At 58.9% G+C, this 57,671-nt stretch carries 52 protein-coding genes (2 of these 52 cut by a window edge); 15 read left to right on the top strand and 37 right to left on the bottom strand.

The window, feature by feature from the left end; all coding sequences use genetic code 11:
- Positions 1-163, bottom strand: the 5' end (the start) of a protein-coding gene (locus tag MWU38_RS08740) for an SH3 domain-containing protein (RefSeq protein WP_247271465.1). It extends 323 nt beyond the left edge of the window; the window shows 163 of its 486 coding nt (coding positions 1-163); the start codon lies at positions 161-163; its stop codon lies off the left edge, out of view.
- A gap of 128 nt (positions 164-291) precedes the next feature.
- Between MWU38_RS08740 and MWU38_RS08735 the strand changes: the two genes are divergently transcribed.
- Positions 292-1,311, top strand: a complete 1,020-nt coding sequence (locus MWU38_RS08735; protein ID WP_247271464.1) for a D-glycerate dehydrogenase — start codon at positions 292-294, stop codon at positions 1,309-1,311.
- On the opposite strand, the gene MWU38_RS14990 is transcribed toward MWU38_RS08735, so the two are convergent.
- The 9 genes from MWU38_RS14990 to MWU38_RS08690 form a co-directional block, all read right to left on the bottom strand.
- Positions 1,288-2,025, bottom strand: coding sequence for an alpha/beta hydrolase (locus MWU38_RS14990; protein WP_247271463.1), 738 nt, complete (start codon positions 2,023-2,025; stop codon positions 1,288-1,290). The genes MWU38_RS08735 and MWU38_RS14990 overlap by 24 nt on opposite strands.
- The gene (locus MWU38_RS08725) at positions 2,022-2,477 is read right to left on the bottom strand and encodes a GNAT family N-acetyltransferase (RefSeq protein ID WP_247271462.1); all 456 of its coding nucleotides are present in this window, start codon (positions 2,475-2,477) and stop codon (positions 2,022-2,024) included. Before MWU38_RS08725 ends, MWU38_RS14990 begins: the two co-directional genes overlap by 4 nt.
- 6 nt (positions 2,478-2,483) lie before the next feature.
- Positions 2,484-3,713 carry a beta-ketoacyl synthase N-terminal-like domain-containing protein gene (locus tag MWU38_RS08720; RefSeq protein WP_247271461.1) on the bottom strand — a complete coding sequence of 410 codons (1,230 nt, stop codon included), beginning with the start codon at positions 3,711-3,713 and terminating at the stop codon, positions 2,484-2,486.
- A gap of 28 nt (positions 3,714-3,741) precedes the next feature.
- Positions 3,742-4,251, bottom strand: a complete 510-nt coding sequence (gene fabA / locus MWU38_RS08715) for a bifunctional 3-hydroxydecanoyl-ACP dehydratase/trans-2-decenoyl-ACP isomerase (protein WP_247271460.1) — start codon at positions 4,249-4,251, stop codon at positions 3,742-3,744.
- Positions 4,252-4,364: 113 nt separating this feature from the next.
- Positions 4,365-5,096, bottom strand: coding sequence for a class I SAM-dependent methyltransferase (locus tag MWU38_RS08710; protein ID WP_247271459.1), 732 nt, complete (start codon positions 5,094-5,096; stop codon positions 4,365-4,367).
- Entirely contained in the window at positions 5,096-6,223 is a 1,128-nt protein-coding gene (gene prfB, locus MWU38_RS08705; protein ID WP_247271458.1) for a peptide chain release factor 2, read from the bottom strand. The genes MWU38_RS08710 and prfB overlap by 1 nt, the downstream gene beginning before the upstream one ends.
- Before the next feature lie 70 nt (positions 6,224-6,293).
- On the bottom strand, positions 6,294-6,824 hold the full coding sequence (locus MWU38_RS08700) for a peroxiredoxin (protein ID WP_247271457.1): 531 nt from the start codon (positions 6,822-6,824) through the stop codon (positions 6,294-6,296).
- Positions 6,824-9,355 carry a transglycosylase domain-containing protein gene (locus MWU38_RS08695; protein ID WP_247271456.1) on the bottom strand — a complete coding sequence of 844 codons (2,532 nt, stop codon included), beginning with the start codon at positions 9,353-9,355 and terminating at the stop codon, positions 6,824-6,826. Before MWU38_RS08695 ends, MWU38_RS08700 begins: the two co-directional genes overlap by 1 nt.
- 51 nt (positions 9,356-9,406) lie before the next feature.
- Complete coding sequence (locus MWU38_RS08690; RefSeq protein ID WP_247271455.1) at positions 9,407-10,309, bottom strand: N-acetylmuramoyl-L-alanine amidase; 903 nt, start codon at positions 10,307-10,309, stop codon at positions 9,407-9,409.
- Between the two features lie 475 nt (positions 10,310-10,784).
- Between MWU38_RS08690 and MWU38_RS08685 the strand changes: the two genes are divergently transcribed.
- Positions 10,785-13,538, top strand: a complete 2,754-nt coding sequence (locus MWU38_RS08685; protein ID WP_247271454.1) for an Rne/Rng family ribonuclease — start codon at positions 10,785-10,787, stop codon at positions 13,536-13,538.
- A 32-nt stretch (positions 13,539-13,570) separates the two neighbouring features.
- On the opposite strand, the gene MWU38_RS08680 is transcribed toward MWU38_RS08685, so the two are convergent.
- Both MWU38_RS08680 and MWU38_RS08675 read right to left on the bottom strand, forming a co-directional pair.
- The gene (locus MWU38_RS08680) at positions 13,571-14,206 is read right to left on the bottom strand and encodes a class I SAM-dependent methyltransferase (protein ID WP_247271453.1); all 636 of its coding nucleotides are present in this window, start codon (positions 14,204-14,206) and stop codon (positions 13,571-13,573) included.
- A 77-nt stretch (positions 14,207-14,283) separates the two neighbouring features.
- Positions 14,284-15,054 (bottom strand): SDR family NAD(P)-dependent oxidoreductase, encoded by a 771-nt coding sequence (locus tag MWU38_RS08675; RefSeq protein ID WP_247271452.1) that lies wholly within the window; start codon positions 15,052-15,054, stop codon positions 14,284-14,286.
- 263 nt (positions 15,055-15,317) lie between these two features.
- Here MWU38_RS08675 and MWU38_RS08670 point away from each other — a divergent pair, with 263 nt between their 5' ends.
- The 3 genes from MWU38_RS08670 to zapE are packed head-to-tail and all read left to right on the top strand — an operon-like array spanning position 15,318 to position 17,709.
- A complete protein-coding gene (locus MWU38_RS08670; protein WP_247271451.1) occupies positions 15,318-16,100 on the top strand; it encodes a succinate dehydrogenase iron-sulfur subunit in 783 nt (260 codons plus the stop codon).
- A gap of 11 nt (positions 16,101-16,111) precedes the next feature.
- Positions 16,112-16,588 carry a PaaI family thioesterase gene (locus MWU38_RS08665; protein ID WP_247271569.1) on the top strand — a complete coding sequence of 159 codons (477 nt, stop codon included), beginning with the start codon at positions 16,112-16,114 and terminating at the stop codon, positions 16,586-16,588.
- Entirely contained in the window at positions 16,588-17,709 is a 1,122-nt protein-coding gene (gene zapE, locus MWU38_RS08660) for a cell division protein ZapE (RefSeq protein WP_247271450.1), read from the top strand. The genes MWU38_RS08665 and zapE overlap by 1 nt, the downstream gene beginning before the upstream one ends.
- Before the next feature lie 6 nt (positions 17,710-17,715).
- Here the strand turns inward: zapE and MWU38_RS08655 are convergent, their stop codons facing one another.
- From MWU38_RS08655 to MWU38_RS08595, 13 genes are all read right to left on the bottom strand, one after another.
- Positions 17,716-18,681, bottom strand: a complete 966-nt coding sequence (locus MWU38_RS08655) for a crotonase/enoyl-CoA hydratase family protein (protein ID WP_247271449.1) — start codon at positions 18,679-18,681, stop codon at positions 17,716-17,718.
- Between the two features lie 187 nt (positions 18,682-18,868).
- Positions 18,869-20,767, bottom strand: coding sequence for an XrtA/PEP-CTERM system amidotransferase (locus tag MWU38_RS08650; RefSeq protein WP_247271448.1), 1,899 nt, complete (start codon positions 20,765-20,767; stop codon positions 18,869-18,871).
- A gap of 10 nt (positions 20,768-20,777) precedes the next feature.
- Positions 20,778-21,809 carry an exosortase A gene (gene xrtA, locus MWU38_RS08645; protein ID WP_247271447.1) on the bottom strand — a complete coding sequence of 344 codons (1,032 nt, stop codon included), beginning with the start codon at positions 21,807-21,809 and terminating at the stop codon, positions 20,778-20,780.
- Positions 21,799-23,022 (bottom strand): TIGR03087 family PEP-CTERM/XrtA system glycosyltransferase, encoded by a 1,224-nt coding sequence (locus tag MWU38_RS08640; protein WP_247271446.1) that lies wholly within the window; start codon positions 23,020-23,022, stop codon positions 21,799-21,801. Before MWU38_RS08640 ends, xrtA begins: the two co-directional genes overlap by 11 nt.
- A gap of 12 nt (positions 23,023-23,034) precedes the next feature.
- Positions 23,035-24,096, bottom strand: a complete 1,062-nt coding sequence (locus MWU38_RS08635; protein ID WP_247271445.1) for a FemAB family XrtA/PEP-CTERM system-associated protein — start codon at positions 24,094-24,096, stop codon at positions 23,035-23,037.
- Entirely contained in the window at positions 24,093-25,019 is a 927-nt protein-coding gene (locus MWU38_RS08630) for an XrtA system polysaccharide deacetylase (RefSeq protein ID WP_247271444.1), read from the bottom strand. The genes MWU38_RS08635 and MWU38_RS08630 overlap by 4 nt, the downstream gene beginning before the upstream one ends.
- Before the next feature lie 3 nt (positions 25,020-25,022).
- Positions 25,023-26,270 carry an XrtA/PEP-CTERM system-associated ATPase gene (locus tag MWU38_RS08625; RefSeq protein WP_247271443.1) on the bottom strand — a complete coding sequence of 416 codons (1,248 nt, stop codon included), beginning with the start codon at positions 26,268-26,270 and terminating at the stop codon, positions 25,023-25,025.
- Positions 26,271-26,294: 24 nt separating this feature from the next.
- Positions 26,295-27,917, bottom strand: coding sequence for a preprotein translocase subunit YajC (locus MWU38_RS08620; protein ID WP_247271442.1), 1,623 nt, complete (start codon positions 27,915-27,917; stop codon positions 26,295-26,297).
- 2 nt (positions 27,918-27,919) lie between these two features.
- Entirely contained in the window at positions 27,920-28,921 is a 1,002-nt protein-coding gene (locus MWU38_RS08615) for a P-loop NTPase (RefSeq protein ID WP_247271441.1), read from the bottom strand.
- A 9-nt stretch (positions 28,922-28,930) separates the two neighbouring features.
- Positions 28,931-30,454: an XrtA system polysaccharide chain length determinant gene (locus MWU38_RS08610; protein ID WP_247271440.1), complete on the bottom strand. Its 1,524-nt coding sequence runs from the start codon at positions 30,452-30,454 to the stop codon at positions 28,931-28,933.
- 18 nt (positions 30,455-30,472) lie between these two features.
- Positions 30,473-31,114, bottom strand: a complete 642-nt coding sequence (locus MWU38_RS08605) for an XrtA/PEP-CTERM system exopolysaccharide export protein (protein WP_247271439.1) — start codon at positions 31,112-31,114, stop codon at positions 30,473-30,475.
- Between the two features lie 178 nt (positions 31,115-31,292).
- Positions 31,293-32,525 carry a pyridoxal-dependent decarboxylase, exosortase A system-associated gene (locus MWU38_RS08600; protein WP_247271438.1) on the bottom strand — a complete coding sequence of 411 codons (1,233 nt, stop codon included), beginning with the start codon at positions 32,523-32,525 and terminating at the stop codon, positions 31,293-31,295.
- The gene (locus tag MWU38_RS08595; protein WP_247271437.1) at positions 32,522-34,081 is read right to left on the bottom strand and encodes an acyl-CoA ligase (AMP-forming), exosortase A system-associated; all 1,560 of its coding nucleotides are present in this window, start codon (positions 34,079-34,081) and stop codon (positions 32,522-32,524) included. The genes MWU38_RS08600 and MWU38_RS08595 overlap by 4 nt, the downstream gene beginning before the upstream one ends.
- 29 nt (positions 34,082-34,110) lie before the next feature.
- Between MWU38_RS08595 and MWU38_RS08590 the strand changes: the two genes are divergently transcribed.
- The 4 genes from MWU38_RS08590 (at position 34,111) to MWU38_RS08575 (ending at position 37,019) form a co-directional block, all read left to right on the top strand.
- Complete coding sequence (locus tag MWU38_RS08590; protein WP_247271436.1) at positions 34,111-35,136, top strand: GNAT family N-acetyltransferase; 1,026 nt, start codon at positions 34,111-34,113, stop codon at positions 35,134-35,136.
- A gap of 69 nt (positions 35,137-35,205) precedes the next feature.
- Positions 35,206-35,520: an acyl carrier protein gene (locus MWU38_RS08585; RefSeq protein WP_247271435.1), complete on the top strand. Its 315-nt coding sequence runs from the start codon at positions 35,206-35,208 to the stop codon at positions 35,518-35,520.
- Positions 35,521-35,526: 6 nt separating this feature from the next.
- Positions 35,527-36,231 (top strand): hypothetical protein, encoded by a 705-nt coding sequence (locus tag MWU38_RS08580; protein ID WP_348646874.1) that lies wholly within the window; start codon positions 35,527-35,529, stop codon positions 36,229-36,231.
- The gene (locus MWU38_RS08575; RefSeq protein ID WP_247271434.1) at positions 36,228-37,019 is read left to right on the top strand and encodes a hydrolase 1, exosortase A system-associated; all 792 of its coding nucleotides are present in this window, start codon (positions 36,228-36,230) and stop codon (positions 37,017-37,019) included. The genes MWU38_RS08580 and MWU38_RS08575 overlap by 4 nt, the downstream gene beginning before the upstream one ends.
- On the opposite strand, the gene MWU38_RS08570 is transcribed toward MWU38_RS08575, so the two are convergent.
- Genes MWU38_RS08570 through MWU38_RS08535 form a run of 8 tightly spaced genes read right to left on the bottom strand, consistent with a single transcriptional unit; the run spans position 37,016 to position 45,388 of the window.
- On the bottom strand, positions 37,016-38,230 hold the full coding sequence (locus MWU38_RS08570; protein WP_348646873.1) for a class I SAM-dependent RNA methyltransferase: 1,215 nt from the start codon (positions 38,228-38,230) through the stop codon (positions 37,016-37,018). The two genes, MWU38_RS08575 and MWU38_RS08570, sit on opposite strands and share 4 nt — an antisense overlap.
- Positions 38,221-39,624 carry an NAD(P)H-hydrate dehydratase gene (locus tag MWU38_RS08565; protein ID WP_247271433.1) on the bottom strand — a complete coding sequence of 468 codons (1,404 nt, stop codon included), beginning with the start codon at positions 39,622-39,624 and terminating at the stop codon, positions 38,221-38,223. The genes MWU38_RS08570 and MWU38_RS08565 overlap by 10 nt, the downstream gene beginning before the upstream one ends.
- Before the next feature lie 10 nt (positions 39,625-39,634).
- On the bottom strand, positions 39,635-39,988 hold the full coding sequence (locus MWU38_RS08560; RefSeq protein ID WP_247271432.1) for a hypothetical protein: 354 nt from the start codon (positions 39,986-39,988) through the stop codon (positions 39,635-39,637).
- The gene (gene ilvD / locus MWU38_RS08555) at positions 39,969-41,684 is read right to left on the bottom strand and encodes a dihydroxy-acid dehydratase (protein WP_247271431.1); all 1,716 of its coding nucleotides are present in this window, start codon (positions 41,682-41,684) and stop codon (positions 39,969-39,971) included. The genes MWU38_RS08560 and ilvD overlap by 20 nt, the downstream gene beginning before the upstream one ends.
- A gap of 42 nt (positions 41,685-41,726) precedes the next feature.
- Positions 41,727-42,449, bottom strand: coding sequence for an N-formylglutamate amidohydrolase (locus MWU38_RS08550; protein ID WP_247271430.1), 723 nt, complete (start codon positions 42,447-42,449; stop codon positions 41,727-41,729).
- Positions 42,446-43,282 carry a 4-(cytidine 5'-diphospho)-2-C-methyl-D-erythritol kinase gene (locus tag MWU38_RS08545; RefSeq protein WP_247271429.1) on the bottom strand — a complete coding sequence of 279 codons (837 nt, stop codon included), beginning with the start codon at positions 43,280-43,282 and terminating at the stop codon, positions 42,446-42,448. Before MWU38_RS08545 ends, MWU38_RS08550 begins: the two co-directional genes overlap by 4 nt.
- On the bottom strand, positions 43,283-43,687 hold the full coding sequence (locus tag MWU38_RS08540; protein WP_247271428.1) for a DUF559 domain-containing protein: 405 nt from the start codon (positions 43,685-43,687) through the stop codon (positions 43,283-43,285).
- 54 nt (positions 43,688-43,741) lie between these two features.
- Positions 43,742-45,388, bottom strand: a complete 1,647-nt coding sequence (locus MWU38_RS08535) for an electron transfer flavoprotein-ubiquinone oxidoreductase (RefSeq protein WP_247271427.1) — start codon at positions 45,386-45,388, stop codon at positions 43,742-43,744.
- A gap of 106 nt (positions 45,389-45,494) precedes the next feature.
- On the opposite strand from MWU38_RS08535, the gene MWU38_RS08530 reads away from it, so the two are divergent.
- From MWU38_RS08530 to MWU38_RS08505, 6 genes are all read left to right on the top strand, one after another.
- Positions 45,495-46,304: a uracil-DNA glycosylase family protein gene (locus tag MWU38_RS08530; RefSeq protein WP_247271426.1), complete on the top strand. Its 810-nt coding sequence runs from the start codon at positions 45,495-45,497 to the stop codon at positions 46,302-46,304.
- A 26-nt stretch (positions 46,305-46,330) separates the two neighbouring features.
- Entirely contained in the window at positions 46,331-48,088 is a 1,758-nt protein-coding gene (locus tag MWU38_RS08525) for a lytic transglycosylase domain-containing protein (RefSeq protein WP_247271425.1), read from the top strand.
- 14 nt (positions 48,089-48,102) lie between these two features.
- Entirely contained in the window at positions 48,103-48,633 is a 531-nt protein-coding gene (gene moaB, locus MWU38_RS08520; RefSeq protein ID WP_247271424.1) for a molybdenum cofactor biosynthesis protein B, read from the top strand.
- A gap of 25 nt (positions 48,634-48,658) precedes the next feature.
- On the top strand, positions 48,659-50,650 hold the full coding sequence (locus MWU38_RS08515; RefSeq protein WP_247271423.1) for a tetratricopeptide repeat protein: 1,992 nt from the start codon (positions 48,659-48,661) through the stop codon (positions 50,648-50,650).
- A gap of 46 nt (positions 50,651-50,696) precedes the next feature.
- On the top strand, positions 50,697-51,806 hold the full coding sequence (locus MWU38_RS08510) for a PA0069 family radical SAM protein (RefSeq protein WP_247271422.1): 1,110 nt from the start codon (positions 50,697-50,699) through the stop codon (positions 51,804-51,806).
- 144 nt (positions 51,807-51,950) lie between these two features.
- Positions 51,951-52,097, top strand: a complete 147-nt coding sequence (locus tag MWU38_RS08505; RefSeq protein WP_247271421.1) for a hypothetical protein — start codon at positions 51,951-51,953, stop codon at positions 52,095-52,097.
- A 49-nt stretch (positions 52,098-52,146) separates the two neighbouring features.
- Here MWU38_RS08505 and MWU38_RS08500 read toward each other — a convergent pair whose 3' ends face one another.
- The 4 genes from MWU38_RS08500 to dnaE all read right to left on the bottom strand — a co-directional run.
- Positions 52,147-52,587, bottom strand: a complete 441-nt coding sequence (locus tag MWU38_RS08500) for a DUF1330 domain-containing protein (RefSeq protein WP_247271420.1) — start codon at positions 52,585-52,587, stop codon at positions 52,147-52,149.
- Between the two features lie 26 nt (positions 52,588-52,613).
- A complete protein-coding gene (locus MWU38_RS08495; protein ID WP_247271419.1) occupies positions 52,614-53,075 on the bottom strand; it encodes a DUF411 domain-containing protein in 462 nt (153 codons plus the stop codon).
- A gap of 5 nt (positions 53,076-53,080) precedes the next feature.
- Positions 53,081-54,691, bottom strand: a complete 1,611-nt coding sequence (locus tag MWU38_RS08490; RefSeq protein ID WP_247271418.1) for a long-chain fatty acid--CoA ligase — start codon at positions 54,689-54,691, stop codon at positions 53,081-53,083.
- An 88-nt stretch (positions 54,692-54,779) separates the two neighbouring features.
- A protein-coding gene (gene dnaE, locus MWU38_RS08485; protein ID WP_247271566.1) for a DNA polymerase III subunit alpha crosses the window boundary here: on the bottom strand, positions 54,780-57,671 show its 3' portion. 624 nt of this gene lie beyond the right edge of the window; 2,892 of the gene's 3,516 nt are visible here — the last part of the coding sequence; the start codon falls outside the window, past its right edge; its stop codon occupies positions 54,780-54,782.

Here is a 57,671-nt window from a genome sequence, read left to right as displayed (position 1 = left end):
TCGGATAGTCCTGGCTGGGCCCCTTGCGCATGTTCACGGTGTCAAACCGCAGTGTCGCCCAATAGGGCACCTCGCGGTCCTGTGCGAACGCGGGAGAGGGAAGTGTGCCAACGAACAGCGTGATGGCCATGACGGCAAATAAAATGGCGCGAGGTTGCTTCATAGAGGGGGTAGTAACCAAGACGATCTCAACTTTTCAAGATGAACAAATGTAAAGCCTCGTTTGCCCGTCTCATTCCGGGAAAGCCAGCTTGACGTTCATGGGCCAATACCAGTAGCGCTTTTGGTGTAATGTCCGATCATATAAGCCCTCCGCACTTTGCCTCTGGCAGACCCAAAGTCGTCATCACACGCCACTTGGCGCCCTCGGTCGAAGCGCGAATGAGCGAGCTTTACGACACGGTTTTGAACGAGACCGATCAGCCATTGACGCGGGAGCAGTTGGCAGAGGCGATGGCGAGCTGCGATGTGCTGGTCCCCACGGTCACGGACCGGATTGACGCAGACATGATCGAAAACGCAGGCGAAAGGCTGCGCCTGATCGCCAATTTTGGCGCAGGCACTGAGCATATCGACCTAAAAGCAGCCGCCAAGCGTAAGATTATCGTCACCAACACCTCCGGCGTTTTTACCGATGACACCGCCGATCTGACGATGGCTGGCATCATCGGTGTGCCCCGCCGCATCCGGGAAGGCGTTGAGTTAATTCGCGGCGGCAAATGGACAGGATGGGCGCCCACAGGGATGCTGGGACGCAAGATCGGTGGGAAGGTCCTGGGCATCATCGGCATGGGCCGGATCGGACAGGCGGTCGCCCACCGCGCCCGCGCTTTCGGCATGGATATCGCCTATTACGGAAGGCGCCAACTGCCCGAAGCAATGGAAAAAATGCTCAGCGCGCGCTTTGTCGATACTGTCGATGCGCTCGTGGCCGAGGCTGATATTCTCACCCTGCACTGTCCTTTGACCGAGGAAACGCGCGGACTAATCGATGCAAGGCGTATCGGGATGATGAAGCCCGGCTCATGCATTGTTAACACCGCGCGAGGGGAAATCATCGACCAAGAGGCGCTTATTGCGGCTCTGCAATCCGGACACCTCGCTGGTGCTGGCCTAGATGTCTATCCGAACGAACCTCTGGTCGATCCGCGCCTCATCCGGCACCCCAACGTGATGACACTTCCCCATATCGGCAGCGCCACCGTCGAGGGTCGCGAGGCATCGGGCGAAAAGGTGATCGCCAACATCCGTTTCTGGGCCGACGGGCACAGACCGCCCGATCAGGTCCTAACCGCCCTCGTCGGCGGTTGAAGCCGCTTTCTGCGCCTTTTCAAATTCGTCCTTCACAATAGAGGCGATCTCCGCGGCCTCGCGGCGCCCTGCCCCAAAGGTCATGTGCCGCGCCTTCATCTCGATCGCGATATCGCGTTCGTTCGGCTGACCTCGCGCACTTGACGGCGCGATAATGCCATCGCGCTTCGACCAGATCGCAACCGTATGGACAGGCGGCTTAAGGCTCGCGTCGTCTTTGACAGGTGGCGAATCGACCGTGTGCTTGTTGAGATATTCGTACACCCGCCAGGCGTTGTTAGCCTTGCGACTTCCCGAAAATGGCGAGCCCAAAGTCACCACCATGGCAACGCGCTTGGGGTGACGCTGTGCAAGGACTCGGGCATAAAGCCCGCCAAGGCTCCAACCCACCAGAATAACGGGCCTTCCATGCCGTTTCGAGATTTTGCGCAAGCGCTTCTCAGCCTTTTTCATGCGTTTGCGCGTGACCCCGCGCATGAAGCCCATTTTGGAAGCGTAGGTGGGAAAACCAGATTGCTTTAGCGTGCGTCGAAGCAAGGTGGTCGAAATATCGCGCGACATAAGACCGGGCACAACGATGATTGGCGGCGGGTCATCCTCTGGATCGACCAAAACCTCCACAGCGCGTGCCTCGCGCCACCGTGAGGCCCAGATAAACGGTATATGCGGCACCTCCCTCAAAAACAGGAAGAGCGAGGGAGGCTTGTAGGTCACTTCAGTTCAAGCGAATAAAGCTTGTTAAAGTCGCCCGGGTCGTAGTTCGCAAAGGCACCGCAAGGCGCAAAGCCAAAACTTCGGTAAAGGCCAAGGGCCGCCTCAAAAACCGGCCCCTTGCCCGTTTCAAGCTTCACCTGCGAAAAACCCAATTCGCGCGCACGGTCCACCAGATGGGCCAACATCGCCTTGCCCGCCCCCGTGCCGCGCGCATCCGGGTGGGCGCGCATGGACTTGATCTCTCCAAAGCCTTCATGCATTTTGAGCGCACCGATTGAGAGCAATCTGTCACCGTCCCAAGCGGCATAAAGCTCAACATCAGGCACTTTCAGCCCCGACAGGTCGAGGAAATGGCAAGTGCCCGGTGGTGAGCCGGCATCCATCTCGCGCCCATGCAATTCGATTAGCGCAATAACTTCAGCTTCGGAAAGGTCGCTGCGCCGGATCTCCATTTGGTTTTAGCCCTGAAATTTGCTCATCAGCATCGAACCATTGGTGCCGCCAAAGCCGAAGCTGTTGGTCATCACCGTGTCGAGCCCGGCATTCTCTACCAGTTCGGTGGCAATTTCTTCTGGTTTCAGGGCCGGATCGAGATTTTCGACGTTGATCGACGGGATGATGAAATCGTTTTCGAGCGCGAGCAGGCAATAGACCGCTTCCTGCGCACCGGTGGCGCCTTGGCTGTGCCCGGTCATCGACTTGGTCGAGCTTACAGGAGGCGTTGAGCCTTCACCGAACACGCGTCGGACGGCTTCGATTTCGCCAACATCGCCAACCGGTGTCGAGGTGCCGTGGGCATTGATGTAAGAAACCTTGCGGCCCTCTGGCAAGGTCTTCAATGCGCCGGCCATAGCCCGCTCACCGCCCTCGCCCGATGGCGCGACCATGTCTGCGCCGTCAGAGGTTGCACAAAAACCGGTGACCTCGGCATAGATTTTCGCACCCCGCGCCTGAGCATGTTCGAGGCTTTCCAGAACCAGCATCGCACCGCCGCCGCCAATGACAAAACCATCGCGGTCTGCGTCAAAAGCACGGCTCGCACGTTCGGGTGTGTCATTATATTTGCTCGACATCGCACCCATCGCATCGAACAGGCACGACAGCGTCCAATCGAGCTCTTCGCCGCCGCCGCCGAACATTACGTCCTGAACGCCAAGCGCGATCTGCTGCGCAGCCATGCCGATACAGTGGAGTGAAGTCGAACACGCCGATGTGATCGAGAAGTTCATGCCCTTGATCTGGTACGCGGTCGCAAGGTTCGCGCTCACGGTCGAAGACATGGTTTTTGGCACAGCGAGCGGGCCGATACGCTTGGTGGCGCCGCTTTTGAGCACGGTCTGGTGTGCTGCAAACATTGCGGAGGTTGAGGGCCCGCCGGAGCCTGCAATCACCCCGGTCATCGGGTTGATAACGTCTTTTTCCTCTAGACCAGCGTCGGCAATTGCTTGTTCCATCGCGAGGTAGGCATAGGCAGCACCCGGCCCCATAAAACGGAGTGTGCGCTTGTCGATCGCTTCCTTGACATCCAGATTGATCGCGCCCGCGACCTGCGAGCGGAAGCCGTGTTCGGCCATGTCCTCGTTGAACGAAATGCCGGATTTTCCGGCTATCAATGAAGCGGTCACCTCTTCGGCATTGTTTCCGATTGAGGATACGATCCCCAGTCCCGTTATCACTATGCGGCGCATTTGATCCCCTTGCTGCTGCTATCCGGCCTTAAGCCTCGGAAAGCGCGACTTTCATGTCTTTTACTTGATAGATGACTTCGCCATCGGCTTCGACCACGCCATCGGCAACGCCCATTGTGAGGCGGCGGGTTTGCACAGCCTTAGTGAAATTCACGTAATATTTGAGCATCTTGCGATCAGGCCGCACCATTCCGGTAAGCTTAACCTCGCCTACGCCGAGCGCATAGCCGCGCCCCTTCCAACCACGCCAGCCCAAATTGAACCCGGTCAGCTGCCACAAGCCATCGAGCCCCAGACAACCTGGCATGATCGGATTGCCGGGAAAGTGGCAGTCAAAAAACCACAGATCCGGATTGATATCGTATTCTGCGACGACATGGCCCTTGCCATGCTCCCCTCCATCGCCCGAAATATCGGTAATCCGGTCCATCATCAGCATAGGCGGCGCTGGCAATTGCGCATTGCCGGGACCAAACAGTTCCCCGCGCGAGCATTTGAGCAAATCTTCACGATCAAAGCTGGTTGGATATTCAGACACCCGGGCGACACTCCGTTTGATTATTTAATTAGGTGATGCGCGCCTAGCATTGCGTCTGGGCGATGAAAAGGCCGCGCTCTGCACCTCGTGGACAAATGGGCGCGCTTCTGCACTCACCGATTGGTGCATGCCTCGATCTCTTGCGGCTCGACACGCGTTTCCCCGCGTTCAAACCGAGCAAAGTAGCTTTCAAGATCGGGACGTTCGACAAATTCGGTAAGCTTGTATCCCACCGCCTCCATCTCGCAGAACAGCAGCTGAGGCGGGATGCCACCTGTATTGATCGGCCTGTCATACTCGACGATGATGACCTGACCCCCTCGCGAAAGCGCCGGCCACATGCGCCACATAAACGCATAAGGTTCGGTCACTTCACTGTAGACATGGACGAGAAAAATGCGGTCGAAACTGTCCACGGGAAGTTGCGGATCGTCGGTCCTGCCAAGCTTGATTGAAATATTCTCAAGCCGCTCTCGCTCTACGCGCCGGCCCAAACGCTCCAAAGCGTCGCGGTCGATATCTTGCGCGAGCACGCGGCCATCCTCGCCAACGCGCGTGCCAAGGCGGACCGTATAGTACCCTTCCCCTGCACCGATATCGGCAACGGTCATTCCGGCTGCAATATCCGCTAACTCTATAACCGTTTGCGCTTCGCCGCGCTCTTCGCGTTCATCCTCGTCCGGGAAGGGATCGGCCTCTTGCGATGAGAGTTCGGTTACGGTGCGGTCGGCTGCCGGAAATTCGGCGACGCTTTCAGGCCGGTCGGGCATAGGCGCCAGCGCATCGCATCCTGCAAGCAAAAGCCCTGCGAATGCCAGTTGGATCGAAGCGATCCGATTATGCATCACTCGACATCTTCAACATCAACTTTTTCGCCGGTCACGCGCTGGGCAAGCGCGGCGGAGATATAGCCGTCAATCTCACCATCAAGCACCTTGTCAGGAGAGGAGCTGGTGAATCCTGTGCGAAGGTCTTTGACCATCTGATAGGGCTGCAAAACGTAGGAGCGGATCTGGTGACCCCAGCCAATTTCGCTCTTTTCCTGATATTCGCCCGAGGCCGCCGCTTCGCGCTCTTGCATTTCGCGTTCGAACAGCCGTGCTTTGAGCATGTTCATCGCGGTCGCGCGGTTCTTGTGCTGCGAGCGGTCGTTTTGGCTGGCCACGACAATGCCGGTCGGTTGGTGAGTGATCCGAACAGCTGAATCGGTCGTGTTGACGTGCTGCCCGCCTGCTCCGCTCGCGCGGTAGGTGTCCACTTTGAGATCGGCGGGGTTGATCTCGATGTCGATATCATCGTCGATCACTGGGTAAACCCAGACGGATGAGAACGAAGTGTGGCGTTTGGCTGCGCTGTCATAGGGGCTGATGCGGACAAGACGGTGGACCCCGCTTTCCGTCTTGGCATAGCCATAAGCGTTTTCGCCTTTGACGAGCAGCGTTGCCGACTTGATGCCCGCCTGATCGCCCGCCTGGTATTCTACCGTCTCGACCTTGAACCCGCGCCGCTCGGCCCAGCGGCCATACATGCGGAAAAGCATTTCGGCCCAGTCCTGGCTTTCCGTGCCGCCTGCGCCTGCGTGAATTTCGATGTAGGTGTCGTTGGCGTCGGCCTCACCCGAAAGGAGTGCTTGCACCTTATCTGCATCGGCCCGCTCGGCGAGCTTTTCCAGGCTGGCAAGACCGTCATTGACGATGCTCTCTTCGCCCTCTGCCTCGCCCATTTCGATGAACTCGACCGCATCGCCCATCTCGGCGGTGATCTGATTGACAGTGTCGACCGCACTTTCGAGCAGCTTTTGCTCGCGGCTCACCTTCTGCGCTTCCTTGGGATCATCCCACAGGTTCGGGTCCTGAACTCTCGCATTGAGTTCATCAAGACGCCGCAAAGCGCGCTCCCAATCGAGCGATTGGCGCACAAGATCGAGCGCTGCTTCGATCCGGTCAATATTGGCTTGGGCCTCGGCCCGCATAGTCAATTCCTAAAGGCAAATCTGAGCCGCCCCGATGAACGCCGGGGCCGCACTTGTAAAGTAAAGTGGATTATTTGGAGAGCGCGCGGACTGCTGCAAGGGTCTTGGTCACGTGGCTGCGATAATCGCTGTCAGAATGGACCATTGCGATCTTGCCGTCCTGTGCAATGACGTAGGAGGTGCGACTGGCAAGGCCCGAGGCTCCCAATGCCACGTCATATTCTTCGATCAGATCAGAGTTGGCGATGCCAACAGGAAAGGCGTCGCGACATTCCTCTTTGCTAAAGCGTTTGAGCGTCTCGATATCATCGTTCGACATGCCAACAACGCTCGCGCCCGCCTCGCGAAAATCGGGCATGGCCTCGGCAAAAGCGTTTGCCTCAAGCGTGCAGCCAGAGGTGAAAGCCTTGGGATAGAAATAGAGCACGACCGGACCACGGCGCAGGGCAACGTTTAGCGAGAAGCCCATCTGCTTGCCCGCCAGCGCCGCGCTGGTGGTGAAGGACGGAGCGTCTGCCCCTACAGGAAGGTCAGCGCGGGCGGGAGCGGCCAGCATCACCGCAGCCACGCCAAAACCAATAGCCCACTTGAATGCTCGCATCAGTAAATGCCTCCCTGGTCTTCGGCGAAGTTTGCAGGTTCTCCCTCGTTCCTTGTTCGAGGCCCCTCGCGGCTAGTCCTTATGAGCTCGAGAATCTCGTCGCGCTTGGCAGCAATTTCGTCCTGCCTTGTGGAGCGTTCGGGCACGGTATCAGGCTTGAACGCTTCCCAGATGATATCAGAGCGCGGGTCGCCCGTGGGCCATCCATCAAGCACACGCTTACCCGTGCGGCGATCGACACGAACCATGCGGATACCCTCTGGCGCGATCGCCGGGAGTTCGGACCATTTGCCACGCGATGCCTTGATCAGGTCTTTGATAATCGGCGCAACAATCGTCCCGCCATAGGCATAGCCGCCCATATTGCGCGGCGTGTCAAAGCCCATATAGGCACCGGCAATAATGCGCTGCGTGCCGCCCACGAACCACACGTCCTTGGGCCCGCTCGTGGTGCCGGTTTTGCCGAACAGCGGCAGGCCGAGGTCATTCAGAGTGGTCGCCGTTCCGCGGGTCACGACACCTTCGAGCATGTGCATTATCTGAAACGCGGTGCGCGCATCCATCGCTTGACGACCCTTGATGCCAAAGCGCGGCATGGGTGATCCATCATACTCAGCAAGATTGCACCCGTTGCATGGCCGCCGGTCGGCGCGCCAGATAACCTTGCCGTTGCGATCCTGCACATAGTCGATAACCGTCGGCGTGTTCAGCCGCCCGTGATTGGCAATCGCTCCATAGGCAGCAACGAGACGCGAAACCGTCGTTTCCTCCGAGCCGAGTGAAGTCGCCGCATAAGGATCTGCATCATCGCTGATGTCCATCGTCTTAATCATATCGACGACGTTGTTCATGCCCGCCTGCATACCGATCTGCACCGTCATGATATTCTGCGACTGCTCCAGCCCATAGCGCATCGGGAATTGTCCCGCGCGCCCGCCGCGAATACATTTCTCTCCCAGCTGCCGCCCCTGATAATAACAGTATCGCGTGTTATCGATCTGGGTTGACGGGGTCATGCCGTTGTCGAGCCCGGTCGCATAGACGAACGGCTTGATCGTCGAACCGGGCTGACGATAGGCCTGCGTCGCGCGGTTAAAGTCGGTGAGGCGATGATCGAATCCGCCTTGCATCGCGAGAACGCGGCCAGTCTGCGCATTTTGCACGACAAGACCGCCCTGTGCCTCTGGAATGGTTTCGACGCGGTAGCCATTACCCGACGGGCTCACAGCGATCACATCGCCCGCTTTCAATGCGTTCGGCAAATTGGTGAGCGGGGCCTCATCACCCTTGGTAAAACCGATGGTTGCAGACGACCCGGTGCGGGCGGTCACAACACCGACCCGCCAATCTTCATAATTCACTGAAAGAAACGAGCTTGCAAGCTGGCTTGCCCACGGACCATCGTCAAAACTGATTGTCGCGATCGGCCCAGCCCAGGCTCTGCGACCGTGATAGCGCACGAGGCCGCGGCGAAGGCTCTCACGAGCTGCATCCTGCATTGCAACATCTAGCGAGGTGCGCACCCACAGGCCGCCTGCATAAACGCTGTTGTCACCGTCTTCTGCGGTCTCGCCAAAATCCTCGATCAGCTGTCGGCGCACTTCTTCGAGGAAGTATCCGGCATCCGCGCTGCGCCGCGAACGCTGCTGAACGAGGCCCAACGGTTGAGCGGCGGCGGCGGCCCGTTCGGCTTCGGTGATAAAGCCGTTGTCTTCCATCTGCGAGAGCACAAAATCGCGCCGCGCCAAAGCCGCCTCTTCCTGTCCCGCGCGCCCATACCTCTCCGGCGCCTTGGGAAGGATCGCAAGAAAGGCGACTTCGTGAAGATCAAGTTCACCCACATCCTTGTCGAAATAAGCGCGCGCTGCGGCCTGAACACCGAAAGAGCGACGGCCCAGCGGAATTTCGTTTAGGTAAAGCTCAAGAATTTCCTCTTTTTCAAGAACACCCTCAATCCGGCTTGCAAGGATCATCTCTTTGAGCTTGCGGCTGATCGAATATTCGTCCCCCAGAAGCAGGATCTTCGCCAGCTGCTGCGTGATGGTAGATCCACCCACGGCCCGCTCGCCCGAGCCGAATTTTATGGCATAGTCGAACACCGCATTGGCCGTACCCGTGACATCGACGCCGCCGTGGCTGAAGAAGGTCTTGTCCTCAGCAGACAGATATGCCTCAACCAACTGATCTGGAAAATCCGCATATTGCAGCTGAACCCGACGCTCGCGCGCGTAGGAATGGACAATCTCGCCATCCGCGCCGCGCACTACCGTTGGGAGCGGGGTTTGGTACTCAACGAGGCTTTCTGCCTCTGGCAAGTCACTCGCCAGCCAAAGCCACAATGCAAGCCAGATCAGCATCGCGGCAACCACTGCGCCGGCGATCAGCTTGAACAGCAGACTTGCGCGCCATTTTTCCGCAAACCATGCACTCGCGCCGCCAAGATCGCGGGTCACGCGGTATCGGACATAGGCGGGAAAAGACAGGTCGCTTGGGTCAGCGGTTGTCTGTGAAAAGGGGGCTTCGTTGGTCATTGTGGTTCGATTTAAAAGGGTTTGGCGCGAATTGCTAGCGGCTATGCCGCACTAGCTGCCGGGAGAAGTCGCAGTGTCGGCGCGCCTTGCAAGATAGACGCGGATAGCACTCTCCAAGACCTCGGCGTATTCGCGCCTCCCATCCTCGGTCATCAACCGCGCAAGATCGCGCTGGTTTGTAACAAATCCGCTTTCGAACAAAACACCGGGGACATCGGGCGCACGCAGCACCGCGAGCGCTGCTGATCGCTTGGCAAAGGGATGAAAGTCAATCTTGCCCTCACCCTCGCGAAGGATGAGGTCAGCAAATTCAAGCGCATCCTCTTGCGTGCGTTCCTGACTCAACTCCACCAGAATATCGCTGACTGCGCTGTTATCGGTCTCAACACTTATGCCGTTCAGGCTGTCAGCGGCGTTCTCCCGCTCTGCGAAACGTGCGGCTGCCTCGCTCGATGCTTCGTTAGACAGGGTATACACTGTCGCACCAGAGACCTCCGATCGTTCACCTGCGGAATCGATGTGTATGGAGACAAACAGGTCTGCACCCAAACGTCTGGCAATTTCAGGGCGATAGGCTAGCGGAATGATACGATCATCTTCGCGGGTCAATGCGACACGAATGCCGCCGTTTTCCAGCAGAACGTCACGCAATTCGAGGCTGAGAGCGAGAACGAGGTCTTTTTCGTAAACTTCACTTCCATCGGCCCGTGTTTGCACCTTGCCCGGATCGCGTCCGCCATGCCCCGCATCGATAACAACCAGGGGCCGTGATGTGTCAGATGTCCCCTGTACCTCTGGCAGTTCGAGCGCCGGCGTTTCAACCGGAAAGGCAAAACGCAGCACGTAATCGCGGCCCCACTGCGGCACAGGAATATCCGTACCAACGATTTTGGCCCCGCCGAGCAAAAGGGCGGGTAATCCAAGAACAATCAAGAGGAGAGTTCGGACACTCATGGTGCCCATAGGATTAGAATGTTGCGTATGGATAGCGCAATAGTGTTGCGGGTAACTTCCCACGGTGCTAGCTGTGCTTATGAAAGCGCTAAGAGTTTGTCTGCTAAGGCAGGCTCGATCAGTTTTCGCTTTTTTCGCAGAGCCGGGCACTCGGGGTTCACCCCCGCTCCCGGTTACACACAGGTTGATGCAGTGACGAGACGCTTCTCCTCGCAAAACTACACAAGGCGCTTTGACGCTGTTGTTTTTGCGAGTCGCAGCGCGGGAGAGACCCGCAGCTCGTTCACAGCAGACACGTTTATGGCGTCCAGTTTGGCAATCATGCCGGACGCTGTTCTTACCACGAGCGCGCACAGCGAGAGGCCCGGTCCAGTGAGGCATGGCCCCCTGCTGAAAACGCGCGCGCAATACCCCAACAATACACGCCCCTCCCGCGCTTTTCTGCCGCGGGATCTCGGCGTTTGGAGACATTTAAATGGCAACGCGCATGCTAATCGACGCGCGCCACTCGGAAGAAACCCGGGTGGCGGTGCTCAAAGGCAACCGGATTGAGGAATTTGATTTTGAATCTGCTGAACACAAGCAGATCAAAGGGAACATCTATCTAGCAAAAGTCACGCGGGTCGAACCCTCGCTTCAAGCAGCTTTTGTCGATTTTGGCGGCAATCGCCACGGCTTCCTCGCCTTCAACGAAATCCACCCGGATTATTACCAGATCCCGCAAAGCGACCGCGAAGCGCTCTTGGCTGAAGAGGCCGAAGCCGCCGAAGAAGAGGCACGCCTTCGCGCTGAGGAAGAGGAAGAAGGCCTTACCCCCGGCGATGAATATGATGCTGATGACGAAAGCGCTGAGGCTCTGGCCGAAGATTTGGCCGAAGACGGTCTTGAAGAGATAGACACCAGCGACAAAGACAAAGTCTCCACCATCGAAGACGGTACGTCGGATGACGACGGCGAAGACGATGATGACGACAGCGACGACGATGAAGAATCTGAAGAGAACTCGGATGACGGTGAGGACACGAAGCCTCGTCGTGGTCGTCGTGGTCGCGGTCGCCGCCGTCAAGGTCGCGGCAAGAAGAGTGGTAATGGCCGCAGCCGTGCCAAGGAAGTCGACGAAGTGCGCGCCAAGCGTATGGCGCTTCGCCGTCGATACAAAATTCAGGACGTTATCCAGCGCCGCCAGGTTCTGCTGGTGCAAGTCGTCAAGGAAGAACGCGGCAACAAGGGCGCGGCCCTCACCACTTATCTGAGCCTTGCCGGCCGCTACACCGTGCTCATGCCCAACAGCAGCCACGGCGGGGGGATCAGTCGCAAGATCAACTCATCGAGCGACCGCAAACGGTTGAAAGAAGTCGTCAGCAGCCTCAGTCTTCCCAAGAGCATGGGCCTGATCGTGCGCACGGCAGGTCTTTCACGGACAAAGACCGAGATCAAGCGCGACTTCGATTACCTCGCGCGTCTTTGGGACGGTATTCGCCAGAACACGCTGTCCTCGACTGCGCCTGCGCTGATCCATTCGGATAGCGACCTGATCAAGCGCGCGATCCGCGATATTTACAATCGCGAGATCGAGGAAGTGATCGTCGAAGGGGCCGAAGGCTACAAATCGGCAAAGGCATTTATGAAAATGCTCATGCCCAGCCACGCACGCCGGGTGAAAGCCTATTCCGACCCTGTCCCGCTGTTCCAACGTTATGGTGCCGAAGATCAGCTGAGGGCGATGTATGATCCGATGGTCCAGCTAAAATCGGGCGGCTACCTGATCATCAACCCGACCGAGGCACTGGTCTCGATCGACATCAACTCTGGCCGTTCGACCAAAGAGCATGGCATCGAGCAGACGGCGCTCCATACCAACCTTGAGGCAGCGCGCGAAATCGCCCGGCAATTGCGCCTTCGCGATATGGCCGGCCTCGTGGTGATCGACTTTATCGACATGGAGTACAACTCCAACGTTCGTAAGGTCGAAAAGGCGATGAAAGAAGCGCTCAAGAACGACCGCGCGCGCATTCAGGTTGGCCGCATCTCGGGCTTTGGCCTGATGGAAATGAGCCGGCAGCGTCTTCGCACCGGTGTCCTTGAGGCGACCACGCGCGAGTGTCCGCACTGCGACGGCACTGGCCTTGTTCGCACCGCCTCCTCCGCCGGCCTCTCCGCGCTTCGCCTGATCGAAGACGAAGCTGCCAAAGGCAAAGGCACCGTAATCAAGCTTGCCGCTAGCACGGAAGCTGCGATCTACATGCTTAACGAAAAGCGCGGCGAGCTCGTCGAAATCGAAGAGCGTTACGGCGTCACCATCGAGGTCTCGCCTGAAGGCGAGGACGAAGGCGCCAAGATGAGCGTGTCGAGCATGGGCCCGCGCCCTGCCGAAGCGCCCAAGTTCGAGCCCATCGTCGATGACGAAGAAGACGATGACATAGAAGCTGAAGAAGGCTTCGACGATGAAGACGATCAGCCCAGGAAGAAGCGCCGCCGCCGCCGTGGTGGTCGTGGCCGCAACAAGAAGCGTCAGGACGAAAATTCGAGCGAGGGCGACGACGACTCGGAAGAAACTGACGCAGACGAGAATGCTTCGGACGAGAGTGCATCGGACAAAACCGGCGATGGAGAAGACAAGCCCAAGCGCCGTCGCCGCCGTGGTGGCCGAGGTCGCCGCCGCAAGCAGGATGGCGACAGCGAAGAAAAGGCAATCGAAGAGGGCGCCGAAGCTCTCGAAGAGGTCGCCGCGAAAGTCGAAGAAGACGTCGCGGTAGTAGCCGCGCCAGATGCAGAAGAGGACGCTGTTTCCGAGCCAGAGGCGGACGCCAAGCCCGCCAAGGAAGAGAAACCGAAACGCAAGCGTGCACCGCGCAAGAAAAAGGCCGATATCGAGGCTGAAACTCCCGCAGAGGATGCAGCCGAGGAAAAGCCAGCGAGGCGCAAACGGGCGACTGCGAAAAAGGCTGACACGAAAGACGCCGCAACACAGGAGGCGGCAACAGACGAAGCCGCTACCGAAGAGGCGAAAGAAGAGAAGCCCAAGCGCAAACGCGCCCCGCGCAAGAAAAAGGTCGAAGCTGAGACTGAGGCTCCGGCTGCTGAACCCGACGCTGCACCAGAAGCACCGGCCAAGGCTGAGGCAAAAGAAGACGCGCCCGCTGCGGTTGAAGAAGCAAGTTCAGACGGCAACTCAGACGATAGCGGCCCCAAAAAACGGGGTTGGTGGCAACGCACCTTCGGTGAGTAGTTAGTGGTCGGCTCGGAAAGTGGATGCGAAGATTACTCGCCTACTTTCCGGGCCGCCCCCCATTCATTCCACATCGCCCACCGGGGCGTCTTGGGCATATAGCCCTTCCCCAGCTGATCGACCTCGAACCCAGCGTTTGCAAAGGCGACCGATATAGGCCGCGTCAGGTGGCATCCACCCGCCAGATGCTTCCAGACAGGCTCTATGCGGTCTTGCCATTTGGCGACATTTGCATCGGGTGCGCGGCCATGCTCGAGAAACAGCACTTGTCCCCCGGGACGCAAAATCCTGCGCATTTCTGACAGTACGCGCGCTGGTTCCTGCACCGAGCAAAGCGTGAATGTGCATACCGCCGTATCAAACGAATTGTCGCCAAACGGGATGGCCTCGCCGACCCCCTGGCGCATCTCGACTGCCCAGCCCTTCTTTGCCACAGCTTCTCTCGCGGTCGCGAGCATCCCGTCATGCGGATCAATACCGGCGTAGCTGGTCACCGCAGCAACGTCATAGAACTCCTGATTGATGCCGCAGCCGCAACCTAATTCGAAAACATCGCCCTTTGCCAGCGGCACGACTTTCGCACGGCGTTTCATCACTTGCCCCATCCCGCAAGCGCAGCCGATCACCTTGGGTACGACATTCGCATCGTACCAATCGCCAAAGCGCATCAAACCTCTCCCCTAGATCTTGGGAAGTAGTGTTGCGCAATTGGTTCTTCTTGCCAAGTTGCCGGTGGGCGAGGCTCTTAGGGCTTGATCAACTTTCCCGCAAAATCATAGACTTGTCCCGATTGGTCCGGAGTAAGATTAGCCAGAACCGAAATAAGATTGTCCGCCGCCTCATCGGCATGGGTCAATTGTCCATCGGGCAGACCTTTTTGAAAGGGATTTGAGAGCGCGGTGTCGACCGTGCCGGGATGTAGCCCTGCTATGACGCCGTGTGGATGCGTGCGCGCCATCTCGATCGCGAAGTTTTTGAGCAGCATATTGAGCGCAGCCTTGGAGGCCCTGTAGGAGTGCCAGCCCCCCAGCCCGTTATCGCCGATCGAACCCACACGGGCACTCAGCGCAGCAAAAGCAAAAGCTTCATCCCTTGGCATGAGGCGCATCATGTGTTTGGCGATAATAGCTGGCCCTATGGTGTTGAGCGACAACACTTTGGCCATCACAACCGGATCGAGGCGCTTGTATGTGCGCTCTGGACCAGAACCGCCTTCAAGTGTCAGGACACCGCTCGCGACGATAACCCATTGTGGCGGAGCCTCGCGCATCATCGCAGCCGCTTCTTCGATGCTGGCCTCTTGCTCAAGATCGAAGCGGAACGGGATGGCATTGGCACCGAAATCACCTCTGCCAGAGCGCGAGCCAGCATAAACCTTTGCGCACCCCAATTGCTCGAGCCTGCGGACCAACGCTGCGCCAATGCCACCGCTTGCGCCAAAAATCGCGGCGCTAGTCGGCGTCTGTGCACTCGCGCCTTGCGGCGCGCTTCCACCTTCATTTCTTGTATCTATCATGACAGCTATAGCTCAACCAAAGCCGCCTGGTTCCCGCCAATAAAAAACGCTCGAAAATTGTCACGTTAGGTTTTAGGCGACAAACACCTGAAACATTTAGGTTATTATAGAGCTCCTTGCGACATTCAAGCGCCGTTGGCGGTGGGTTTCGGGCTCAAATTGAGCGAATGGCAAGGGTCATCCCAAAGTGTGCAATACCCGCTCTCTTGCCTCATCGCGCGAAGGCGTTAGATAGGACCAAACGCAAATAGGGATAAGCGATTATGGCGACTTTCACGCTGCCGAAAAATTCAAAAATCAAAAGCACCGGCAAGGTTCACAAAGCCTCAGGTGGCTCACGGGTGAAATCGTTCAAGATTTACCGCTACGATCCCGACACGGGTGATAACCCGCGCTATGACAAGTTCGAAATCGACCTTGATGAATGCGGTCCCATGGTTCTGGACGCACTGTTCAAGATCAAGAACGAAATCGACCCCACTCTAACCTTCCGTCGCTCGTGCCGCGAGGGGATTTGCGGGTCGTGTTCGATGAACTTGAACGGCAAGAACGGCCTTGCCTGCACCACAGCGATTGAGGATCTGAAGGGCGAGATTCGTATCACCCCTCTGCCGCACATGGATGTGATCAAGGACCTCGTGCCGGATTTCACACACTTCTATGCGCAATACGCCTCGATCAAGCCTTGGCTGCAAACGGTCAGCACGACGCCATCTGGCAAAGAACGTCTGCAAAGCCCGGCCGAGCGTGAGAAGCTGGACGGTCTTTACGAGTGCATCTTGTGCGCCTGCTGCTCGACCTCGTGCCCGTCATACTGGTGGAACTCGGACAAGTTTCTTGGCCCTGCTATCCTGCTTCAGGCGTACCGCTGGCTCGCGGATAGCCGTGACGAGATGACGGGTGAGCGCCTGAACGAACTCGAAGACCCGTTCCGCCTTTATCGTTGTCACACTATCATGAACTGCGCGAATGTGTGTCCCAAGGGCCTGTCGCCAGCCAAGGCGATTGCTGAGACCAAGAAGATGATGGCCGAACGCGCCATCTAAATTTGGCTGCAATGTCCCTGCGCGAACAGTATTTCGACGACGGCCCCTGCCCGGATAATCCCGGTTGGAGGCAGTGGAACATCAAGGATAAAACCATTTTCAACGGCGCGGTGATGGGCCATCTCATCACCCGTGTCGACGACGATGGTAAGGCGCGGCTGCGCATGTTTCCCGAACGGCGGCACGAAAACCTGCAGGGCATGATCCACGGCGCGATCAGCCTGTCGCTGATCGACATATCGATGTTCACGACCATGCATATGATCGGCGGCGGAGATGCAGGCCCATCGGTCACACTGGAATTGTCGACGCAGTTCGTCGGCGGTGGTGACCCTGCGCTACCACTTGATGCGGTAAACGAAATCGTGCGCGAAACTGGCAAGCTTGTTTTTGTACGGGGGCAGGTGGTGCAAGGCGACAACGTGGTTGCCTCGCATTCGGGCATCGTTCGCAAATTTTCGAGCACCCGCGCCGTCGGCCAATCTTAATGGGCACCCTTGCGCGATACGAACAGCTTATTGCCAATGGCGAGCTTCGCGAAGACCCCGACCAAAGACGCGCTGCGGCCCGGCTAGACCGGCTGCAAAAAGAGCTGGAGGCCGAAAAACCCGGCGGACTTCTCGCGCAATTCTTCGCAAGCAAACCTGCGCGCGCCGAAGGTGTGTACATGGTGGGCGGAGTGGGACGCGGCAAGTCCATGTTGATGGACCTGTTCCACGAAAGCCTGAGCATTGCCGAGAAACGACGCGTGCACTTCCACGCCTTTATGCAAGAAGTGCACGCCGAAATGCGCGAGGCGCGCAAGACGCACGCAGGCGATCCCATTCCACCCGTTGCCGCAAAGCTTGCCGACAGGGTTAGAGTGCTCGCTTTTGACGAAATGGTGGTGACCAATTCGGCCGACGCGATGATAATGAGCCGGCTTTTTACCCAGCTCATCATGGAGCAAGGCGTCACCATTGTCACTACATCCAACCGTGCGCCGAGCGAGCTTTATAAAGACGGGCTCAACCGCGAACACTTCCTGCCCTTTATCGATTTGATAGAGGCCGAGCTTGATGTGCTCACGCTTGACGGCCCGACCGACTACCGGCTTGATCGGATAGGCGGGCTCAATAGCTGGTATTCGCCCCTGGGTGACGAGGCGACCGCGCGCGTGCGTGAGGTGTTCTTCCGGCTCACCGATTTCGATCCTGAAGATGCAGAAAACGTCCCTTCGGGCGAGCTTGCAGTTGGCTCGAAACGGACGATGCACGTCCCCAAATCTCTGAAAGGTGTCGCGGTTTTCAGCTTTAAGCGCCTGTGCCATGACGCACGCGGGGCGCCCGATTATCTCGCGATTGCACGCGAGTATCACACTGTCATCATCGTCGGGATCCCGCAGATGGGCCCTGAAAACAGGAATGAAGCGGCGCGCTTTGTGACACTGATTGATGCACTTTACGAACACCGCGTGAAGCTTTTCGCGACCGCTGCGACCAAGCCCGAGGCACTCTACCAGTCAGGTGATGGCAGCTTCGAGTTTGAAAGGACAGTGAGCCGTCTTAACGAGATGCAGAGCGACGAATACATGGCGCTTGGCCATGGAAGCGACGGAGCGTCTGACTAAACTCGATTATGCTGCGGCAAGCCGATCAGCGAGGCGCGCTTGCGCTGCTACCAGTCGGCTCATCACCTTCAGATCCTGCTCTGACAATTTGAGCGCGGTATCGGCCCAAAGCTCGGTAATTGCGTTCAATTCGTCGAGTTTGACCGGCCAGACCATCTTGGTCGCTTGGTGTGCCCCAGCTAGGCCAGAGTGGCGACGCTCCGATTTGCTGATGAACTCGCGAACCGCACTCACGCCCTCACCCGGCTCTGCGATCTGATGGACCAGACCAAGGTCGTACAATTCTTGTGCGGTGTAGGTCTTGTTCGACAAAATGATGCGCTCGGCCATTGCCGTGCCCAGCTTTCGGGCGAGGAATACATGGGCACCCATACCCGGATAGAGACCAAACATGATCTCAGGCAGGCCAAACGTCGCGTGGCGTTCGGCAATGATATAATCAAACGAAAGCAGGGCTTCGAAACCACCGCCAAGAGCCGCGCCCTGCACGAGCCCGATTGTCAGCATCGGCAGATCGAGTGAGCGGACATTGCGTTCCAGAATTGCACAGCACCGGTGGCCATATTTGACCAGACCGGCGCGATCCCGGGTGCGAATCAGATGTTGAAACAGTTCAAGATCGCCGCCGAAGCAAAACACATCCTGCGATCGGCTGCCGAGGATGAGATAGCGAAGCGGAACCTTCTCTTCGCCAAAGCCATCGGAGATGAGGTCTTGCCAGCGCTCGAAGTCTTTGAGCATGGTAGGCGTAAAACTTGGCCTGCCTTCCGGACGCATAAAAGTCCACAAGGCCGCCGATTGGTCATCGTAAAGGACATCAAGCTCTCGGAGTTCGAACAATCCGCCGGGCACGGAATTGTTCAGAATACTTTCGGCAAGAGTATCCTCTTCGCCTGAATAGGGGAGAGGATTTCCCGCACTACTGTCCATCGCACCATTCTCCGGACTTGTTTCACGACCCGCCAGACTCATGTCTTAGCAGCTTTCGCAGTCTTCTTTGAACCGCGATGGATGTAAAATAGTCCGATTTTGCATAATTTTGCAAATAGATATTTCGCAAGTTTGGACAGTCTTGAACCCAAGTGTGACAAAATGGGACACGCGAATGTTATATTGTTTCACAAGTTAACTAAAAGCCGACCGCAAAATCGGAGGATAATCAAGGTTGTGCGCCCATAGCCTTCAATGATTTTTCAAGCATCAACATTTGCCACAGGGTGCGCGAATAATCGCTTCGTCCGGCGATGTGGGCATCGGCCATTTGCGTCACGAAAGCGGGATTGACCCACCCCGCCTGTACAAGCGAAGAACGCGATGCGATCGCCCGGATTTCACCGGCCAATGGCCCCCGCATCCAATTGGCGATAGGGGTCACAAACCCTTGTTTTGGCCGGTAGAGGACGTCCCTCGGAAGATAGCGCTCCATACACTTCTTGAGCAGATACTTACCCGTCCCCGAACGCACGCGCATACTTTCAGGAAGTTTGGCCGCGAACTCCACAAGGCGATGGTCGAGCAAAGGTTCACGCGCTTCAAGGCTCACCGCCATGCTTGTGCGGTCAACCTTGGTGAGGATGTCGCCCGGCAGCCAGAATGTAAGGTCGGCATACTGCGCGCGGTCCAGCCCCGATCTCGCGGGCGCGTTCTTCATCAGATCAATGAGTTCTTCTTCGGCGCAAAACCCGCCAAGGTGCGAAGCAAATTTCGGCGTAAAAAGCTTTGAGCGCAGGTCAGGCGTGGTGACGCTTAAGGCGTTTGCGTAGCCCTCCTCCCCACTCTGAGCCAGTGAGAGGAAAGTGGTCTTTGCCCTCAAGGGGCGCGGCGCCCAATCGGCCTTTGGCCAGAATCGGCCAAGCCCGCCGAACAATGGTTGCCGTAAACCTGCTGGCAGAAGCGAGCGCACTCGCTCTTCACCCTGATGGAAAACCTGTCGCCTGTAACCAGCGAATGCCTCGTCTGCGCCATCTCCGGAAAGCGCCACGGTGACCTTCTCGCGCGCCAATTGGCACACCCGCCATGTTGGCAGAGCAGAAGCATCGGCAAACGGCTCATCAAACATGGCAGCGAGCCTGTCGATGTCTCCAAAATCATTCTGGCTCACCACGCGTGCCTCGTGCGAAGTGCCGAATTGCTTTGCGATCATCTCGGCGTAACTGGTCTCATCCAACGCTTCGACATCGAAACCTATCGAGCAGGTGCGGACTGGCTGAGGGCTCGCCTCGCTCATCAAGGCGACGACGCTAGATGAATCGACCCCGCCCGACAGAAACGCGCCAAGCGGCACGTCTGCTACCATGCGCGATTGCACCGCCTCTCGAAGCAAATGCACAAGTTCAGCGGAAAGATCGGCTTCCTTGCCTTTTGCCCGCTTCTCGAAACTGATGTCCCACCAACGTCGTTGTGCGGGCATCGGCTTGCCGTGTTCGAGCAACAGAAAATGGCCGGCTTGCAACTTCGTCACCCCATCGAGGATGGAATGGCTATCAGGCACATAGCCCCAGGTCATATAGGCCTCGATTGCCTGCGGATTGATCCGTCGGCGCATCATTGGGTGCGCCAAAAGCCCCTTGAGCTCGGAAGCAAAAATCAGGCTGCCATCGGAAAGGTGCGAGAGAAAGAGCGGTTTTACGCCAAGCCGATCGCGCGCCAGAAAAAGCTGCCGCCGCTCCAAATCATAAATTGCAAAGGCGAACATGCCATCAAGGCGCGAGAGGCAATCAGGGCCCCAACGCTGCCAGGCGGCGAGAATGACCTCGGTATCGCCAGAGGTTCGCAACTGCGCCCCTTCTCGCTCCAGCCGGGCGCGAAGTTCGCGGAAGTTATAGATCTCGCCGTTGAAAACGATCACCGCCCTGCCATCGGTTGAGACCATCGGCTGAGGCGATCCCTCAAGGTCGATGATGGAAAGGCGGCGATGCCCGAGACCCACGCCACGCTCGGTCCAGACCCCTGCCCCATCCGGCCCTCGATGCACCATAGCATCGCACATCCGCTCGACCCGAGCAGGATCGACCGGCTTAAGCGTCTCTCGATGAAATATCCCCGCGATCCCGCACATGTTGAACGCGCTACCCTATTGCCGCAGAGCCAGCAATCACCGCCGCGCCGCCTGCAAGAATACAAAACGCGAGGATGCCAGCCAGGATCGATGCAGACGGTGTGTTGGGACCTGCAAAACGGTCTAATATCGCAAAGCTCAGCACTTCTTCGGCACGCCAGCCGTAGTCTTCGGGATCGCGCTCGAAATAGCGCCACGCACAGCCGAGGATGAGGACGACAACGAAGGCGAAGAAAAACCAGCCGTAAAAAACGTGGTCAAAGCCTGCCGCGAAGTCGACGCCTTGGGATTGCGCGATATAGATGGTGCCCCATGCCCGGACGCCATTTGCGACAACCGGGACAATGATTGAGGCCACCATGAAAGCGGCTCTTCGGGACCAACTGGTGAAACGGGTATAAGCGACCAAGACCGAAAGGGTGATCATCGCGATAAGAAAGCGCACGCCCGAACACGCCTCGGCAACAATGAAAAGGCCCACGGGCGTATCGATATAGATGCCGTCCGAAAAAGCGGGGATGCCGCTTAAGTGGGTGAGCCAAATGGCTATCTCGGCGGTGACAACTTGCAAGGGCTCGATGATTTCGTCGCCAAATGGCACTAGGAAAACCCCGAAACACAAGGGAAGCGCAATCACCGTGCACACTCTTGGTCCCAACACAGCGATAACGATGCCCTGAAGCGTTCCCACAGCGCCAGCGTGGGCGATCAGATTTGTCTCGGTGACACGCCCTATAAGCCAAAGCGAAAGCCCCAGGGCGACCACACCCAGACCCGGTAACCAAGGTCTTGGAGCGAGTTTAGCCAACTCGCTCGCCTTGAGCGCAACGAGCCAGCCGATGATGATCGGAATGAGGAGAATGTGGGAATAGGTGTCGATATTCCACCACTGGTGCAGCATCTCTGCCCATTCGCGAATGGTAACAACAACACTTGCCAAAGCGCCAAGGATGAGAACGACCAGAGCCTCGCGCCACTTGGGGCTGATCCGAGAGAAAACGGCTTGTTTTGACGCGGGACTAAATGTCGTTTCAGGCGGCATCGCGGGCTTCCACGTGGCGCAGATCGATAAGCGCTTCTAGCGGGGCGAGCATGGCATCCCAATTGTGGTGATCGAGAACGAATTGCCGTGCCGCCTTCCCCATGGCTTTCGCGGCGTCGGGATTGGCGCGCAGGGCATCAATCCGCGCGGCCATCGCCTCGGGTCTGTCTTCGCACAGCATCCAGTGTTTGCCATCGACCGCATCAATGCCGGTCGCCGCTTGCTTGGTCAGCAATACGGGGCGCGCCATTGCCATAGCCTCCAGCACTTTGTTCTGAACCCCGCGCGCGATCGATAGCGGCACCACGACGCAGTCAGCAGCGGCAATGAAAGGGCGCACATCAGGGACCTCTCCCCAGATCGTGGCACCCTGCCCGTCCTTGTCTTGCAGCCGCCTGGTCGGGTTGCGCCCGACAACATGGATTTCAGCATCGGGGTTCTCGGCATTGTAGTCAGCCCAGAACGACCCAATCGCCCATAACGCAGCCTGCTCGTTTGGTGGATAATCCATTTGTCCGGTGAATACGAAATGCGGTCCGGATCTGGCCTCAAGATCGGCGTGGGGCGTGGAGAGTGAGGGATCGAAGAAATCAGTATCGATGCCATTGCCGATGACCTGAACATTCACCTTCTCAGGCTCCGAGAGCCGCGAGCAGAAAAGATCAGCCTCGTTTTCGCTAATCAGGATCGTTGCATCGGCCCGCTTCGCCAAACGCTCTTCCTCGCGTGCCAACAGCCGCCCTTCACGAGAGTTGAGCCACACGCGCTGACCTGCGGAGGCGTAATTTTCAAACTTGGCGCTATCGACATCGCACAGGTCAATCACCACCCGGCCTTTGAAGTCTTCGGGGATGTATTGGCCCATCTGCCCCGAAAAAACGAAGATCGTGGTGATAGGGCGCGAGGAGATTGTTTTGCGCACCCAGTTTTCTATCCGGGACGAATGAAAGGCAGTGAGGCTTACAGGCTTTCCTGAAAGCACCGCTTCGACGCCGGCCGAAACAAGCGGCTTGGTCCGATTGACGACACAGTGCGAAGCGGCAAGCGAGGCGACCTCTTTGGCTCCTTCCCTGTCTTCGGTACTCTCGGCAAAACAGCCCACGTGAACCGGGGCTAGCTTGGCGAGCTTTTTAAGAAGGTTAGAGCTGCGAATCTTGTCCCCGCGATTGGGCGGGAACGGCACGCGGTGTGCAAGAAAGAGGATTTCACCCATCGAAGCGTTCCCTCACGCGAGGCCGCGCGCGATGAATGGGCCAATGGTATTGGCGATCGGGAGCGGCAGCTTCTTCCAAAGTTCGATCTTGCGGCTGTACGCTTCGCTTGTTGGGTCCACATCGCGTCGCGCCTCGCCCGGCGCGGTCCACATCCCATAAACGAGAGGTTGAGGATCAAAGCCCCAATTCTTTTTGAACTTTGCAGGTCCGCTTCCGGTTTTGGAACGGCCGAAGTCGAACCGCTTCATTCCGCGCTGCCGAGCATGGCGCATAAGCTCAAAATACATGAGTTCGTTCGCGCGCGCTGCCCTCGCAGCAAAGCTGCCCCCGCCCCAAAACGGAAGCACCGCCCCATCGTGGTAGAACGAAAGGACACTTGCCAGCGGTGTACCATCACGCGAAATCGTGAGGATGTCGCTTTCTTCCGGGAAGGCTTCGAGCATTTGCTTGAAAAGAGCCCTTGGAAAAACCGGTGTGCCAAGGTTGCGCACGCTCTGCGAGTAGCAGGCGTAGTGCGCTGCCAAATCCTGTGACGAGCGCCCGACGCGCACCTCGAGATTGTTTTTGAGCCCCTTGCGCACCTCTGCGCGCGATTTGCGCGGGATAGCGAGAAGCTCCGCTTCATTGTCCTCGGCCAAATCTCGCTCAAAACCGCAGTGCTTGTTGGCGATGGCATGCCACCCTTCGGGCACCTCGCCGCCACGCAGTTCAACGCTGGCGAAGCCTTTTGCCTTGGCAAGGTTTTGCGCTGCTCCAGCGAGTTTCGCCGCGACTTCGGGCCGCTCTGCACATACGCCGCCACCCACGCCAAAGCCGCTGGAAACAAGAGCCTTCCCAAAAAGAAGGGAGCGCACCTCCGTCAGTGGCAACCAACCCTGAATGACGCCCAGTTGTTCGACCACAAATCCGCCAGCGCGTTGGCCAGTCGATTTCTCGACAGCAAGTAGCCAGTTCGGCCTGTGAAAGACACTTGCGCCCATCTCTTGCACGAACCCATCGAGCCGCATGCGCATTGCGGCGTCAGCCAGATCAACCGCCCGCGCGTTGAGAGAAAGGCTTACCGGCGCATTCATCGCGCAGGCTCACGCTGCGAGACGGGAAAATCAAAAGCACGGCTTGCCTCAATTTCGGCAAGTGCATCCATGCGGCCCCAATGAAACTCGCGCACAAGCTTGCGCAGCTTATCGGCCATTTTGTCCAAATTGGTGTAGTGACGCAGCTTCGAGCGCAGCCCAGCATTGCCAACACGCGGCTGTCGGGGATCGACTTCCCAAGGGTGGAAATAAAACACCGCTGGCCGCTCGTCCTCACGGTTCACTTGTGCAATCGCCCAACGCGAGAAGCCATAGGGGAGAACACGGAAAAAGCCGCCACCGCCCGCTGCCAATCGGCGCGAGCCTAGAAGCGCGGTTGTCACCGGAATTTCAATCAGGTCCGACCCTGCAACCGGGCGAAAGGCAAAACGTGGTGCCTCGCGCCAACCATAATGGTCGTGCACGACCGGTGCGACGCTGGATGAATATTTATAGCCCTGCTCTGCCAGCACATCGAGAGCCCAAAGCGATCGCGGATCAATCGAAAAGCTCGGCGCCCGATAGCCGATGACAGGCTGTCCCGTCGCATCTTCAAGGATTTCACGAGTCTTGCGGATATCCTCTGCGAATTTGCCCGGATCAAGGGTGAATACCCGCGCATGATCGTAGCCATGACTGGCTATCTCATGGCCCGCCTCGGCGATGCGGCGAATGGATTGCGGATAACGCTCTGCTATCCATCCAAGGGTGAAGAAGGTCGCGCGCACCCCAGCCTCGCCGAATAGCGCGAGGATTTCGTCCACGTTGCGCTCGACCCGGCTTGTCAGGCCATCCCAATCACCCCGGTCAATGACATCCTCGAAGGCTCCGACTTGGAACCAGTCTTCGACATCGACCGAAAGTCCATTGGAAATGGGACTTGCGACAGCATCTTTGAAACCAATAGGGCTCTGCGCGTTCATGGCCTAGGCGGCCTCGCGCGACTTATCGTCCTCAAGCCATTCGATCAGCATGGTCATCACATGGCGGAAAGAGCGTTCCTGCTCTTCAAGCCGCGCTTCAATACGTTCGAGGGCCTCATTGAATTCATCTTCGCTCGGACCATGCAGATGAACTTCGTCCGGCCGAGCGCCAGCCGCCTGCAGTTCGCCGATTGCCGCTTCCAATTCGGCAGCGCGGGCATCACGCTGCGCCATCATCGCCGCGACCTCGCTTGCCGGAATGCTCTCGATTGCGATTTCGGTTTCGGCATCAACGGGTTCAGCAGGCCCATCGCCAGCAGGTTTACCTTCGGCCTGTTCCTCGCCTCTCTCATCGAGCAGCCGCTCCGCGGAAGCTTCACCGAGCGTGTCCTGCGAAACAATTTCCGGCGACACCTGGCGCAAGGATCCGCCGCGTGACTGATCCTGGGACATTTCTTCGAGCACCGCATCAAGCATGCTTAAACCAATCTCATCGCGCTCTTCGATTGCACCAAGAAGAAGCAAACGGTTCATGATCTGGTTTACACGGCGCGGTATGCCATCTGTCGCATCATACAATGCGGTGAGCAGGCCAGCTTCAAGCGATGGTTGCTGTTCCCAGCCGACATGCGCCAAACGGTGGTGCACGTAATCTTCAAGTTCTTCTGCATCCAAAGCCTCAAGGTGGTGCGAGGCGATAATCCGCTGGCGAAGCTGATCAAGATTCGGATGATGCGCCAAGGTGCGACGGAACTCCGGCTGGCCAAGCAAAAGACTTTGCAAAAGCGGGTGCGAACCCAATTGAAAGTTCGATAGCATCCGCAGTTCTTCGAGCGCAGTAAACTCAAGGTTCTGGCACTCATCGACGATCAACAGGCAGCGACGCCCTGCGCGCGCTTCTTCCTGGAGGAATTGCTCGATTGCACCCAATGCGCCCGCTTTATCCTTGCCATCAACAGCAATTCCAAAACTTTGCGCAACGACATGGATCAGCTCTTCGCCGTCCAGCGCGGAGGTCACCACCTGGGCAACGGTCAAGGCCTCCGGATCAATCCGCTCCATCAGATGAGCGACCAGCGTGGACTTACCTGCACCCACTTCACCGGTAATAACGATGAAGCCCTCGCCCTGATTGAGGCCATAGCCAAGATAGCTCATCGCCTTCTTGTGGCTTGCGCTCTCAAAATAGAACTCGGGATCAGGGGTTAGCTGAAACGGTCGCCCGGTGAAGCCGTAATAAGAATCGTACATGTTACCTAACGCTCCATGAATCTCTTAAAAGTCGTAGCGCAGACCAAGCAGCGCGGAGGCTGTGGCAAAGTCTTCGTCCGAAAATTCGCTGTCGAAATAATCCAGCGCCACCGCGGCTCGCGCTGACAATCTGCCGGCAAGAGTGCGGCTGTAAGCAGCGCTTGCACCAACCGCTGTGAGGTCGCCATTACCCGAGTTCGAAGTGAACCAGTTCGCATAGGCTGTCGTCGCAATCGCGCCGCTGCGGCCAACGTCCGTGCTCAAAGTGCCGGTGAGGTAGTAGCTTTCGTCACGGATGCCATCGGCGCTTTCAAGCGCGCCACCAGCAGCCGCGATAAAGGTACGACGGTCGTATCCTGCACCGATGGCTGCGTTGATGCGGCCAAGTTGCGTGGTGTAGCTTGCATTGACGCCGCGACCGCGGAAAGCGGACGAACGGACCGAACCGAGCGCGCCGACAAGGCCAACACCCTCATCGCTCGACACAAGCCCGCCAAAATCGCCGGAGAAAGGATTACGCTGCACCGAGAAATCGGTCGAGAGGCGTGACAGAGAATTGTTCACGACCCCGCCAAACCCCGAAATGCCATCGTAGACCGCAATCGCAAGCGAATCGCCCGGGTTCGGCTGATAGCTGAAGGTGCCGTAGTAGGTCGTGCTGTCATAGCGACGGCCAACACGCGCCTCGAGGTTGGTGCGTGAACTGGGGCGCCACAAAACGCCAACATCCCACAGCAATCCATCGACCTCAAACGCTACAAGACGTGGGGAGGCGCTGTCGGTGACCAATCTGCCATTGCTGTCGAACACTGGATCGCCATTGACGTCTCGCACCGCATCGCGGCCCGAAACTTCGACGTCTTCATATCCAACGCCGCCAACCAGAGCGAGCGCCGGTGTCACCGGAACGGTCACATCACCGCGCACGTAAACATCACGCACCCTCTGATCGAGGTTTGAGAGGTCTTCCTGAAAGCCGCCTGCGCTAACCGCCAAGCCGACGGGCAGAGCCTCGCCCGGACGAACGCCTGCGGCGATCTGGCCGCTATACGTTACGCTGTCATCGAATACATCGACCTGATCGCCGTTGACGTCGAAAACCGCGTTGTTGGCCTCGAAACGGTTATAACCGACGCGCGCATTGCCCGAGATATGGACTGCGCCTGCGCGGGTCTGGAAATCCGGACCGGCGTAAACACTGTAGATCTGATTGGTCGCATCTTCGCTGGCCAGAGGATTGACTGAAACAGCGCCGCCGCCATCAACGCGGCTACGGCTTGCAAGAGCGCCTGCCTGTAACGTTACCGCTCGGGGGACAACTTCAAGATATCCCCGCGCAATTCCGCTCACGGTGTCGGTATCAACCTGATCATCACCCCATCCGAAATTGCGCTCATAGCGCACCGACACGGAAGCTCCGCTGCGACGCCCTTGAACGGTGGTGTCCACTCCGACTGCAACCTGGGTGTAGGTCAGTTGATCACTCACCGGCTCCAATTGCGCGGTGAGGATCTGGGAAACCTCGATATAGGGTTGAACGGTGGTGGCCCGACCTTGATCGGATTGCGGCCCTTCTTGCGCCATCGCCGGAGAAGCGGCTGCGAGAGATGCAATCCCTGCAAGAAGGCTAGTTTTTAGATAACGCATGGTCATCCCTCCCTTTCGCCATAGTCGCCAAAGCGGCGACCGGACGGGCTGAATTGTGTTGCATTGAGAAGCAGTTTGATGTCGTCGCACGCGGAAAGAAGCTGGACTGAATCGTCGAGTGCCGCGCGGCTTGTATCGTCAGCGCGCACTACAATCACGGCTTGGCCGACATGGGCGGCAAGTTCGGCTGCTGGCGATGCGGCGAGCGCCGGAGGTGTATCGAAAATAAGGAAACGATTGGGCGCACCTTGAGTTAGTCGGTCGAGCACCTGGCCGGTGCGCGCGCTTGTGAGATACTCTGAATCGCGCGCGCTGCTGGTTCCCGCAGGCAGGATGAAAAGCCCTTCGATATCGGTTGGCGAAACGTGGTCTTCAGGGCGCAGGCTCTTGTCGGCAAGCACATCCATCAGCCCTGCACCGGTTTCGACCCCAAGGCGCTGCGAAACCGACGGATTGAGAACATCAGCATCCACCAGAACCACCTCGATGTCTCGTTCAGCAGCGAGGGCAATGGCCAAATTGGCGGCGCAATAGGTCTTGCCCTCGCCCTGATGCGGCGAGCAGACCAGTATGCGGCGCGCCCGGTCATCGCCTGCATGACGCGCATCGGCAAGCAGCTCACGTTTGATGATCCGAAACTCTTCGAGAAGTCCGGTGACCGGAGCGCCTGGAGTGATCAGCCCCTCTACCTCGAGAACATCACGATCAACGCAGACCTTTGGCCCGCGCAGCGCAACTGCACGCTCAGGTCTTTGTGTTTCAGGGTCTGGTTGTTGCTTATCGGCGGTGGTTTTTGGCGGTTCGGAAGCTTGACGTTGTTCGTTCTGCGCCTCACGCTTTGATGGCGCCGGTGCGACCGGGCGAGATGCCAAAGGCAAATTGCCAGGCACTGGCTTTGCGCCAAACCCATCCAGTCCAAAAACAGCATCCGCACGTTCAAACAAGGAAGTGCGGCCCCCGGAGGAGGCGAGCGTTTTGCGGGAGAAGTTGCTTTGATCAGTCACTGTGCTTCCTCACGCAATCGTCCCAATCGAGACGACCTCGATCACCAAAAGAATACAAAGCACGCCGACAAGGCCCGCGCAGGCTCCTGCGAACTGGCGCAAACGCCGTTTGCGCAAGGTTTGGGCGGCTTGTGAAAGGTTGAGCGACACTGACCCGATGACAGGCAGCCCCATCGATTTTTCAAGCTTTTGCGCCGTGGCATAGCCCGAGCGCAGCTGGCCCATTATCCATGCAATCCCCACACCCGCACCGATCCCGGCGATAAGCACGCCGAACAAAAGAAGCGGACGATTGGGAGCAGCTGGTTTTTGCGGCACGACCGGCGGATCGACGAGATCGAATTTATACTGGCTGGTTTCATCAACCACATCGCCGCGTGTGCGCAGTTTTTCGCGATCTTCGAGCAACTTTTCATAGTTGTCGCGCAGCACCTCATAGTCGCGGCTGATGCGGTTTGCTTCGGCTGCAACGGCAGGTTCGGTCGCCTGGCTCGCAGCAAGCGATGCCAGCTGCGATTGCAGCGCGGCGCGGCGCGATTGAAGCGATTCAATCGAAGCCTGACGATCAGCGCGCAAAGCGATAAGCGAAGAGTAAGCTGGGTTCGGTGTGCCCGAAACCTGATTGGGACCAGCGCCCGCGACTTGCTTAGTCAGCAAATCCACCTGGCGCCTGGTTGAAATGACATCAGGGTGCTCTTCGGTTAGCCCGCGCGAGCGAAGCCCGGCCAATTGCGACTGTGCCTCGAGCAGAGCAGCTTGCGGTCCCACAGCGTCCGAGGAGCCGATGATCGTGCGCGGAGTGCTTGCGATCTGGCTGTTCATCGCGGCAAGCGCGCTTTGCGCTGCTGCAAGGTCGGCGTCGATATCGCGCAGTTCGGTGCGCGATTGCTGAACCCGGGTGGAAAGCGTTTGTGTACCGCCGATAAGATCGGGGTATTGAGCCTCGAAGGCAAGGCGCCGTTGCTCAGCCGCTTCGAGCTCGAGCTTGCGCTCTTCAAGCTGATCGTCGAGGTCGTTGATCGCGCCGCTGATTTCGGCGCGGTTGCCCGCGATGTGTTCTTCGCGGAAAATATCGAGCAGCTTTTGTACCACATCGCGCGCAAGCACGGCGTTTTGAGCATCACTCAAATCGCTTTTGCCCACCGACGCGGTGATGGCGAACAAATTGTCCTCCTCGCTACTGATCTTCACGTCCTCGCTCAAAGAAGATATCGCCCTCTCCAGCGCCTGTCGGTCCTGTATCCCATCGCCCAGCTTGGTGGTGGTGATGACCTTCTCCAGGTTGACCGAGCTCAAAAGCGTCTGGCGAACGCGCGCGATCTCTTCTTTGCCGTCACCTGCAATGCCAAGCTGTTCGGAAAGAACATCCTCGACGTCGACATAGATACGGGCCTTGGATTCGTATGAATTGGGGATGAGCGCCACGACGAGCCAGCCTGCAAGGCACACCCCCCAGGCAACAGCCAGCGCGATCCAGCGGCGGTGCCAGACCGAATAAAGCGCTGTGCGCAGCTCTTCGAATAGCTCGTGCATTGTGGTCCCAACGCTCCCTTAGAACCGGCTCTCAGGGATAATGATGGTGTCGCCCGGACGCAGCATGACATTCGCCGTGCTGTCGCCGCGCTTGATCAAATCGGAAAGGCGCAGGCGGTATTCCTTCTGAACACCCGTCTCGCGGTCGATCCGCAGCAGCTTGGCCCGGTTGCCCGACGCAAATTCACCAAGACCGCCGACTGCGATCATCGCATCGAGGACGGTCATATTGGCGCGATAAGGCAGGGATGCGGGCTGTTCGGTTGAACCGACCACGCGGATCTGCTGGTCAAAGGTTGAATTGAATTCGTTGACGATCACCGACACGATCGGTTGCTCGATATATTGGACAAGCACGTCGCGAATATCGTCTTGAAGCTGCGTCGCGGTTTTTCCGACTGCGGTCATGTCGCGCACAAGCGGGATCGTGATCCGTCCGTCGGGACGAACCTGAATGTCCTCGGCGCTCAATTCCGGATTGCGCCAGACGTGAATGGTGATCTGGTCGAGCGGCCCGATGATGTATTCTTCGGTCGGCGCTGCTTGCGAATCTGCATAGGTCGCAGTCGGTAGCTCTGGTCCTGTGCCCGCGCAGGCTGTCAGCGTTAACGTCGCTAAAGACACGCCGGCAAGACGAGCAAAAGAAGGCGAATTTGGCATCGATGCATTTCCTCAAGGTCGTGGTGCGAAAGCTGCCTGCACCTGTGAGGAGCGACCTCACGCAAGCGGTTTTTCGCGAATGACCTGGAGTTACTCGCCGATAATGGTGAATATAATGTTAGTGATAACGCGATTAATGCGGGGCAATCCCAGAACGGGACAGCCCAATTAATGAAGCTTAAACAATCATCTCGGCCGCAGGACCATGTCCCAGAAAGTTTGCCGGCGATGCGCTTGCCCCATAGGCGCCAGCACAAAAGACTGCGACCAGATCACCCACCTCGGTGCGCGGCAGTTCAGCCATGTCGGCGAGCCTGTCCAACGGTGTGCAAAGGCACCCGACCACGTTTGCAACCTCGCTGGCTTCCTCGCCAAAGCGCGAAGCATTCGCCACAGGATAGTTCCGTCTCACCACGGTCCCAAAGTTACCGGACGCCGCCAACTGGTGGTGAAGGCCGCCATCGGTGATCAGGTAAGTCTGATCATGGCTAACTTTCTTATCAATCACCCGGCACAGGTAAACGCCCGCTTCTCCGACGAGATAGCGCCCCAATTCAAGACAAAGCTCCGTGTCGCCCAAGGCCGCGCCATGCGCCTCGACGAGCTCATGAAGGGCTGCGCCAACTGCGGACAGATCAAGCGGCTTATCGCCCGGAAAATAGGGAATGCCAAAGCCGCCGCCCATATTGAGTTTGGGTAATGTTGCACCGATCTCTTGCGTGAGAGAAAAAGCCAAATTCAACACGTTGGTCTGCGCTTCTGTGATTGCTTCTGCGCTTAGCGTTTGACTGCCCGTGAAGATATGAAGCCCGCGCCATTCGGCTCCTTCGGCGATAATTTGCTTCGCAAGCACAGGAACACGCTTGGCATCGACGCCAAACGGTTTCGCGCCTCCACCCATTTTCATGCCGGAGCCCTTGAGTTCGAAATCAGGATTGACCCGGATCGCGATGCGCGGCGTCTTGCCGAGTGTTTGTCCAATCGTGAGGGAGCGATGCGCCTCTCCCTCCGACTCGCAATTGAGCGTCACGCCCGCCGAAATTGCAGCCTCAAGCTCGTCATCGCGCTTGCCCGGTCCTGCAAAGCTCACGCGGGCCGGGTCGATCCCGGCTTTCTGGACCATCAAAAGTTCGCCTGAAGAGGCAATGTCGAAGCCATCGACCAAGGGCGCCATGTGGGATATCACCTGCGGGTGGGGATTGGCTTTCACCGCATAGTTGATCCCGATACGCGGCGGGATAGCGGCGCGAAGGGTCGCCACACGCTCATCAAGGTGAGATTTGGAATAGACGAACAAGGGCGTGCGCCCTGCGGCTTCAACAAGCGCGCTCGCTTTACGCCCGCCAATCGCCAGTTCACCATCCAAGGTTTCATACCTTGCAGGTATCGGTCCCAGAGGTTTGGTTTTCATGATCTCCCCTCCATTTTCTGGCCTTCGGTCAGTTCGCGGTAAAGCGCCGTGCGGTCAATCTTGCCATTGGGATTGAGTGGAAGCGTGTCTTTCCAATGAATTTCTTGCGGTTGCATGAAGTTGGGAAGTTCCTTGAGTAAAGCCTTGGGAAGCCGGGCTTCTTCCACGGTTTTGCCGTTTGGCCTTACCACCAGATGGACCGCATGGCCAAGCCTTGTATCGGGTATGCCGAGCGCGACCGCTTCAGCGACCATGCCAGTGGCACGGGCCGCATCCTCAATCTCTTGCGGACTGATGCGATTGCCCGCGCTCTTGATCATCGCATCGCGTCGACCGACGAAATAGAGGAGGCCATTCGCATCGCGCTTGACCCGATCCCCCGACCAGACGGCGGTTCCGCCATATCGGGATCCTTGTGGTGCCGGTTTGAACCTCTCGGCCGTGCGGGTCTTGTCCTGCCAATATCCTTGCGCGACGAGAGGGCCACAGTGGACCAATTCGCCCTCTTCACCTGCATCTGCAATCACACCCTCATCATTGACCACAAGGATTTCGGCAAACGGGATGGCGGTGCCCATGCTCGTAGGGTGGCTATCGACCAATGCGGGCTCAAGATAGGTCGAGCGAAACGCCTCGGTCAGGCCATACATGGGATAAAGGTCGGCGCTGGCGAAAATCCCTTGCAAATCGGTCACAAGATCGGTGGTCAGCGCTCCGCCGCTATTGGTAAGCCTGCGCAGGGGCGAAGAGGCCTCACGCGTCCAGTCAATCTCAGTCAATTGCACCCAAAGCGGCGGCACGGCTGCTAGCGTCGTAATCTGATGCTTGGCGCAAGCTTTTGCGACGTCGCGCGGGAACAGGAAATCGAGTGGCACAACGCTGCCGCCTGCATACCAGGTCGAAAGCAGCTGGTTTTGCCCATAATCAAAGGACAAGGGCAGCACCGCCAGCGTCACATCATCGCTCGCCAGCTTGAGGTAGTGCGCAACGCTTACCGCGCCGAGCCAAAGGTTGGCATGGCTCAGCACCACGCCCTTGGGTCGTCCAGTAGAGCCGCTGGTGTAGAGTATGGCGCAAACTTCATGGGGGTCGGCCGCAGAGGGACCCACGGCCACACCGGCGTCCCACGCAGCCTCAAGAGCCTGCCCCTCTTCCAGCTGCGCACAATCAGGGGGCGCATCGCCCTCTTCCAGTGATTTCAGCCGCGATGGCGTAGCGATCAACATCACCGCCCCGCTGTCCGCCAGAATATGCGCGACCTGTGCGCGTTTCAAAAGCGGGTTGATCGGCACATGAATGAGCCCTGCCCTCGCTGCTGCCAATGGCAAGAGGCAGGTAAGCTCGCCCTTCGCCGCCCAACTCGCGATACGCGCCCCCTTCTGGGGAACCTCGCGTGACAACCACCCGGCGAACAAGGCCACACGCTCTCTTAACGCATTGTGGGTAAGGACCTCGCTGCGAAGCACCAAGGCAGACGCCTCGCCATTACCGCTTGCGCGCGCCCGCTCTGCGAGGTGATCAAGCGGAAAGGGTGTAGGGTCAGGCTGCGGTGTCATTGGGTTCCTATCGAAGGGCACGAAAACGATTGATCGAAGCGCGGTATCACGACACGGTTAACGTCTTGCAAGAGCTGTTTGACGACGGCTCGGTTGCGCAGCCGCTCGCGCCTTTCGATCGCGCGGCCTGGTATGCACTTCTTGCAGACGCAGGGCTCACCCCGCTCATCGCGATTGCGAGTGATGAGGCCAACACCGCTGCGCTCGCTCTGACCCAAAGCGGCGGGCACATCAGCCCCTTGCGAAACTGGTACAGTTTCACCTGGCGGCAGTTGGCGCCTGCTGGCGATGCCGGGGACGTATTGCTTCGAGAAATTGCGCGCCAGCTCAAGTCGCGCTCCCATCGCGTAACGCTTGAACCGGTTCCCGATGAGGATGGCTCCTCAACCCGCCTTGCCGAAGCCTTTATTAAGGCAGGATGGCGCGTCGAGGTCTGCCAATGCGACACCAACCACGTGCTGAACGTCAAAGGACGCAGCTTTGATGAATACTGGATATCGCGCCCCGGACGGCTTCGCACGACACTCAAACGCAAGGGCTCAAAGGTCGAAACGCGCGTTCTTACACATTTCGATGCCGAGGCGTGGGACGCATATGAAACCATTTACGAGGCAAGCTGGAAACCGTCGGAAGACAATCCCGCCATGCTGCGCCGGTTTGCCGAGGAGGAGGGGGGCGCGGGGCGTTTGCGCTTGGGACTTGCGCTTCACGAAGGCAGGCCCGTTGCCGCGCAGTGTTGGACGGTTGAGGGCGGCTGCGCCTTCATCCACAAGCTTGCCCATCTCGATAGCGCAAGCAAACTTTCCGCTGGCACCACACTTTCAGCGGCACTTTTCAGGCACGTGATCGACATCGACAAGGTGCAACTGGTGGATTTCGGAACAGGCACCCAAAGCTACAAGGCCGACTGGATGGAGGCCGTTCGCCCGCGCTACCGCATCGACTGCCTCAACCTTACAAAGCCGCGCGCATGGCTTGATCTTGCCCGTCTCACGGCAAGACGCCTTACCTTGCCAGAGGTGCCCGCGCTTGCGCCAAGCCCGCCACGCCGTTAAGGGCCCTCCCGCAGGGCGCGCAACAGGGCGCCCTTGGGTCAAACGCCTCAGAAGAAGGATCACAAGGGGATGGGCTCTCAACAGGCTAAGGCAGACGCAGCGCCAAACGAACGCGCGCCAGAAGAGCAAGCATTGGCACTCGAGCTGAAATCGATCATTGCCGATGTGCTCGGCATTGATGCCGAGGATGCCGCCGCCCTTAATGAGGACAGCGGGCTGTTCGGACACCTGCCCGAGCTTGATTCCATGGCCGTTGCCGGACTTCTGACCGAAATCGAAGACCGCCTCGATATCGTCATCGAAGATGAGGATGTGGACGGCGAAATGCTTGAAACCTTTGGCGGGCTTTTGGCCTTTGCGAAGGCCAAGCTTGACGAGGGGTAACCTCGCGTGAGCGCGCCTGAACCGCGAATGATCGCGACATGGCAGGCCCCCTGTTCCGGCGACACAACTTCCCAAGAGTTGCTGGTTTCGTTTGACCGCGGGCGAGATCGACGGATGCTCGTGCTCCCTGCCCTGTTTGATGAAGCCAACAAAATGCGCCGCTTCACGGTTCAGGTGATGCGCGCTCTCGATGATCTTGGCGTGGACAGTTTTCTGCCCGATTTGCCGGGATGCAATGAAAGCCTTGTGCCTCTCGACAATCTGTCGCTTGAAGACTTACGCGTGGCTGCGAGCGCAGCAGCCGAAGCGTTTGGCGCAACCGAGGTCTTGACCATCCGCACGGGCGCTCTTCTTGCCCCTCCCTCCCTCCCCACATGGCAATATGCGCCCCAGACCGGGGCGAAACTGTTGCGATCCATGCTCCGCGCTCGCTTGATCGCATCACGCGAGGCAGGACGCGCCGAGACGCAGGAGCAATTGCTCGAAGAAGGACGCAAAAGCGGGCTTATGCTCGCAGGCTGGCCCATCGGCGCGGCCATGTTCCAAGAATTGGAAACGGCAGTCCCAAGCGCCTCGGCCACTCAGCATGTGATCGCGCAATCACAGGTCGGCGGCGGCGGGCTATGGCTACGCGCAGAACCTTCGCACGACCAGACACAGGCCGACGCGCTCGCGCAGATTATCGCAGCGAATGACAGAGTCGATACATGAGCCGGCTCCAGTTTCAATTCGGCTGCCAGAGCCACATGCTTGCAGGCTCGCTCGATACAGCGCCCGGGGTTACAGGCTTGCTCATTGTCAATGGCGGCAATGAAATCCGTTCTGGCGCGTTTGGCGGGCAGTCATTGCTTGCCGCCAGGCTAGCCAAACAGGGCTTTCCTGTCTTCCGCTTCGACCGCCGGGGGACAGGAGACAGCGAGGGCGACAATCGAGGCTTCCTCAAAAGCGCAAACGATATCGCCGCAGCCTGCGAAGCGTTCCGCGCGATGGCACCGCAAGTTGAACGGGTGTTCGCCTTTGGCAATTGCGATGCGGCTTCGGCCCTTATGTTGATGAAGGGCGCCGGCTTTGACGGGCTTATATTGTCCAACCCCTGGACTTTCGAAGACGACGAAAAGGACAACAATGCCGAGCCCACGCACAGCGCCGAAGCGATCCGCTCGCGCTATCTTCAGAAACTGAAGAACCCGCAAGAAGTCATGCGCTTGCTGAAAGGTGGAGTGAATTTGCGCAAGCTTGCAAAGGGTCTGGGCGGTGCCATTCGTTCATCCAGCAAACCCACGACCCTTCCTGAAGACATGCGCCGCTCGCTTGAAGAATTTGATGGCAGCGTCCGCTTCCTTATCGCTGGCGCAGACCGCACCGCGCAAAGTTTCGAGGCGATATGGGACAAGAGCGATCCGCGGATCAAACGCTGCGAGGGTGCGGGCCATTCTTATGTCGAACCAGAGCACCGCAAATGGCTAGAGGCGCAAATCCTCGCTGCGCTGCGCAATTAGCGTTCAAACAGGCTCACCAACTCGACGTGGGTTGACCAGCGGAATTGCCCCACTGGGCGCAGTTTCTTGAGTTTGAACCCGGCATCTGCAAGCACCGCCCCGTCGCGCGCCCAACTGGACGGATTGCAGCTCACATAAACAACACGAGAAAGCGTGCTTTGAGCAATCTCGGCAATTTGCGCCTTGGCCCCTGCGCGCGGCGGATCAAGCAGGACAGCACCAAACCGGCTGAGTTCGGAGGCCTGCAAAGGATTGCGAAACAGGTCGCGGTGGAGTGCAATCACTTTGCCGCCTGTGCGTGCAGTGGCGGATTTGCATGCCAGATGCGCGGCTTGATCAGCTTCGGCGGCCAGCACCTTGCGCCCAGTGCCCCCGGTTTTCGCAATGGCAAAGGCGAATGTACCAAGCCCCGAAAAAAGGTCCGCTACAATCGGCGCATCGCCAAGCCAGCGACAAGCATCTTCAACCATGCGCTCCTCGGCATCGGGCGTTGCTTGCAGGAAGGATCCCGGCGGCATTGCGACCGGCAATCCGGATAGGGTGACCGTAGCAGGCTCAGGCTCCCAGACCGTTTCGGGCCCATATCCTTGGTCGATGGTGATACGCGCGAGGCCATGTTCCCGCGCGAAGTCGGAAACGGCCTCGGTCGCAGCAAGGCCTTCCAGCGGGAAATGCGTGAGCCCCATGTCAACGCCCTGATCACAAAGCGAAAGGGCGACATCGACATTCCCCTTCGGACCGTGCGCTGCGACCAGAGATCGCATCGGCTCGATAAGGCTCGCAAGTTTGGGGTCAAGCACCGGACAAGCCTTAAGGTCGACGAGCCTGTGTGAGCCCGCCTCGCGGTATCCGACAAGAGCACCGCCCTTTACCTTGAGCGCGTGAAGCCCTGCTCTGCGGCGCGAACGTGGCGGGGAAATGTGCTCAGGAAGCACTTCGCCCGGCACCAGGCCTTGACCTGCGGCTGCATTGACCACCCGTTCGCGAACGAAACGGGCCAGAACCTCGTCATCAGCGTGCTGTAACTGGCATCCGCCGCAAGTGCCAAAATGGGGGCAAGCAGGTGTGACATGATGGGGGCCATGATTGAGCGAGCCATCTGCCTCGACCAAATCACCCGGGACGCCCATCGCAACATGCGTGCCATCGGCGGCTACCCCGTCACCCCTGGCAGCGATGCGAATGATCTCTTGCGCCATCGTCAAACGCACCTAGCCAGCGCGCCTGAGACGTTGTGCGCGAGCTCAAGCGGGGTAAAGGCAGCGCCACAAAGCCGTGCCCCCTCGCCATGCAACCAGACCGCTTCGCAAGCGGCGGTGAATGGGTCCGACCCATTGGCCATGCGGCTCAGGGCTATACCGGCAAGCACATCGCCGCTCCCCGCAACCGACAGCCATGAAGGCGCAGGCCCTGCCAGAACCATTCGCCCGTCAGGCGCGGCGATCACTGTGTCCGGTCCCTTGGCAAGGACCACGATATCGGCCGCCCGTGCGAGAGCCTGCGCACGGTCACGTCGCCCGTCTGCGATTACCGAGAAGCTGCGGCAAAGCGCGTCGAGCTCTCCGTCGTGCGGAGTCACAAGAACCGGCTGATCGTCAGCAAGCATCGCAGGCTTCAGAATGACCAGAGCATCGGCATCGAGCACCAAAGGCTTTGCCGATGAAAGTGCGGTATTGAGCCTCGCCTTTGCTACATCATCGCGCCCAAGCCCCGGACCAACAAGAACCGCATCGGCGCGTTTGTCGGTCACAATCGGCTCAAGATCGCCTGCATCTTCAACAAGAGCGGGATTGGTGCCAGCTGCGGTGTCTTGAGGGCACAGCTTGATATAGCCCGCCCCGCCCCGCATCGCAGCCTCTGCTGCAAGGCGCCCTGCCCCCGTCATGGCGCCGCCAACGATTACGCCAAGGCCGCGGGTGTATTTATGCGCATCACTTTTAGGGCCCGTCAATTTCGGCTTTTGCAGCAACTCAACCGCGCCTTCGACGCGGTCTATCCCGATGCGCACAAGCCGCAGGGTGCCCATCTTCTCTCGACCCGGCAGCATGAAGTGCGCAAATTTCCAAGCGCCCAGCGACAAAGTCACATCAAAGCAGGGCAGCTTTTCATTAAGCAGCGCGCCGGTATCGCTCGCAATCCCGCTCGGCATATCGAGTGCGATGGCAATTTGGTGGCGTCCTGCTAGATCGCGCAGAAGCAGGGCATGCGCGCCGCTCAATGGACGCGTGAGGCCGGAGCCGAAGAGGCAATCGACGAAGACTTCGCCCTGCGCCTTTCCGCCCGAGGTAAGGACGGCACTGCCCCACAATTCGCGCGCCTGCTTTGCCGCATCGGTCTTTGGTGGCTCAGGCGCAACGATCTGGACGCTCAGCCCCGCATTCGCCAGACGATGCGCCATGACATAGCCGTCACCGCCATTGTTTCCGGGCCCGCACAGAATGGTAACGCTGCGGCCCGCTGCGATACGGCGCACCCATTCCGCCGCGCGTCCTGCGGCAAGCTGCATCAGCTCAAACACGGGCGTGCCCGCATCGAAAATGCGCTGCTCGGCATCGCGCATTTGCTCAACGGTGAGAATTTGCTCGAAAATGTGTTCGGAGGGCATCAGGCTCCCCTTAGGCACCCGATGGCGCGGGGATGGCCATACGATATTGATCGCCAGATACCGAAAACTGCCATTGCCCGTCAGTAGCCGCGCCCATCACTGCCACTTCGGCGCCGTCGAGCGCGGTCACGCCGCTTGCGTCTTCATTGACCGCAAACCTTCGAAAGCCGCCCTCGGGATGGTGGATCAGAAACTCGCCGCCTTCCACGCCGTTCGCCCATTCGAGCGTGCACACATCGGCAAACCCGGCGCCAGCGCCGATTGCGCATTCGATTGTCTCGCCCTCTGGCTCAGGCGTTTCGGCCACGCTGCAAGCGGTGATCGCAAATGCTGCGAGACTGGCGCTAAATGTCCGCAAATACATGGGTCTCCGCCTTTGCTCCCGGGTGGGTTAGAGCGCCCTCGCGTGCTGGACCCACATTTTGAGCATAGCGCCAAAGCGCCCCTGATTGGTAGTCATTCATGCGCGGTTGCCACGCTTTGCGCCGTTCGGCGAGCACGTCCTCGTCAACCTCAAGGTCGATTGTTCCGGCCTCTGCGTCGATTGAGATCGTGTCGCCATCTTCGACCAGAGCGATCGGGCCGCCATCAGCCGCTTCCGGGCCAACATGTCCGATGCAGAACCCGCGGGTCGCGCCGGAGAAGCGGCCATCGGTGATAAGCGCCACCTTCTCGCCCATCCCCTGCCCGTAAAGCGCAGCGGTGGTGGAGAGCATTTCGCGCATGCCGGGGCCGCCCTTGGGCCCTTCGTAGCGGATGATGATGACGCTGCCTTCGGCAATGTCGCGCTTCTCAACAGCGGCAAAGGCGTCTTCTTCGCAGTCAAACACGCGCGCGGTGCCGGTGAATTTCAGGCGTTCCATGCCTGCGACTTTCACAATCGCTCCATCGGGCGCGAGCGAGCCTTTCAGCCCGACAACACCGCCTGTCGGAGTGATCGGCTTTGCCACGTCGTAGAACACTTTCTGATCGGGGTTCCAGGTTATCTCTTCGATATTCTCGCCCAAGGTTTTACCGGTGACCGTCATCGGATTGGGGTCGAGGAAGCCGCCATCCAGCAGCGTCTTCATCCCCATGTAGATGCCGCCTGCTTCGTGCATGTCTTTCGCGACATATTTGCCGCCGGGCTTCAAATCGGCGATGTAGGGCGTTGATTTGAAGATTTCGGCAACATCGAAAAGGTCGAATTCAATCCCCGCCTCGCTAGCCATTGCAGGCAGGTGAAGCGCGGCGTTTGTCGAACCGCCAGTGGCTGCAACAACGCGCGCAGCGTTCTCGAACGCAGCCTTGGTGCAGATATCGCGGGGGCGCAGGTTCAGCTTCAAAAGCTCCATCACCTGAGAGCCAGCGGCACGCGCGATCTCTTCGCGTGACCGGAAAGGTGCAGGCGCCATATTGCTGTTTGGCAGAGACAATCCGATAGCCTCGCCAACGCACGCCATGGTGTTGGCGGTGAATTGGCCGCCGCAAGCGCCGTGGCCCGGACACGCGACTTTCTCAAGCGCGATGAGTTCTTGCAGCGGACAATTGCCGGCGGCGTGTTGCCCCACTTTTTCGAACACATCGACGACGGTCACATCCTCGCCCTTATATGTTCCTGGCAAAATCGACCCGCCGTAGACGAAGATCGACGGCACATTGAGCCGCAGCATCGACATCATCATGCCGGGCAAGCTCTTGTCGCATCCCGCAAAGCCCACCAGCGCATCATAACAATGCCCGCGCACCGAAACCTCTACGCTGTCTGCGATAATCTCGCGGCTGATAAGAGAGCTTTTCATGCCCTGGTGGCCCATGGCGATGCCATCGGTCACGGTGATCGTGTTGAACCGGCGCGGGGTTCCGCCATTTTCGATCACACCCTCGCGGCAAATGTCAGCCTGCGCGTTCAGAGTGGTGTTGCATGGCGCGCTATCGTTGCCCGCGCTCGCCACGGCCACGAAAGGCTGCGCGATCTCTTCCTCGGTCATTCCCATCGCATAGTAATAGGAGCGGTGCGGTGCGCGCTCTGGACCAACGGAAACGTGACGGCTTGGCAGTTTGGATTTGTCGAACGACATGATGTTACTCTTGAGGGTTGCTTTGAGTAACGTCCCCTGCCTTCAGTCGAGCGCGAGCGCAACCCTTCCGCACACATCGGCCACCATTGCTGCCCAGCGCGACTGATCTGCTCTGTTCGAAATCAGGTCGTTGCGGATCTCAATCGCGCAATAGGGACGGCCGTGGGCTTCGGCGTGACGGTTCATGGTCGCGTTCAATTGCTTGCCTGAGTAAGGCTCGTTGTCGCCCACATTCAGCCCCTCTTCCCCGAACAGCCGGATTGCATGGCGCGCCGCGCGGTCGTCTTCATTGTAGAGCAGGCCCACTTGCCAGGGGCGCTGCTCTCCGCCGCTTTCAAGCTTTGGCGTAAAGCTGTGGAGCGAGATGATCAGTTCCGGCCGCGCCGCATCGAGCCATTTGGCCAGCGCGTCGTGATAGGGTCGGTGATAGGTATCGAGCCGCGCCTCTGCGTCCGCGCCGATGTTGCCGGGAATGAGATGCCCGTCGCTTTCCGTGGGGACGACATGGGGGTGATCTTCTTCGCGGTGGAGGTCGATCACGAGGCGACTGACCTGCGCCATATGTGCAGGGATGCCGTGTCGGCGCGCCATTCGGCCAACCACTCCGGCTGTGCCGATATCGACCGCGATATGCGTATCGAGGAGGCTTGCCGGAATGCCAAGCGGCACATCTTCGGGCACAAAGTTCGACGCGTGGTCGCATACGCAGACGCTACCGCCCGGCTTTACAGCGCCAATGTGCTTGTACGGCAGTCCGTCGATCATCTCAGTTTCCCGCTAAGCGTCCACCAGTCGGGACGCTCCTTTTGAAGCCTTGCAAGCGCCTCGTCGCGGGCACCTTCGTGCTCATACAACGCAAAGCACGTCGCTCCTGATCCCGACATACGCGAAAGCCATGCCTCGTCGAGGTTTAGTTGATAAAGTACCTCCCGAATGGAGGGTCTCAACGAGATCGCGCCTTGGGTAAGATCATTGCGCCCATGAAGCGCAATATTGCGAGCGTTGGAAATTTTGCCATCGTCGTCAGAGGGCAGACCGCCGCGATCCTTCCCGTCCCACGCCTTGAAAACCGGACCGGTGGCAAGCGGCTCGCGCGGGTTCACGAGCAAAACGGGCGTGCCTTTGAGGTCGTCCTCAAGCGGCTCCAACTCGGTGCCTGTGCCGCGCCCGATAGCGGTTTCGCTCCGCACGCAGGACGGCACATCAGCGCCAAGTTTTGCAGCGCGTTCTTGCCAGTCATCGGGGAGGCCGTGGAGGCGCTCCACCAGCCGGAAGACCGCACCCGCGTCAGCCGAGCCTCCCCCCAACCCCGCTGCGACGGGGAGGTTCTTTTCAAGGGTGATGTTGAGGCCCTGCCCAGACCCATGTGGACGCGGGAGTACGGACAGCGCCTTGGCCACGAGATTGTCGAAGGGATCGTCGATCCCGCCTGCAAATTCGCCGATTGTGGTGACTTGGTCCTGCTCGGCTGTTTGTGCGCTCAGCGTGTCACCCGCGTCAACGAAGGCGAACAACGTTTCAAGCTCATGATAGCCATCCTCGCGCCGTGCGCGGACGTGGAGCGCAAGGTTGATCTTGGCGAACGCAGTTTCCTGCATCTAATCCTCCCCAATCCGGGGAGGGGGACCATCCGCAGGATGGTGGAGGGGCGACCCAGCGCGATGGTCACAAATCTGAACGAGCCTCGTAACCACCGCTTCAATATCCTCAATTATTGTGCGTGCCGGAATACGCGTGGTGGCGATGCCTTGCGCACGAAGCCAAGCCGAACGCTGCCTGTCCATGGCAGCGCGCGCATCATGCGCCTGTCCGTCGACCTCGACCGCCAAACGAACCGCCGCACAGTAAAAGTCCAGCACGAACCGTCCTGCCGGATGCTGTCGTCGGAATTTGTAGCCAGCGGGTCGCTTACGAAGCTCGGTCCACAGATTCACCTCGGGCACGGTCATTTCCCCGCGGAGTTTTCGGGCAAGTTTTACGGTGTGGCGCGGTCCGGTGATCATGTGAGGCCCCTCCACCACTTCGTGGTCCCCCTCCCCGGTCCGGGGAGGATTAACTCACATATTCGGATAATTAGGTCCACCCATCCCTTCTGGGGTTACCCAGTTGATGTTCTGATTGGGGTCCTTGATGTCGCAGGTCTTGCAGTGGACGCAGTTTTGCGAGTTGATCTGGAACTTGGGCTCTTTGCCCTCCTCCTCGATCCACTCGTACACGCCCGCCGGGCAATAGCGCGCCGATGGGCCGCCGAACACGTCGTGCTCGCTCGTCTTTTGCAGGTCGAGATCACCCACTTGCAAGTGAACCGGCTGGTCCTCTGCGTGGTTGGTGAAGCTGTATGCCACATTGGTCAGGCGGTCGAAGCTGATTACGCCGTCGGGCTTGGGATAGTCGATCTTGGGATAAAGATCGGCGCGGCCCGTCATGGTGTAGTCGGGGTGGTGCTTCATGCTGATCGGCAGACCGATTTTGAGCGTGCGCATCCACATATCGGCGCCCGCAAGGATCGTACCGATGTCTTCGCCATATTTGGCAACAGCGGGCTCTGCGTTCTGAACCAGTTTGAGCTCGTCCGCGATCCAGCTTGAACGAACCGCAGGCTCGTAACCTTGCAGCTCAGGCTGGCTTTCGTGGGTTTCAATCTCCGCCACAATCGATTCAGCGCACAGCATGGCGCTCTTCATCGCGGTGTGAGAGCCCTTGATGCGCGGCACGTTTACGAAGCCCGCCGCGCAGCCGATAAGAGCACCGCCCGGGAACGCGAGCTTTGGCACGGACTGCCAGCCGCCCTCGTTAATCGCACGCGCGCCGTAGGCAACGCGGGTGCCCCCTTCGAGGATTTCGCGGATTTCGGGGTGCTGCTTCCAGCGCTGGAATTCCTGATAGGGCGAAACCCACGGGTTTGCGTAATCAAGCGCGGTGACAAAGCCGATCGCGACCTGATTGTTCGCCTGGTGGTAGAAGAAACCGCCGCCCCATGTGCCGCTTTCCGACAGCGGCCAGCCTTGCGTGTGGATCACACGGCCGGGTACGTGTTTCGCAGGATCAATGTCCCACAATTCCTTGATGCCGAGGCCGTAAACCTGCGGCTCGCAATTGGCTTCAAGGTCGAATTTCGCCTTGATCGATTTGGTCAGGTGCCCGCGCGCGCCCTCTGCAAAGAGGGTGTATTTCGCCTCGATATCCATGCCGGGCTGATAATCGGGCTTCTTCGTGCCGTCCTCGGCAATGCCCATATCCTGCGTCGCCACGCCTTTCACCGCGCCATTGTCGTCATAGAGGACGCCCGAGGCAGGGAAGCCGGGGAAGACCATCACGCCAAGCGCTTCGGCCTGTTCGCCAAGCCAGCGGGTCATATTGCCGAGCGAGCCGGTGTAGCAGCCCTTGTTGCTCATCAATGGCGGCATGATGAAATGAGGCAAAGAGGTCTTGCCCGTCTTCGACAGCGACCAGTGCCAGTTATCGGTCACCGGCGTTTCGGCCATCGGGCAATCCATATCGCGCCAGTCGGGGAAAAGTTCATCGAGAGCTTTGGGATCGACAACCGCGCCTGACAGGATGTGCGCGCCGATTTCCGACCCTTTTTCAAGGACTACGACTTCGAGTTCTTCATTCAGTTGCTTCAACCGGATCGCTGCGGAGAGGCCGGCAACCCCGCCACCCACAATCACTACGTCGCATGGCATTGATTCGCGTTCGCTCATCGGCTTTTCTATCCCAATCTGTCGTTTCGCGAGCTTTCTCGCATATTATGTGCGTGAGTGCACTTGCTAAGCGTAAGTCTCACAGTCAAGGGGGGCATTGAACACTATGACCACTGTCGACCCCACATTGAGTTACGAATTGAAGGCCGCGCTGGATTGGTGGCGGCTGGCGGGCGTGGACTGCGACTTTGTCGATGACGCTACGGATTGGCTTGGTGAAGTTGACGGGGCGAACGGCAAGGCCGGCCCTGCAAAATCGGGTCAGGCGGCGCAGAACGCGGGCGATGCGGCTGGCCGAAAGATTGACGCGCAAGGCGGATCAACTCAGGGGGAACCTGAACCCAAAGCGGTCGAGCGGGTGGATCTGCTTGGTGCGAATCCCCCGCAAACCCTTGGCCAGTTTCAGGAATGGTGGCTCACAGCGCCCGGCCTCGACGCCATCGGCCCGCGCGGGCGGGTTGCACCGCGCGGCTCCGAAAATGCGGAACTCATGGTTCTGGTGATCGATCCTGAACAATCGGACCGCGAAACGCTGTTGAGTGGACCGCAGGGAAAGCTTCTCTCGCGAATCATTGCGGCGATGGGATTGTCTGAGGAAAAAGTGTATTTCGCATCGGCCCTGCCGCGTCATACGCCAATGGCCGATACCGATACGATTGCGGCGGCGGGAATGGACGAGGTCACAAGACTTCACGTTAACCTTGTTTCTCCGCGACGCGTCCTTGCCTTTGGCGCAGGCATCCCGCCGCTTTTGGGCCACGGATTAACGAAAGACCTCTCGCTTTTACGCGAAATCAACCAAACAACGCCATCACTGCCATTGTTCGTGACCGAGGGGCTCGATGCGATGATGGCAATGCCCCGTTTGAAAGCACGTTTCTGGCGGAGATGGATCGAATGGTCGGCGCAGGGATAAACTTGAATTTGAAGACGCTTAAATCAATGCGCAGAACTCTTGCCGCACTTGCCTTGATACCTGCTGTTGCCCTTGCCCCGTCTGCGTCTGCGCAGGACGGCAGTCTTGTCGCGCACTATGATCGCGGCGTTGCGCAAAGCGCGGCTGTTCCATCGCAGCTGAGCGCGGGAGAGCGTCAGCACTACACCCGCCTGTTCGCGGCCATTGATGCGCAAAACTGGGATGTCGTCACGCAGCTGCTGAACGAGCGCAGCGATAGCGTCCTGCACCAGGTCGCGGCCGCCGAATTCTACACCCACGCCGCCAGCCCCCGGGTTTCAGCCGAGCAGGTGTCCGAATGGTTTCGCGATGGGGTGCACCTGCCCCAATCCGAACAGCTCGGGCGCCTTGGGGTAAAGCGTGGCCTTGAATGGCTGCCCGATTTCCCGCGCACGAATGACCTGGCGCGCCAACCCGATATCACCAAGCGCATGCGGCCGCGCTCGATCGACGATGGTACCCTGCCAGCTGACAGCCGCAGCGCGATCCTTGATGCGATCCGCAATGACGATCCATTGAGCGCATATGCGACCTTGCAGGAGGTGGACCCGTTTTTGAGCTCCGAGGCGCGCGCCGAATGGCGGCAGCGTGTTGCGTGGAGCTTCTACATCGAAAACGATGACCAGAACGCTCTGGCCCTTGCCCGCGTTGTTTCGGAAGGGTCAGGGGCATGGGTCGCAGAGGGCGAATGGGTGGCAGGACTTGCCGCGTGGCGCCTGGGATATTGTCAGGAAGCCGCCGACAGCTTTGCGCGCGCTGCTGATCGTTCGACCAATCTTGAGCTCACGTCGGCTGCCCACTACTGGGCGCACCGCTCGCTTATCCGCTGCCGCGATCCGCAGGCGGCACAAGTGCACCTGCAAAACGCCGCGCGCTATGACGAAACGCTTTATGGCCTGCTTGCGGTCGATCAGCTGGGCATCGAAGTTCCCTCTTCTGCTCCTGCACAACCGCTTTCCAGCGACGACTGGAACGCGATCTCGCAGCGCCCCAATGTGCAAGTCGCCACCGCGCTGGTAGAGATCGGCAGGCACGGGCTCGCAGACGAAGTGCTGCGCCACGAAGCGCGCATCGGGTGGGCCGACAATTATCCTGCGCTGGCAAAGCTGGCGCGCGAACTCGGTCTTCCGTCGACGCAGCTGTTCATGGCGAATTATGCGCCGCGAGGTATGCGCGCCGATCCCTCGTTGCGCTTTCCCGTTGCGCATTGGCAGCCGCGCACAGGCTGGCGGGTGGACCCGGCGCTCGCCTTTGCCCACGCATTGCAGGAGAGCAATTTCCGCGCCCGTGCGGTGTCACCAGCCAATGCCCGCGGCCTGATGCAGATCATGCCCGGCACCGCGCGCGATCATAACCGCCGCTTGAACCTCGGCGCGAGCTATGCCGATCTGAACGACCCGGAGGTTAACCTCGCCTACGGTCAGCAACATCTTGAGATGCTGCGCGATTCGGGTGCGACAGGGGGACTTCTGCCGAAAATCATGGCCGCGTATAACGCTGGCCTCACACCCGTTGACCGCTGGAACTATGAGATCAACGATCAGGGCGATCCGCTGCTCTGGATGGAATCGATCCCCTATTGGGAAACGCGCGGCTATGTTGCCATCGTGATGCGCAATTACTGGATGTATGAACGCGCCGCAGGTGTCCCCAGCCCGAGCCGCCGCGCTCTCGCACAAGGGCAATGGCCAACCTTCCCGCTTCCAGCTAGAACCCGCTCTGCACGTATCGATTATCAGCAGTAGCAGGACAAACCACAGTGGCGATTGACGAGAGCAGGCCCTTCAACCCGATCAATATCGCCGTTCTGACAGTGTCTGATACCCGAACGCCGCAAACCGATACCTCGGGCGATATTCTCGCAGCGCGCGTGACCGATGCCGGCCATAATCTGGCCGCGCGAACCATCGTCATGGATGATGCAGATGCCCTCGCCGCGCAATTCAATGCGTGGATCGACGATGCACAAATCGACGCGATTGTCTCCACCGGCGGCACGGGTTTGACGGGCCGCGATGTGACGCCCGAAGCGTTCTCGAAGATCGAGGGCGCACGCGACATTCCCGGCTTTGGCGAGCTTTTCCGCTGGCTCTCCTACAAGTCCATCGGAACCAGCACCGTCCAATCACGCGCCTGCGCCATTGTCGCACGCGGCACATATTTGTTTGCCCTCCCCGGCTCGAATGGAGCGGTCAAGGATGGCTGGGACGGCATCCTTGCCGAACAGCTCGACAGCCGCAATCGCCCGTGTAATTTTGTCGAACTCATGCCGCGCTTGACCGAAAAATAGCAGCACACAAGGGGGGGGCGATAATGTGCAGCTGACACCGGCGGACAAGGACGCGCTTGTCGCGCTGTTTCGCAAGGGTGATTTTGCTGCCTGTTTCGCCCGCGCCGACGCCCTGACGCGATCTTGCCCTGATGCGCTCGATGCGTGGAATTTGCGAGGCGCTGCCGCTTTGCAACTGGGGCGATTGGCCGACGCAATCGCAAGCTTTCGCAAGCTTGAGGCGCTGGCCCCGGAACTTCCCAGCGGACCTTATAACCTTGGCATGGCGCTTGAGCAGGAGGGGCACAACAGCGAGGCGATGGCGGCCTATCGCAGAGCCATCAGCCGCGCCCCTCAATCCACCGCCGCGCAAATCAATCTCGCCCGCCTCGCTCAAAAAACAGGGCAGGTCGAGGTGGCGCTTGAGCATCTGACGCGTGCAAGCGAACTTCAGCCCCATTCGCCAGAAGCCCACAACAACCTTGGCACCGTGTTGGAACAGCTTGGCCGCTCTGGCGAAGCGCACGCGGCCTATTCCCGCGCAATCGAACTCAAACCCGATTTTGCCGAAGCGCTCTACAATCAAGGCACGCTTGAAAGCGCGCGCGGCGGGCATCAATCGGCGGCCGACGCGTTTCGCAAGGCCCTGGCGAGCGATCCCGCCAACGCGCTCGCCAAAGCCATGTTGATCCATGAACTCAGCCACGTTTGCGACTGGGACGCGATGGCTGAGTTTGAGGCCGCAATCCCGAAATTGGGCGTCGAAGGCGCGGCGGTTCCGCCTTTTGTCATGCTTCATCTGGAAGACAATCCTGAAAACCAGCTTTCCCGAGCGCGCAACTGGGCAAAGACGCGCTATGGGTCGCTGAGCGTGGTCCCGCGCACCTTTGCCCGGCCAAAATCGCGCCCGCAGCGGCTGCGGATCGCGTATCTGAGCGCCGATTTTCACGATCACCCCGGTATGCGCCTGATGTCGGGAATGCTGGAAGAACACGATCGCTCCCGCTTTGATGTGCACGCGGTCAGCTATGGCCGCACGCGCAGCGATACATGGCGCGATAAAGCGGCCGGTGCAGTGGACCATTTTCACGATGTCCATGGCAAACCCGAGGGCGAGGTTTTGGAGCTTTTGACGGGCCTTGAGATCGACATCGCTATCGAGCGGCAAGGATACACGCAAGGCACGCGGATCGACCGGCTCGCGCATCGCATTGCGCCGGTTCAGATCAGCTTTCTTGGCTATTGCTCGGGCACCTCGCTGCCCTTCATCGACTATATGATCGCGGACAATACGGTCATCCCTGACGATCACCGCGCGTATTATGATGACAATATCATCTGGCTTCCCGATTGCTATCAACCGGGCAACAACACGCTGACCATCGGCGCGGCGCGCACCACGCGGGGCGAGCACGCGCTGCCGGAGGAGGCCGTGGTGCTGTGCTGTTTCAACAATCTCTACAAACTGCGCCGCCAAGTCTTTGCGGTCTGGATGCGGATTATGCACCGGGTCACGAACAGCGTGCTGTGGCTGCTCGGCTCAAACGAGGAAGCGCATGAGAACCTGCGCAAAGCCGCAGCCAATGCAGGGGTTGATCCTGCACGCCTGATCTTTGCCCCGCGCCTTCCCCATGCCCAGCATCTGGAGCGTCATGCGCACGCGGACCTCTTCATCGACAGCGGCCCCTACGGCGCGCACACCACCTGTAACGATGCGCTTTACGCAGGGCTTCCGGTTGTCACCAGAATGGGTGAGCAAATGTCGGCCCGCGTTGCCGCCAGCGTGATAAAATCGGTGGATTTACAGGAGTGTATCACCCATTCTTGGGACGAATACGAGGCTCTGGTCGTCGAAATTGCAGGCGATATGGCGAAGGCCGGGGCGCTGCGCAAAAAGCTTTCGACCCAGCGCATGAGGGGCCCGATGTTCGATACGGCGCGCTACACCCGCCACCTCGAAGATGGGTATGACGCCGCCTATAAGCGGTTTCTCGAATGTCAGCCCGCAGCCGATATTTCGGTGCGGGAGCGAAGCTGAGAACACTGGACGCAGTCGCCGCAATTGTTCTACATATGTTCTCATTATGGGAACACCCGAACACCCCGATTCTGTTAAAGGACGCGGCGCACCTTCTGCCAATGTCCCCACCCGCTTTGGCCTTGCCACACGCGAAACCGATGGCGATTGGCGCGACTATGTCGCGAGCCTTGGCGCGGACGATGCGCCGCCGGTGAAATTGCGCACCCATGTGACGGAAGAGCGGCCCAAGACGATCCTTTCGTTTAACGCCTCGCCCGATGTGCCGTTCGACCGTTCGGTCAACGCCTATCGCGGGTGCGAGCATGGCTGTGTCTATTGCTTTGCGCGCCCCACCCACGCCTATCACGATCTGTCACCCGGTCTCGACTTTGAAACGCAGCTTTTTGCAAAGCCCGATGCACCAGAGCTCTTGCGAAAGACGCTGGCCAGACGCGGATATAAGCCAGCGCCCATTGCGCTTGGCACCAACACCGATCCCTATCAACCGATTGAAAAACGGTATGAAATCACCCGTGGGATATTGGAGGCCTGTCTCGACGCGCGCCATCCGGTGACAATCACGACCAAATCCGACCGGGTGCTGCGCGATGCCGATCTGCTTGAGGAAATGGCGGCGCGCAACCTGGTTGCAGTGGCGATTTCGGTGACCTCGCTCGACCCTGTCCTTTCAGCCAAGCTGGAGCCGCGCTGCGCTACCCCTGCCAAACGGATTGCGGCCCTTGGAAAGCTCGCCCGGATTGGCGTGCCGGTCCATTGCTCGGTCTCCCCCATCATCCCGGCGATTACGGATGAATTCATGGAAGACATCATCGAGGCCGCGGCACAAGCGGGCGTCAAAAGCGCCAATTGGATACCCTTGCGCCTTCCCCATGAAGTCGCCCCGCTGTTTCGCGAGTGGCTCGCCGTTCATTACCCTGACCGTGCAAGCAAAGTGATGCGGATCGTGCGCGAAATGCGCGGGGGGAAAGACAATGATCCCAATTTCTTCAGCCGCTTCAAACCAACAGGCGTTTGGGCAGACATGTTCCGCGCACGTTTCCGGATCGCCTGCAAACGAAATGGTGTTGGACATGGAAAGTCGGCGCCGAAATTCGAGCTTGATTGCGAGCAATTTCGAGCACCCGAAGTCGGCGGCCAATTGCGACTATTGTAAACACATACGTGTTTTTACAAGGTAGCGGGCGCAACTTGTGTTACCTGCGCTATCGGAAACGTGAGTTTTCATTTCACTATTTACGTAGTGCAAGGTGTTTTCATCGTAATCGGGTGAGTATGATTGAAATTGGGGGAGCAATTCATGACTGATATCAAACCAGAGCAGAACGGCGAGAAGGCCGATCGACGCGATCAGGGCGATACCGACAGGCGTGGCACCGATCGCAGGCAAAGCTCAACGCCCTACACCGGCCCGGAACGCCGCAAGCACGAGCGGCGGGACTCCTGAACGGGTATGTCTTTCCCCTGGCGCGAACGGCGCAGGGATTAGATGAGCTTCAGGCAAATCCTCCGCCGGTTTCTCCCGGCTTGAACCGCATCAGGCGGCTGTCCACAAGCGCGGCGGTCCTGTTGACCACGGCGAGTTGATAGTTGGGGTTTTTGATCATCGAAAAGAACGCGCCCGCATCGGGATATTGCGCGACAAAACCGTCGTGCCACACCTTCTCATCGGGCTCCGGTCCGGTCACCATGGTCTGAAAGCTGCCGCGCCAAACGACCGTGCCGCCCACCTCTGCAAAGATCGGGCCGCTGGTCTTGCCATATTCCTCATAGGCCCGCCGCCCGGTCCAGCCATTGCCGTGGTGCTCATGCCCTTCAGGATATTCGGCCAGATCACGGTAACGCAGCAGGTTGAGCATATGGATCGGCTCATCACGCGGCAGGTCCTTGAACGCCTGGAAGTTGGCAGGTGATGGATCGATATAGGCTTTGGCCATGATATGCTCCTGTGACGCGCCCCTCTTCAGGAGGCAGAAGGTCCGTGGCTTGACCAAACGCGGTGGCGGCCATCGCGCATGATGAGAACCACCTGATAGCGGTCAACGCGCGCGCCCTGCTCCATGCCGGGCGAGCCCATCGGCATTCCCGGCACGCTCAGCCCGACGGCATCGGGGCGCTCAGCAAGCAGGCGCTTGATGTCTTCGGCAGGCACGTGCCCTTCGATGACATAGCCTTCAATCATGGCGGTGTGACACCCGCGCAGATTTCGCGGCACTCCGGCGGCATCGGCAATTGGGTTAAGGTCTTCGACGTTGCGAACCTCCATCGTGAAGCCCGCCGCTTTCATACGCTCAACCCACACAGCGCAGCATCCACACCAAGGCGTCTTGGCAACGTCAATGACGCTCGCAGCCGCGGAAGATGTGCACGCAAGAAGCGCGAAGGGTGCAACCAAAGCGGCGAGGCGAGAATTGGTCCAGGGCATGGGTTTTACGCCTCCAACTTGTAGTCAGCGAACCTGTCGCGAAGGTCCTTCTTGCTGATCTTGCCGGTGGCGGTGTGCGGGATATCGTCGACAAATTCGACCGCATCGGGCAGCCACCATTTGGCGATCAGCGGTTTCAGATGTTCGATGATCTCGCCGCTCGTTACATCAGAGCCTTCCTTGCGCACAACGAACAGCACAGGACGCTCGTCCCATTTGGGGTGGAACATGCCAACACACGCTGCTTCGGCAACGCCCGGATGACCAACGGCTGCGTTCTCCAATTCGACCGAGCTGATCCATTCACCACCCGACTTGATCACATCCTTGGTGCGGTCGGTCAGCTGCAGCGTGCCGTCGGGGTGGATGATGCCAACGTCGCCGGTATCGAACCAGCCCTCTTCATTGGCCGCATCCTGCTCTGCCTTGAAGTAACGCTTGATGATCCAGGGCCCGCGAATTTGCAGCGCGCCGGAAGTCTTGCCATCGCGCGGCAGTTCGGTGGCCATGTCGTCAAGGTCCACCGTGCGCAGTTGCACCCCGTAGATCGGGCGACCCTGCATACAGGTCTTGGTGACCTTTTCCTCAAAGGTGAGATTATCCCAATCCGACGTCGGCCCGCCAACGGTCCCGATGGGCGAGGTTTCAGTCATGCCCCAGGCGTGCTGGACGCGGGTGCCGTTTTTCATGAGCCGCTCAACCATAAAGCGCGGCGCGGCTGAGCCGCCGATGGTGGCGGCTTTGAGGGGTGGCAGGTCGATGCCTTCCTTGTCGCAATACTGGAAGTGCGCGAGCCATACGGTCGGCACACCGGCGCTGTCAGTCACGCCTTCGTCGAGCATCAGCTGGTGCAAAACGGCGGGATCGTTGACCGCGGAAAAGACGAACTTCACCCCCGCCATCGCGCCTGCATAGGGAAGCCCCCAAGACGCTGCGTGGAACATGGGAACAACGGGGAGCATTACGCTGGAGCTTGAAAAATTGAACGCCGCCGGCTGCATCCCGGCAATCGCGTGAAGCATGGTTGAGCGGTGCTCGTATTGCACGCCCTTCGGGTTACCGGTGGTCCCGCTGGTGTAACAAATCATGCAGGGGTCGCGCTCATCGCCGATGAACCATTCATAATCGCCGTCCTGCGCGCCGATCCAGTCTTCAAAGCTTTGCGTGTGCTCACCAGAATCGTAGCAAATATAATGCTCTACGCTCGTCCAACGGTCCTTCATCTTGTCGATGATGGGCTGGAACGCGGCATCGTAAATCATCACTTTGTCTTCGGCATGAGAGACAATGTATTCGAGTTGGTCATCAAACAGGCGCGGGTTCACCGTGTGCAGCACCCCGCCCATGCCCGCAACGCCATACCAGCTGACAAGGTGGCGCGAATGGTTCATCGCCATGCTGGCCACGCGCTCCCCGGGTTTCAGGCCCAGAGCCTCCAGCGCCTGCGCCATTTTGAGCGCATCCTCGCGAATTCCGGCCCAATTGGTGCGGGTGATGCTGCCATCGGCCCAGCGGCTGACGATCTCGCGGTTGCCGGATTCGCGCGCTGCGTGATCGATAACGCCGTTGATCCGCAAAGCCTGCGATTGCATTTCGCCAAGGGTCTGGGTGCGCATGTGATTGTCTCTCCTCAAAATCTCTCTTTGAAGGGGAGAATGGCGCGGGACGCCCTGCTTTGCAATTGTAGATTTTGATCGAAAACCTTTAAGCCACCAGCTTCAGGTTTGCCCGGCCTTTTGCAGGGGTGAGCGTCACGTTGGAGAGGCCCTCCACTCCCGTCAACCTCTCGGCCAGATCGCCATTGAGCGCGTAATTGGTACCAAGGCGAACGTGCGCCTCTTCGCCCTCTCCAAGCAACAGTTTCAAAAGCACCTCACCTTGCGCCCCGTCGGCTGTTGCAAGTTCCAGTTGCAGCTGCGTGATAGCATCAATGCTTGTCACATCGGCGCGAAGGATCATTGCGATTGAACCGGAGACCGCCGCCAGAGGCCTTGCGCCGCGAACGGTGAGGCGCGGTGGCTCGCCCGGATTGGGGCTATCGAGCTCTACGGTCAAAAGGACACATTCGCCATTGGCCGCCCATTCGGGGAATTTGTCGACGAGGCTTTCTTCGAAACACGCGCTTGAGAATTGGCCAGAGGCATCGGAGAAATCGGCGCGGATAAATTCAGCGCCGCGTTTTGTGCGCCCCTTGCTCGCACCTTCGACCATCGCCGCGATCATGGCGGTTGAACGGCCACCCGCAGGCGCGCCACCTTCCATCAGGCTTTGATAGGTGCGCGCACCGTGGGCCGAGGCTGCCTCGCGGAATTGCTGCACCGGGTGGGCGGAGAAATAGAAGCCGAAGTTTTCGCGCTCCTTTGCCATCTGTTCGATGCGCGGCCAGCTTTCCGCAGCTTGCAGGCGGATGCCTTCCTGCGGCGCATTGTCGCCGCCGAAAAGTCCGCCCTGCCCGCTGGACCTTTCGCGTGCAGCCGCTTCTGCTGTCGCTAGAAGCAAGTCGGCATTGGCGAAGAGTTCGCCGCGATTGGGGTGGAGCCCGTCCAGAGCGCCAGCACAGATAAGCCCTTCCAGCTGTCTGCGGTTCATCGAGCCTTGGGGAATGCGCTCGAAAAAGTCCTTGAGGCTTTCGTATTTCCCGTTTGCCTCACGCTCGGCGACGATGGCTTCCATCGCCTTTTCACCGACATTGCGAATACCGGCGAGCGCGTATCGCACAGCATAGCCGTGATCGGTCTGTTCGGTGGTGAATTTGGCCTTGGAAAAGTTCACATCCGGCGCGAGAACTTCGACGCCGGTTACTCTCGCATCGGCGCCCCCTTCGCGTTGCACCGGATAGCGGCGCGCATCGTCGACAAATACGGAAAGTTTTTCCGACTGGTGCATATCAAAGCACATGGAGGCCGCGTAGAATTCTTCCGGATAATGCGCTTTCATCCAAGCGGTCTGGAAGGCGAGGAGAGCATAGGCCGCCGCGTGTGATTTGTTGAAGCCATAGCCTGCGAACTTGTCGATCAAGTCGAACAGTTCATTGGCTTGTTTTGCTTCAATATCAGAAACTTCTTTGCACCCATCGACAAAGCGCTGGCGCTGTGCGTCCATTTCGGCCTGCACCTTCTTACCCATCGCGCGGCGCAGGAGGTCGGCATCGCCGAGCGAATATCCGGCGAGGATCTGCGCTGCCTGCATCACCTGTTCCTGATAAACGAAGATGCCGTAGGTCTCCTCAAGGATGCCCTCCAGCTTGGGGTGCGGATATTCGATCGCCACCTCGCCCGCTTTACGCTGTCCGAACAGCGGGATGTTGTCCATTGGACCTGGACGATAAAGCGAGACGAGCGCGATAATATCGCCGAAGTTGGACGGCTTCACCGCTTTCAGCGTGCGCCGCATGCCTTCCGATTCCAGCTGGAACACGCCGACCGTGTTACCCGACTGCATCAAGTCATAAACGCCCGTGTCATCCAGCGGCAGCGCGCCCAGATCAATCTCGATCCCGCGCTCTGCGAGAAGGTCCACCGCCTTGCGCAGCACGCTGAGAGTTTTGAGCCCCAAGAAGTCGAATTTGACGAGCCCCGAGCTTTCGACATTCTTCATGTCGTATTGCGTCACAGGCATATCCGAACGCGGATCGCGGTAAAGCGGCACGAGTTTCGCCAGCGGGCGGTCGCCGATCACAACGCCGGCGGCGTGGGTCGAGGAATTGCGCGGCTGCCCTTCCAGTTGCAGCGCCAGGTCGACGAGGCGTTTTACCTCATTGTCGTTGTCATATTCATTCTTGAAATCCGCCGCGCCATTCAATGCTCGCGGCAGTGTCCACGGGTCGGTCGGATGGTTGGGTACCATCTTGCAGAGGCGATCAACCTGACCATAGCTCATCTGCAGGATCCGCCCGCAATCGCGCAGCACCGCGCGCGCTTTCATCTTACCAAAGGTGATGATCTGCGCGACGTGGTCTTGCCCGTATTTTTGCTGCACATAGCGGATAACCTCGCCGCGCCGCGTCTCGCAAAAGTCGATATCGAAGTCGGGCATGGACACACGTTCGGGGTTCAGGAAACGCTCGAACAGTAGGCCCAGCTGGATAGGGTCAAGGTCCGTAATCGTCAGCGCCCAGGCCACAATCGAACCCGCACCAGAGCCACGTCCCGGCCCCACCGGAATGCCGTTGTCCTTGGCCCATTGGATAAAGTCGGCAACGATCAGGAAGTAGCCGGGAAAACCCATGTTGACGATGATGCCGATCTCGTAATCGAGCCGGTCAAAATAGGCCTTGCGATCCTCATCGGAGAGGTTCTCATAAGTCGAAAGCCGTTCCTCGAGGCCTGCCTTCGATTGCTCGGCGAGCATCTTCGCCTCACCCTCAAGATCGCCGGCAAGGCTTGGCAGGATCGGTTTGCGGTAAGGCGGCGCATAGGCACACCGCTGCGCCACAACGAGCGTGTTGGAAATTGCCTCGGGCACATCAATGAACAGGTCGCGCATCGTATGCGCCGACTTGACGTAGGCTTGCTCATTGGTGCGCGGGCGGTCCTCGTTCTCGACATAGGTCGAATTGGCGATGCACAACATGGCATCATGCGCCTTGTGCATATG

The organism is Qipengyuania sp. S6317L1 (genome assembly GCF_023015615.1).
GTDB lineage: Bacteria > Pseudomonadota > Alphaproteobacteria > Sphingomonadales > Sphingomonadaceae > Erythrobacter.
Note: the sequence above shows the minus strand (reverse complement) of the source record. Positions and strands in the feature narration are given on the sequence as shown.

What these genes read in the sequence shown, in the direction of transcription:
- MWU38_RS08735 (WP_247271464.1), top strand. Translation starts at nt 292, where the DNA reads ATGTCCGATCATATAAGCCCTCCGCACTTTGCCTCTGGCAGACCCAAA.
- MWU38_RS08725 (WP_247271462.1), bottom strand. Translation starts at nt 2,477, where the DNA reads ATGGAGATCCGGCGCAGCGACCTTTCCGAAGCTGAAGTTATTGCGCTA.
- MWU38_RS08720 (WP_247271461.1), bottom strand. Translation starts at nt 3,713, where the DNA reads ATGCGCCGCATAGTGATAACGGGACTGGGGATCGTATCCTCAATCGGA.
- MWU38_RS08710 (WP_247271459.1), bottom strand. Translation starts at nt 5,096, where the DNA reads ATGCATAATCGGATCGCTTCGATCCAACTGGCATTCGCAGGGCTTTTG.
- prfB (WP_247271458.1), bottom strand. Translation starts at nt 6,223, where the DNA reads ATGCGGGCCGAGGCCCAAGCCAATATTGACCGGATCGAAGCAGCGCTC.
- MWU38_RS08700 (WP_247271457.1), bottom strand. Translation starts at nt 6,824, where the DNA reads ATGCGAGCATTCAAGTGGGCTATTGGTTTTGGCGTGGCTGCGGTGATG.
- MWU38_RS08695 (WP_247271456.1), bottom strand. Translation starts at nt 9,355, where the DNA reads ATGACCAACGAAGCCCCCTTTTCACAGACAACCGCTGACCCAAGCGAC.
- MWU38_RS08690 (WP_247271455.1), bottom strand. Translation starts at nt 10,309, where the DNA reads ATGAGTGTCCGAACTCTCCTCTTGATTGTTCTTGGATTACCCGCCCTT.
- MWU38_RS08685 (WP_247271454.1), top strand. Translation starts at nt 10,785, where the DNA reads ATGGCAACGCGCATGCTAATCGACGCGCGCCACTCGGAAGAAACCCGG.
- MWU38_RS08680 (WP_247271453.1), bottom strand. Translation starts at nt 14,206, where the DNA reads ATGCGCTTTGGCGATTGGTACGATGCGAATGTCGTACCCAAGGTGATC.
- MWU38_RS08675 (WP_247271452.1), bottom strand. Translation starts at nt 15,054, where the DNA reads ATGATAGATACAAGAAATGAAGGTGGAAGCGCGCCGCAAGGCGCGAGT.
- MWU38_RS08670 (WP_247271451.1), top strand. Translation starts at nt 15,318, where the DNA reads ATGGCGACTTTCACGCTGCCGAAAAATTCAAAAATCAAAAGCACCGGC.
- MWU38_RS08665 (WP_247271569.1), top strand. Translation starts at nt 16,112, where the DNA reads ATGTCCCTGCGCGAACAGTATTTCGACGACGGCCCCTGCCCGGATAAT.
- zapE (WP_247271450.1), top strand. Translation starts at nt 16,588, where the DNA reads ATGGGCACCCTTGCGCGATACGAACAGCTTATTGCCAATGGCGAGCTT.
- MWU38_RS08655 (WP_247271449.1), bottom strand. Translation starts at nt 18,681, where the DNA reads ATGAGTCTGGCGGGTCGTGAAACAAGTCCGGAGAATGGTGCGATGGAC.
- MWU38_RS08650 (WP_247271448.1), bottom strand. Translation starts at nt 20,767, where the DNA reads ATGTGCGGGATCGCGGGGATATTTCATCGAGAGACGCTTAAGCCGGTC.
- xrtA (WP_247271447.1), bottom strand. Translation starts at nt 21,809, where the DNA reads ATGCCGCCTGAAACGACATTTAGTCCCGCGTCAAAACAAGCCGTTTTC.
- MWU38_RS08640 (WP_247271446.1), bottom strand. Translation starts at nt 23,022, where the DNA reads ATGGGTGAAATCCTCTTTCTTGCACACCGCGTGCCGTTCCCGCCCAAT.
- MWU38_RS08635 (WP_247271445.1), bottom strand. Translation starts at nt 24,096, where the DNA reads ATGAATGCGCCGGTAAGCCTTTCTCTCAACGCGCGGGCGGTTGATCTG.
- MWU38_RS08630 (WP_247271444.1), bottom strand. Translation starts at nt 25,019, where the DNA reads ATGAACGCGCAGAGCCCTATTGGTTTCAAAGATGCTGTCGCAAGTCCC.
- MWU38_RS08625 (WP_247271443.1), bottom strand. Translation starts at nt 26,270, where the DNA reads ATGTACGATTCTTATTACGGCTTCACCGGGCGACCGTTTCAGCTAACC.
- MWU38_RS08620 (WP_247271442.1), bottom strand. Translation starts at nt 27,917, where the DNA reads ATGCGTTATCTAAAAACTAGCCTTCTTGCAGGGATTGCATCTCTCGCA.
- MWU38_RS08610 (WP_247271440.1), bottom strand. Translation starts at nt 30,454, where the DNA reads ATGCACGAGCTATTCGAAGAGCTGCGCACAGCGCTTTATTCGGTCTGG.
- MWU38_RS08605 (WP_247271439.1), bottom strand. Translation starts at nt 31,114, where the DNA reads ATGCCAAATTCGCCTTCTTTTGCTCGTCTTGCCGGCGTGTCTTTAGCG.
- MWU38_RS08600 (WP_247271438.1), bottom strand. Translation starts at nt 32,525, where the DNA reads ATGAAAACCAAACCTCTGGGACCGATACCTGCAAGGTATGAAACCTTG.
- MWU38_RS08595 (WP_247271437.1), bottom strand. Translation starts at nt 34,081, where the DNA reads ATGACACCGCAGCCTGACCCTACACCCTTTCCGCTTGATCACCTCGCA.
- MWU38_RS08585 (WP_247271435.1), top strand. Translation starts at nt 35,206, where the DNA reads ATGGGCTCTCAACAGGCTAAGGCAGACGCAGCGCCAAACGAACGCGCG.
- MWU38_RS08575 (WP_247271434.1), top strand. Translation starts at nt 36,228, where the DNA reads ATGAGCCGGCTCCAGTTTCAATTCGGCTGCCAGAGCCACATGCTTGCA.
- MWU38_RS08565 (WP_247271433.1), bottom strand. Translation starts at nt 39,624, where the DNA reads ATGCCCTCCGAACACATTTTCGAGCAAATTCTCACCGTTGAGCAAATG.
- MWU38_RS08560 (WP_247271432.1), bottom strand. Translation starts at nt 39,988, where the DNA reads ATGTATTTGCGGACATTTAGCGCCAGTCTCGCAGCATTTGCGATCACC.
- ilvD (WP_247271431.1), bottom strand. Translation starts at nt 41,684, where the DNA reads ATGTCGTTCGACAAATCCAAACTGCCAAGCCGTCACGTTTCCGTTGGT.
- MWU38_RS08550 (WP_247271430.1), bottom strand. Translation starts at nt 42,449, where the DNA reads ATGATCGACGGACTGCCGTACAAGCACATTGGCGCTGTAAAGCCGGGC.
- MWU38_RS08545 (WP_247271429.1), bottom strand. Translation starts at nt 43,282, where the DNA reads ATGCAGGAAACTGCGTTCGCCAAGATCAACCTTGCGCTCCACGTCCGC.
- MWU38_RS08540 (WP_247271428.1), bottom strand. Translation starts at nt 43,687, where the DNA reads ATGATCACCGGACCGCGCCACACCGTAAAACTTGCCCGAAAACTCCGC.
- MWU38_RS08535 (WP_247271427.1), bottom strand. Translation starts at nt 45,388, where the DNA reads ATGAGCGAACGCGAATCAATGCCATGCGACGTAGTGATTGTGGGTGGC.
- MWU38_RS08530 (WP_247271426.1), top strand. Translation starts at nt 45,495, where the DNA reads ATGACCACTGTCGACCCCACATTGAGTTACGAATTGAAGGCCGCGCTG.
- MWU38_RS08525 (WP_247271425.1), top strand. Translation starts at nt 46,331, where the DNA reads ATGCGCAGAACTCTTGCCGCACTTGCCTTGATACCTGCTGTTGCCCTT.
- MWU38_RS08510 (WP_247271422.1), top strand. Translation starts at nt 50,697, where the DNA reads ATGGGAACACCCGAACACCCCGATTCTGTTAAAGGACGCGGCGCACCT.
- MWU38_RS08505 (WP_247271421.1), top strand. Translation starts at nt 51,951, where the DNA reads ATGACTGATATCAAACCAGAGCAGAACGGCGAGAAGGCCGATCGACGC.
- MWU38_RS08500 (WP_247271420.1), bottom strand. Translation starts at nt 52,587, where the DNA reads ATGGCCAAAGCCTATATCGATCCATCACCTGCCAACTTCCAGGCGTTC.
- MWU38_RS08495 (WP_247271419.1), bottom strand. Translation starts at nt 53,075, where the DNA reads ATGCCCTGGACCAATTCTCGCCTCGCCGCTTTGGTTGCACCCTTCGCG.
- MWU38_RS08490 (WP_247271418.1), bottom strand. Translation starts at nt 54,691, where the DNA reads ATGCGCACCCAGACCCTTGGCGAAATGCAATCGCAGGCTTTGCGGATC.